Below are 56963 nucleotides of genomic sequence, written 5' to 3' on the forward strand. Positions count from 1 at the left end.
CCCCTACAAGATGCTGGCCTGATTGAGTATAGGATAGAAGTACTTGTTCCATTTTTTCAGGTGTTGGGCATCCAACGCTTGGTTCAAGGAGATGGGACAATCCGGGATAAGAAAATGAAATTTCTTTACACTCAATCTCAAGCTGCAATTTTTTCCTAACCAACTCCATAAGTTCCATGACAAGCATATTGATGCTGTCCTGCGAAGAATCAAGAATAACGCCACCCATTTCAATAGTTTTCTCTTTAAGAAATAGAGCCCAATTGTTCATGTGGATATCTGCTAACTCAGGTTGATTGCGAAGTACACTCAACCGATGCTCTCGCATGGCTTGCTCCGTGTGTAAGCAAATCAGTAAATAATTTTTTATGCCGTGCTCTTTAAGTGGTATTAAAGCAAACTCGGGATTAAATTGCCCTTCAAGAAAAATCAGCTTTTTATCATGAATCTGACTTAAACGCTCAATCCAGCGTCTTGTAGTGACCTCTTGCCATTTTTCGGTTGAGCCATATTGTTGGATCATGTCATCAAAGCTGGGGACACCAATGCTGTCAAAAAAATGAGAAGAAATGGTCTCCTTGGGATATTGCTGTTCGATTTCTTTAAGTAGCGTTGTTTTCCCGATTCCCGATGCTCCGGTAATGAGTACAATCAATGGCTGTAAAGAAGACTCGCATTCATACATTATTTCAATCCAAAAACATTAAACTTCGATTATTATAACTGATTTGATTATCCTGCCGAAAATATCACCATTCTAAGTATGGTATACTAGACTTCCTAAGTTACCTTGAATCAAGGCAAGCCATGCAAGAATTTTTCTCCATCAGTTTATTAATTATTTTAGCCGCTATCTCTCCGGGCCCTGATTTTGCTGTAGTGACTAAGAATTCCTTATTCCATTCCAGAAAAACTGGAATTTATACAGCACTAGGAGTTTCTGTGAGCTTATTGATTCATGCTGTCTATTGTATTCTTGGTCTTGCCTTGATTATTTCTCAATCTTTGTTGGCATTTAGTATTATTAAATATCTTGGAGCTACTTATTTGATTTATATTGGTATTAAGGGATTGATAGCTAAACGAGAAATCACAAAATTAGATGATCAAAAATCTAAACCTTCACTCACACCGTTATCCGCATTTTACCAAGGATTACTATGTAATCTCTTAAATCCTAAGGCCATTATGTTTTTGTTGGCTTTTTTTACTCTAATTGTTAAACCGGGCCACTCTTTATGGGTTGAAATGGCTTATGGTTTTGAAATCGCCATCATTCATATGATTTGGTTTTCCAGCTTAAGTATGATGATGACGCATCTTGCGATTAAAACGAACTTAAACCGAATTCAATTTTATATTGTGAAAGCAATGGGTGCTGTTCTTGTGGCATTTGGTGTTCGTATTGCAACATTAAGTCAAGCAATAATGTTACCAGCGGCAGTCTTGGAGTAGTTAATCCTCTGGAAGTGAATGATTTTTAAAAGGAAAAATAAAAAATTTATCGAGACAGATAACAGGATAATGTTTCATGACAAATTTTCTCGAGACAGATAGGTTGATAATCAAGCTTACATCACTCAGTGATTTTGAAAATATTCTTGCGCTTCGATCTGATCCTGAGGTGCAGAAGTACACCACACAGCCGCCTGCAACAAAACAAGATGTGCAGCGATTTTTAGATTGGGTTATCCCCTATCAAAAAAAGCACGGCCATGGGATGGCATCTGTATTCGAAAAAAAGACGGGGGATTTTGTTGGGCAAGCAGGTATTTTTCACATTGGCCACTGGGATCTGCAGCCGGAGATTGAAATTGGCTACCGCTTCCATGTAAAACACTGGGGAAAAGGGTTTGCCACAGAAGTGACTCGGGCGCTAGTAGCATGGGGATTTGATCATCTTAATATAGACACAATTGTTTCTTTCGTGGAAACAGAGAATTCTGCATCAAAACGTGTCTTGGAAAAATGTGGGTTTCATCATATTGGGCTTAAACAATGTCACTATGGAATGCTTGAAAGATATGAGATTTATAGGCAGAAGTAGTTTCCATGTTTGAAATAAGCAGGAAACTTGGGATTGATTGAGCATCTGTGAGAAAAATATTAAATGCTCTTTTAATCAATTGATGCAACCATCGAATGATCTTGAACTCTTCGCAGCGCCTCATCAGTTACCAATAAACCTTGACGCTCATATCTTTTTCTTGCACGACTGAATTTTACGACTATTAATGACTTATCAGAGTATTTCTTAGCTCTACGTGTAATTAGTGCATCCCCAGCAGGCAAGAAAACTAAGTCTTTATAAGGGGTACAGGCCATGCAATAAGGATTGTTTTCATCCATCATCAGAAAGCTGCCTTTTGGTAGGTCTTTTTTACATTGAGTGCATTTGGATTCGCTCACAATAATGTAAACAACGGGTTCAGTGGATTTTTCAACCTTCTCCATTAGCCGTTGTTGTTTTTGTTGCGTGAGTTTTGGTGAAATGTAATGTGTGCGATAGCGTCTTTCAATAGTGTCTTGCCCGCTTTTGCTAAATTTTAAATGAATGGTGCTCGAGCACGCTTTTTGTACGTATGCAGTTTCTCGTGGCAATAATCCGGTTTGCTTTGCCCATTGATGGAAACATTGTATCGCAAAACTTAATTTGTTCAGATTGGCTTGTAGCCGTTGTTCTAAATAAGAAAATCGTCCACGTCGCCAATCATCTAAAATACTAGGCGATAGGTAGCCAAGCCCCAGTAAAATATCGATGCTTGAAACATATTGTTTTTCTTGTAAAACTCTATTGACAATGCCAATCACTTTTTTAGATAATTCTTGGCGATTCATTGTGTATCCAGCTATTTCAAATTACCCATGTTGTTAAAAAATGAGAAGAAATGGTCTCCCGGGCTATTGTTATTTTCCCAACTCCAGATGCCATAGCAACAAGTGCAACCAATGGTTATAAAGATTCGCCGTAGTGCATCATTTCGACCCATTAGCATTAAATTTTGTTTATTATATCTGATTTGAGTTTTGTTGTGAGGGTGTTACCACTTTTCTGTGTTCAAAAATGGTTTGTATATGAACAGGCAAATTGGCACACCAACAACCATAATTATGACCGCCAATAAATTCAGACTTATGGATAAGCATTCCTTTCTTTTCCATTAAATCAGCAATTCTTCGATTCGCTTCAAACGTGGAGATGGATTGAGTAGAACCATCTTCGAATTCTAAGTCTACCGGGATGGTTTCATAAGTACCAATATCAAAAATAAATTGCGTATTAGGATTTTCTTTATAGTGTTTTTCAATCTTTTGTTCTAAATCAGTCAATTTTTGCATTTCCAAGGAAGGTGATAAAGAAATAGCATTGCCAAACATCGTTGGATTGGTTAAAGCGGCATAAAAAGCAGCTAAGCCACTGGCACTTTGCCCAACAATTGTTATTAACCTTGCGTCTTGAGTGATATTTAATTGGTTCTTATCATGTAACATCGGAACAAAATCATGCACTAAAAATGAGGTGAATACGTCATTACAGTTGTATTCATGCATACGATGAATGCTTGAGTATTCGAGGAACACCGCAACACAAGGAGGAATATTTTCCTCTTGAATGAGCTTATCTAAAATAAGCGGTGCCGGCATAGGATTTAAATAATCACTACCATCTAAAAATAAAATCATAGGGTAAGGTGTTGCCTGTTTATCGTAATCAGGAGGCAAATAGACCCAATATTTTCGTATCGATTGTTCAGGATTTTCGTAATAGCCTGGAACATTTTTTAAACGAGTTTCCAAGAAGTTCAGCTCGAAAGAAAAAAATCGATGTTCTTTTTTACATCGCTCACGATGTTCCTTTGCTTTATCTAAAGAACAATCAGTTACAAAAGTTGATACATTAGGTAGCTCAATAATGGATTCCTTGCCAAAAAATTCTCCGGGATTGTCATAATCCATGTAATAGGTTATTTCCCGTTTATTTCTTGGATCAGTTTGAACGCAGCCTTGATTAAATAAGTGCATTAATAACATTTGTGATTCTTTGAATTTTCCTGTTGGAATGGGATAGAGGCTTTCAGTGTTTTCTTGTTCAGAGAATTCCACTTTTGCAGTATCTTTATCAACAATTAGTACGTTATATGCAGAGCGAAAAGTACGGGGCAATATCAAAGTTAAATATCTAATATCAGTGTTTGGAATCGCCTTAAATTGACTTTGCAAAGAACAAGGTAATCCAGTAAAGGTAGACCACAAATAAATTGTTTTTTTATCGCTTTTCTCTCTATATATAAAAGTGACCAAACACTGCTCTGGCTGATTTGAAACATCTTCAATAATGGGTGTTTCAAGCCTTTGCCAAATTTGATCGTTTTCTTCTGTAGAAATCGCTACAGCTAATTTCTCAATAAGATGTTGTAAATAAGGTGAATCATATTTTGGCATAGATACTCCATGAGAATTAGCATTACATCATCCTATCCATTTTAGAACATTTTAAAGAGATAGGGTTAGCTTTATGGTTGTTCATGGTATAAAGCAATTAATTCTTTACTCGAAGAGCATCCTAACGAATCCATCAATTTAGCAATAATTCCTTCGACTGTCCTATAAGAAACATGGGCTTCACGCGCAATTTCCTTAGCCGTTTTTCCTTGAGCCAACAACTTAAGATATATGGCTTGTTGCTCAGATAAATCAACTCTCGTATGAGATACTTTATGGTATAACGTGAAATCTTTTTTCTCCAAAATTGTTTTTTGGGGCAGCATTTTTTCATTTCCCAAAATAGCTTTCGCAATACAACGCGTATGCTCTTCTAATTTGCCATCATCTCCATGAACAGTCAGCGTGGCCACTTCTTTATATAGGCTATCGCGCTCGTCATGTAATTGGTCAAAAAAGTCTCTCCAACTGGGTACAGGCAATAAATTTGCTGAATTGCGTGCAGTGCGCTCGATCTGAACCGGAGTACTCACATCCAAAAATACAGTCATTTCATTTCGCAATAATTGACAGTTTTTTAAAGCTAGAACAACACTAGAGTCGGTGGTTACAACAATGTGCTCTTGCGTGCATAGAGACTTTAATATGTCAAACTGACACTCATAAAAAGCTTCACTTCCGTGGCTTCCGAGTATTTCATACAAATGACGTCCAACATGAGACTCTAATCCTAAATCTGCATCGACAAATTGCCATCCTAATAATTGGGCTACGGACTTTGCTAATAATCCTTTACCGGCACCATGATGACCAACAATAAAAATTCGTTGAGGTTGATTCATTCTTACTATCTCCTAATCCAAATAATACAATAATTATACAAACAGACCATAAGATGCATCAATACGTAGAACTACGTGAGTATCAAGTACGGGATTATTATTTTAATCTAACAGAAGAATTAGTTTTGGGAAAAATAGCAATGTTTTTCTCTTACAAGCATTCACTTGAGAAGATACTCATTGCTAAAATAACAAACAAATCATTGATAACAATTTCTACGAGTAAGTATTCTATGCCTAACTATCTGCATCTCACCTTACAATCCGAACGCCTTCAGTTAATTCCTGTTTCACTAAAATATGCAGAAGATTTATGTAAAGAATTTACTGCTGAAATTACAGAGCACATGTGGCCAAGTGCCCCGAAAACACAAGAGGAAATTAATCAGCACATTTCTGAACAGCAAATTAAAATGCAAGCAGGCTCAGAAATCGCATTGGCCATCATCAATAAAGAGAACCAGAATTTTTTAGGATATGCCTGCCTACACCAAGCAAATACGAAGACACCTGAATTAGGCATTTGGTTAAAGAAAAGTGCTCATGGATTTCATTATGGTTTTGAAGCGATGAATTTATTAAAAACCTGGGCTGAAACTAATCTAGTTTATGATTATCTAAAATATCCTGTTGTAAGACAAAATATCTCTAGCCGGAAAATTGCTGAAAAAATGGGTGGCATTATTGAAGATGAATACATCAAAACAAGTGAGTCAGGCAAGTTGCTTGATGAAGTAGAATATCGATTTTATGGTGCAACAATGACGAATACACAATCCAAAATAAATATTACTGCAGCCTTAGTACGTGAGCTCATTACACAACAATTTCCACAGTGGGGTCAGCTACCTATTCAAGCTGTAAACAATAGCGGTTGGGACAATAAAACCTTTCATTTAGGTACAGAAATGCTCATTCGCATGCCCAGTAGCGCCGAATACGCAGGGCAAGTGGAAAAAGAACAAACATGGTTACCCAAATTAGCCCCACTTCTTCCTCTTCCAATACCCGCCCCACTTGCGATGGGAAAACCCAATGAACTGTACCCTTGGAAGTGGTCCATTAATCGTTGGCTTCCTGGGGAAACGGCAGCAGCTACTCCCATTAATGATTTGTCTGAGTTTGCCTATGATTTGGCCTTATTTCTTAAGGCACTCCAAAGCATCAATTCAATGGGTGGACCTATTGCCGGTCCCCAGAGTTTTTATCGCGGCGGTGATTTAGCAGTCTATGATTCAGAGACACGAAAAGCCATCGAAGATTTGAAAGACACTATAGATTTCCGTGCTGCAACAGAAATTTGGGAAAAAGCATTATCCACTTCTTGGCAGAATCCACCCCTTTGGGTACATGGTGATATCAGTGTTGGCAATTTGTTACTTTCTCAAGGAAAATTAAGTGCAGTTATCGATTTTGGCCAACTCGCCATCGGCGATCCTGCTTGCGATCTTGCTATTGCCTGGACATTATTTGAAGGAAAAAGTCGGAGAATTTTCTTAGAAACTCTGGAACTTGATCCAGACACTTGGGCACGAGGACGTACTTGGGCTTTATGGAAAGCAATGATGTATCTTGTTAACCAACAAACCGAGATGAATTTTGAAGCAAAAAGAGCATTGCGCACGATTCATGAGTTGGTCGAAGATCATAGGCAATGATTATGAAGACTTCTTACATAGAATGGGCTCTTAGTGCCTTAAACGATTCAGGGTATCTACTTGAAACCACGAAACCAGAAATAATTCTCGCCACAGCTTGGTCAGAAGTGTGTCGTTTTCAAACAAATCTTGGGTTGGTCTATTTGAAGAAAGTGCCTCCTGCATTGTCATTAGAAGTCATTGTCATTCAGCTATTGCAGAAACGATTCAATGCTCCTGTTCCGCAAATCATAGCTCATAATCAGGAACTTCACTGTTTTTTAATGCAAGATGCTGGCATTCCTTTGCATGAGGTCTTTAAACAGGAATTTAAACCCAATCTTTTAATTGATACGATGCATCATTACACCATGCTTCAAATAAATTCCGCAAATAAAATAAACCTGTTTCTTGATTTAGGCGTTCCCGATTGGCGTCTACCACAATTGCCCAGACTTTATCACCAATTAATGAATGAAGAGGAGTTATTGATGGGAGATGGATTAACTAAAGAGGAAATAAAACAATTAAAAAATTTAGAGAGTACAGTACAAATCTTTTGTGACCAATTAGTCAGTTTTAAGGTGCCTGATACATTTGGTCATGCCGATTTTCACGATAAAAATATTTTAATAAATCCAAATACTCATCAAACCACGCTGATTGATTTAGGGGAAGTTGTCATTACTCATCCATTTTTCTCATTCGTTAATTGCTTGTATCGGGCCACAGAACATTTAAAACTACCAAGCAGTCAATATAGGAAATTACAGGAAGATTGTTTTAAAAACTGGCTCTCAATAGAGTCATCGGCACATTTGTTTGAGATCATTGCAATTATTGAACAATGTTGGGCTATTCATGCGGTGTTGGGCGAATATCGCTTAATTAAAAGCATCGACCCAATCGCATCAATGAGGCTAGGTCGACAAGGTCGATTTGCTGGAAAATTAAGAGGTTGGATAGAGCAATTCCTTAATTGAGCATTTTTAGCTATCACGTGAGGGTCAATACTTAATTAGTAATAAAGAATAAAGGAATTTTTTTTTCATGTTAAAATGTGCGACTCAATAGTTATATTTACTACATAGCGGCTATTATGAGCTCAAATTCTATTCAATTAAATCAAAATCATGGAGGACCGCTCCATTATCTCGGAAATAGGTACCTTACTCTTCCCGATTTAACAGGGCATATGTCCCCTGACACTAGCTGGTTGACTGAACATTTCTCTGTATTATTGGCAAATAGTAAGGGCCAAAAATACAAGAAAGCCATTGAGCCTTTTGCAGGTTCTGCTTCTTGGAGTCTGGCTGCAATGGAGATTGACCTTGCAGAAGAATATATTATCAATGACAGCAATAAAATTTTGATTAATACACTTCTTTTAATTAAAGATAACCCTGCTCTTGTCAAAACTTCTTATACTGCCTTAATAGAAAAATATGATGCCTCCCTATCGAAGAAAGATTTTTTCCTTGAAGTGATTGGGAATTACAACCAAACAACTGATGAAGAAAAAGCGTTACTGCTCCCTTTCATCATTAATCATTCATGGGGCGGAATCCTTTTTTATGATAAGGAATTGAATATTATCTATCGCGAAGGTGAACTCTTTGAAGGAAAAAATGCTAATCGATTTCTTGAGCATGCGAATTTGTCCCTAGAAATGTTCTTGAGTGAGATTGACCGAGTATCTAACCTTCTTAATGCGAATCAAGTTTCATTCAGAAGTGGTGATTTTATGGACGTGATTTCGATTGCGACACCTGGTGATTTTGTGGCACTGAATCCTCCTTATCCAGAGAATGAACATTCGACGCTTGAAAAAGCTGGGATGTATATTGAACTTTATTCGCCTGAAAAACTGCACCAGAATTTGGTGCAAATCATTCAACATCTTGAAAGCCAAGGTATTCATTACTACATGACTTATGGATTTTATAATCCAAAATTCAGAAACTATGTCTTAGCTAATGAAAACCAGCGACCAATTAATTACTTTCGTGTCCTAGGCTATGAGCATTGTGCTTTTGGAATAGGTCTTGATCAGATGTATTTTACGTCCCAATTTTCAATTCCCAAAGGTATAAACATATTCAAAGCGGAGGGAGTTTTGGGTGCCCAGGATATAACGCCTGAAGAAGCACTCAAACAATTTAAGTTGCTTTCAAAAAAATGTTTTGCTGTTATTTACCGAGCTTTTATTAAGCCTGAGCTTGAGATGGAGTATCAAAAGGCCTGGCATCAGGTCGCTTCCTATTTTGTGCAATATCGCGGCGCATTAGGTTCTTGCCTGCATAAAACTAACGATGGTATGTGGCTTGCCTATTCTCGTTGGCCTGATAAAGCGACTCGAGATGCTTCTTGGCCAGGCGACAATGCCCCATCTGAGATGTTACCCAATGAAATTAGAAAAGCGGTTATAACCATTCAAGAATGTATTGATCAAACGCAAAAACTACCCGAAATTACTATGGAAGTTGTCAATGATTTATTGTATTCAAACTAATAGAAGATATAACTCATGAATCAAGCGCAAATAAATTACCAACTAGAGCTTGTTATAGACGCTAAGCTACTAGAGCAGCAAGATAAAATTATTCGTGATGGGATAGTAAATTTTAATGCTCCTTTTACAGGAACCAAACCAGAGCGTTACTCAATCTATGTGAAAGATAACGAGGGTATTATTATTGGCGGAGCTATTGTGTACGCTCATAAAAGCTCAATATATGTTGATGTCCTCTGGGTTAAGGAGGAATACCGTGGTCTTGGTATCGGTGCTGAACTATTGCACAGCGTTGAAGCCGAAGCAATTACACGAGGAATTCCAGCATCAACATTAGATACTTTTTCTTTTCAGGCAGAAAGATTTTATTTAAAACAAGGCTATCAGCATTTAGGCACAATTAAAAATTATTTAGAAGGGCATGATCGGATCTATTTTAGGAAGCAATTGTAGAGTGGAAAGCATATCCCCCATAAGAAAATATGCCTTGAAAAAAGAACAGAACAAACGAAGCATCTATTCTCCAAAGTTAAACTTTTATTGGAAATGCTCGTAAAAGTTCATAAACAAATTAGAAAGGAAAAGGAGGTAACTGATTCCTATCTTTAAGCCAAAATGGATGATGCCACTCTTCATAGATGGAAACTGGCATATTGCTTTGCTTAAATTCATCAAAAGATAAGTCGCAAAGAAACCATTTAAGGAATTCCGCGCAAGTCTCTGGACTTATTAATTGACCCGACTGATAGGCCTCATCAAACATTTTATGTAAATGAAATGAAGTTGTTTCTCTTAAAATTTTTTGAATTCTTGTATCCACTTCCCCTGGAATAATACAAGACACACCAATATTTTTCTCTGCTAGCTCTTTTCTCACAATAGCAGTTACTTCATCCAAACCCGCTTTGCTGGCACAGTATGTTGAACTTTCTTTAAGTTTCAGAGTAGCTGCTCTTGATGTAACAAATAAAATCCGAGACTTCTCAGGCATCTGCGCGGCAAGTAGTGCTGTAAGTTTCATTGGAGCTAATAAATTAACCTGAAAAACTTCGTCAATACTGTCACAATCGTATTCGGTCAACGGACGTGGAGGACTTTTCATTCCTGCATTTTGAACTAAAAGATGAAGCGGTATTCCAGAATCATTAATAATTTTAGCAACCTGTTCGATATCACTATTGCGAGTAAAATCCGATTGAATGGGAACAAAACGAGGATATAGCGCTTTAGTATCCTCCAAGCTGCTTACATCCCGCCCTGTTCCATAGACAACCCAGCCGTCACCTAAAAGAATTTTAGCAAGTTCAAGACCAATTCCATGGCTGGCTCCGGTCACTAATGCAGCTTTATTATTGTTGATGTTCGTCATGAAGCATTCCTTGAAACTTAAGTTACTTTCGTGCGGTATGGTAATCAAAGTTGGCGAAAGTTAAAAGGTTATTCCTAATTCATGTGTTACTAATTGAATTAATTCTGGAATACTTGCCTTAACTTGAATAATAGTAGGTAAAACCTGAAACACCTGCTCAATACCCGCAGGCATCGTTTCATAAATAACACTAAACTGACCATCATTTTTTAACCACCATCCATCAGAACCTTGTCCCCACTTAAAATAAGGCGCATTGTTTATTGAAACAACCTCTTCTCTAACCACAGATTCTGATACAGGCAGTTTTGGTTTTTGACTTAAGCTCGAGACTGAATCACCATTTAAGAGTCCGATTTCTCTTTTTGCCTGAAATTCTTTCCGCAAAAAATAGAATATAGAGTTTTTCTGAAACCCATGCCGTTCAAACTCAAGTTCAAATCCTAATTTTTTATAAAATCCTATTGCTTCCCAATCCATAGTATTAACTGTTGCAAAAGCACAACCTTTTTCATTGCCATACCTCAATGCCGCTTGCATGAGCTTCGTTCCCCATCCTTGATGTCTGATGGACTCACTCACCCAAAGATTATCAACATGAAGACCTCCATAGAGCGTTCCGCCACTACAACCACCCACAATGCTATTGTCTGCATCACGAATAAAGCATGCAAAGAAATCTAAGGATTCGAAGCCTTTTTGTTGTTTGGCGTACGCCTTAATCCCATTCGTTAATATTTGAACATCATCAGGGTTTGGATTTTCTAAAAACGATAATTTTAAAGTCATCTGATTTATTCCACTGTTGGAAGCCAGGCACCTTGCTCCACATAACTTGCCTCATCACTACCTGACCAAGGTGGCATAGTAACGCAAATAAACACCAAATCTGCTGCATCACTTCGATATTGAAAATGTGTTCCTAAAGGAATATCGATGCTGACTCCAGGCGTTAAAGGGGTAATACTCTCTTCATCGTTCAACTTACGCCAAATAGCTCCTTCCCCAGAAAGGACATGCCAAAATTCAGATACAGTTTTATGACGAACTGCTTTGGAAATTGTTCCTGCCTTCAAAGTACAGTGAGCCATTCCACCTAAATGATTATTCATCAGCAATCGAACTTCAGCACCTGCTGGAGAGATATGTTGATGCTCTTTGGGTATTTCTTGTGTATTCATTTATGCCTCTATTAAAACAATGTTCTCATCAGTAGTAGTTATTTTTTTTAAATTTGAATTGTAACGCAAGTATTATCTGCATCTAAAGTAACCACTTTGCCAATTGGAAGAATACAATTTTGCTTACCGTGCCCATAGGGAAACTCTTTAATGCAAGGTACTTTTATTTTTGCAGCCCATTCATTGATTACATCTTCTACCGTACCATCGTACGGATTCGATTTCTTACTTTTACAGTGTTCAAATGTACCAAAAATAACGCCAGAAACTTCATCAAAAATTCCTGCTAAATCTAGTTGGGAGAGCATGCCATCAATATTATAGGGCTCGACACCAACGTCTTCTACTAACAAAATACTTTCTTTAAAACTAGGTAGATAAGGTGTGCCCATTAAATTAGTCATCAGAGTTAAATTTCCACCAAGTAAAGGACCTCGACTAACACCTGCATGAACCTTTATTCCTTTGGAAATCATGTACTCTTGGCCTAATAAAGAGGAAAGTAATGTTTTTTTAACCTGGTTACTTAAATGAATAGTCAAAGTAAATCCTGTATAACTTACTAAGCCACTGTTTTTAAATAGGCCTAATTGCAACGCGGTGGTATCACTAAACCCGTATAATTGTTTTGGATTTCTCTGAATTAATTCATAGTCCAAAAAAGGTAAAAGACGTTGTGAACCTTGTCCGCCTCGGGTTGCAATAATTGCTTTCACTTCAGAATCTTTAAAGAAATCCATCACATCATTTGCACGATCACTGTCTTTTCCTGCTAAAAATCGTTCTGATGCAAGCATATGCTTTGCATACTTTACCTTAAATCCATGCGACTTTAATAAATGCACTCCCGCTTCTATATCCTGTTCCATAATAGGGCTCGACGGTGAGATAAGCCCGACGATGTCTCCTTTTTGCAGTGGTGTTGGACATAGAATATTCATTTTTATCCTCAATTATTTTCTACATTCAAAAACAATACTTTCGTCTTTTTCATCAGGTGATGAGTTTCGGTCAAATCCTTTAACCATCCGTACATTGCTGAAACCAACCTCAGTAAGCAAATTGCGCAAGAAAGAAGGGTCTTGATAAATGCGAATTTTGTATTCCTCAACCTCTGTTTGCACTACACAGTTGTTATCAACCAAGTCATATTTGCCAATAGAGTAACAAACATCATTATCAAGCGTGGCTAATTGGCTTAAGACTATAAGTGTTCCATCTTCTTTAGGCCATCTTGAGCCTCTCCATATACCTAATTCTTTAGGCACGGCTTGACGTGTTTCTACTTCAAATACAAAGAGTCCTTTATCTTCCAGATGTTCAAAAATGATTTTTAAGGATTTTTGGATATCCGCCTTTTCTGTGATGAGGCCAAATGAACCACTGGGTATAAAAATTAAAGAATATTGATTGGATTGATTTAAATTTTCAATAAAACCATGCCAGACTTTTGGCTTAAGGTTTTTGCTAATAGCTTTTGCATGCAATCGTTCTAGCATTGGCTGACTTGCATCAAAGCCATGAACATCAAATCCTTCTTCAACCAAAGGTAATAAAAAACGACCTGTGCCGCACATAGGTTCTAAAATGGGGCCCTTAGCTTCTACAGCATAGCTTCGATAGAATGAGTACTCATTTTGTGGTGCATTAGGTTTACTTAAATCATATACTTCAGTACACAGGCTCTGATAGGTATCTAGTTTTTTCATGGGTTCCTCTTTAAAATCCAATACCATTAAATATTCATCATAGAAGGTATCATTAATTTTAAGCGCTTTAGGTTCAGTGCCATAAATTCGAAACCCTTGCTTTTGATAAAAAGCGCGAGCCACAAAATTACTTACTACACAGGTTAGGTGCAATTGAGTGACGCAGGTCCTTGCATGCTGTATCAGGGTTTGAATTAATGCTGTTGCAATACCTTTTCCTCTGTATTCAAGACGAGTATACATACCCCAAAGTACACCTCGGTGTTTGGTTTTAAGTGAATTAAACGTATAGAATCCAACACAAGACACCAATAAATCGTCAACAAAGACACCCAATACAAATCCTTTACTTAATCCATTTTGAAAGTCAGCATCGGACATATGCACTTCCTCTTCATAAGAAGAGCCAAAATTTTCAGGTGAATTCTTTAGCGCTTCTAATCGAAATGATTTCCATAGTTCCCAGTCTTCTTGCATTACCCTTTTTATCTTCATAAACTGATCTCCATCACCGTTACAGGATGAGATTTAAATTCATCCATACCGATTTTTTTCCACCCAAGGCGCCTATAATACTCAGGTATGGTAGGATCAAGAGCAAACAAGTACAGTTTTTCAAAGCCAAGTTCTTTTGCTTTCTCGACTGCGGCATCAACTAATATTTTTCCGATCCCCTGTTTTTGATATTTTGGATCAACCACCAAATCACCAATCCACGGCCCTAAATCTGGTCGAATATCTTCGTTTAATTGCAAAGTACAAGAACCTACAGGAATTTCATCGTATAGCGCAATGTAAGTAAAAGGCATATCTTGGTTCAGCTCTTCGTAATACAAAGATTCTATTTCTTCAATTCCAATCTCTGGCATCCAGATTTTACCTAAAACTTCATGCCAAATCTTAGCAAGCTTTGGAATACAGTCTGAATATTGTTTTAGGTAGGCTATTGTTATCATCATAATACCTGTTTAAAATGGATTATTCCTCGCACTCGTGGCAAGGCGTTCCTTGATGAAACACCATTTGCCAACGATTGTGTTTGTATTGCCAGAGCGAAGAACGTAAAGAACTTTTTGAGGCAACAGTAACCTTATAAGTTGCCAACATGACTTCAGGCGACACCTCTAAAACTGAAAAATCATTAACCATATAGCTTCGTTGCTCTTCTTCTGGAAGAGAATCAAGTAGGTCGTTCTTATTGTAAATTGAGCCAGAGGCCCCATACTCGATAAATTCATCAGCAATCAATAGTTTCAGTTGCGCAATAGATTTTCTCGTTTCCGACCTTAATAGAGAAATTTCTAGCTCATAAATCAATTGGTGTTCTTGTTTCATAGCGATTTTCTCATCAAATAAACGTTGAAATCCAAAAAACAATTATGCTCTGTCATGGATATGACAACATACCCAAGCTGTTCATAAAAAGATCTTGCCTGAAATTCGGCCGTCTCAATGGTAATCACTTGGCAATTCTTTTGTTTTGCAAAAATTTCCAGTTTTTCCATGAGATTTCGTCCTAATCCTTTTTGTCTAAAATCCGGATGAACCCAAATGCAATCGACATAGCAATTGGCTCGAGTGACATCCCCATAACAACCTGCTAAAACGGTCTTGTCGATAGATTTTATATAGATGGTAAAGGGAGTATGATTGTAAGCACCAATCATTTCTTCATTGTAGATCTTTAAGCCGTCAGATAAAATGGCAGTGATTTCTTGGTTGGTTCGTTCTTCGAAACAAATCTCATAGTCATTGTTCTTGGCTAAAATTATAAGCTCTGGTATTTTTGCATCTTCTGGTGCATCGGAATGATAACCGCTCCAAAGAATACCTCCATAAGGTTGTAGTATTTTTTCAACCAACTTTTTTAAATGAGTTGAATCACCTTCCTTATAAACTCGATTAAAACTTTCAGAAAACTCCCTGGCTAAATCGGGATTTTCTTGATGCAAATAGCGAATGATTGATTTACCACTGGCGCACCATTTATTTTGAGCTCTAAAATAAAATTGAGACAATGCTTCAAAAAGCCATGAGGCTGAGGCAATTTGTTCTTCATAAGACTTAGGAGATAAAATATCTTCTAAGACATCCGTAATTAAAAAACGCTCTTTATCAATTTGATTTTTATCCCAAGAAAGAGGTCCGCGCTTTAAGTAAAGATAGGCCTCCTCTCTAATCCCGTTTGAAAAATCGCTAGCTGGCATCATATCTTTTCCCGACAAAATCATTTGAATGGTTCCTGAAATACCGGAATTTATTCTCGATTCTTCAAAAAAATAACGAATGGATTCTCTGTCGTGTACAAAAGCATCAATAGGCCAACCTTCATAAACAAAGGCTTCACGATAAGCTCTGATTAATTTTTCATAGACGATTACGAGATCTAAATCTGAGACTTGGGTTTCTTCCCCTTGAGAAACCGAACCGGCCCAAAAAACAGCACGTGCTTCTGAGTAACGTTCATGAATTAACTTTTGAATTGTTTCTTGAGGTGAGCAACGCATTTAATCTGTTTCCTTTTTTTTCGCTAAAATCACCTGATTTCCAGGTTGATCTATTTTATTTGATCAGTCATTTCGACATTACCATCATTCGGTAAATCTTTTTCGCATTTTTTACTTTGTACTTTTTCTTCTTTTGCAACAACGACGTGACGGTGATTTGGCAGAAGTTGGGCATTCAATTCTTGCAATGCAGAACCAATAATCCCTTTTTGTGGCTTTTTATAACGATAATACAACCATCCTTTCTGTTCTAACCATAAGCAGAACCGATTAAAAACATATGCGGTAAACAGAATCCCAATCAGATAAATAAATAATCTCATAATTCTCACTATTTCATTAATTTTCGCCAAACTCAAAAAAGTCTGGCGAGTTAAAAACCATTATTGATGTGTTTCTAGTGCTTTACTTATCCAAGCTGATGCTTCTGCATTGAACAGTAATTTAATATGCCATGGCTTTATCATCTCCTGAGGAGGCGGCATTGTTTTTAAGGCTTTTACTTCATGCTCTTGTCGCGAAATTTCTTGCCATAATAAAATACCGATTAAGTAATCTCTATTTCCTGCAGCTAAATAATTATCGATTAAGTCTTTCCATTCTTGAGCAAGCCTTTTCCCATGCTCTCCTTCAGGTGGAGAGTTCATGTTATCGATGATTTGGTTGTACAGATTATTCCAACGCTTCAACGAATAGGCCATCATCGCACGCGACAACCAATAAGCACCTTCCGGGGTGATTTCCAATTGGGTTAGTCTCCCAGATTGTATGCTTTCCAAAAGACTGGCTCCCAATTTGACTTGCTCAGTAAAAAATTTCTTCATTTTTTTTGATAAATCTTCCATAACAGCAGCAATTCGCTCACCATCTGGTCCTTCAGGATCACCTACCTTTTGTTGGTTAATTTCCTCAATAATAGAATCTCTAAGTGCAAATTCTTCAGGAAATTGCTCGTAAAGAAACAAGTAGTCTTCAAATTGAGAAACAGTTAATTGTTTTCCAGCCCACGTTTTTTTCAATTTATCTCGTAGATTTTCTGTCATTTTATACCCCTCTATGAGTAACAACAAATCTTGCCAATTAGGAAACATTGATGCAGAACGGCTTTTTAGAATTTCTTCAAGCACTTGATTCACTTTCAGTAAATCTTCACTTTGCTTTCTGATTACTTGGTGTTGTGCTTGCAGGTGAGCATAAACATTGGAATGTTTTTGCAGAATATCCTTTATTTTGCTTAATGAAAAACCAAAATACTTCAAAGCAATAATCTGCTGTAACTTTGCCAAATCCGGCTCGGTGTAACAGCGGTAACCATTGGGCTCACGATAAGAGGGTTGTAACAAACCTATTTTGTCATAATGCCGCAACATGCGAACCGATGTCTGAGTTAACTCACTAATTTCTTTTATATGCCATTTTGTCATCATGTCTCCTCCCAAGATTGAGAATAGGGCATGACACTATGTTAGGGTCAATAGTCAAATTCAAAACCTGTTATCCAATGAGTTTTTTACCAAATAATGGTGTAAGCACCATTTGCATCATTCCATGATGCCACTCATCGAGTGGCTTTACTCCTGATGCTGTTTCCGGAATCTGTCAATAAAAATGAATTATTCCGTCTTGTCTAGGCGTGCCTTCTTAAGCACTCATTTATCGAATAATTAAATATTCTTTTATTATTCTTGTTCAAATGCAGTATAAAATTTCAGAAAAGATGTTTCAGGCCAACAACGTTTTAATTCAGCTAACATGGCTTGAGCCATCGCTCGTAAGTAGGGTAAATGTTGATAAGCATTGCTACTATCTATAAATGCTTGCAACCTCGATAAAACCCTAGGTCTAACCCAGTTATCTTCTTCATTCCATAAAGAATCCTTCGGTACAGGACCTGAAGGTCCGATCCTATCTTTTTCCCAAGTTGAATTAATAAAAGGTATCGTTTGTTGTAAAAGCCAAAAACCGCAGGCATAGGTATAAGCTTGATTGTATTGTTTATCATCAGTTGCTTCTGAAATCGTTTGTTTGAGTTCCTCCCTATAGATTTGTTCCATATGCTCAATAACATCCGTAGGAATGGCTTTAGCACACCAGCACGTTGGCATACTCATTCGCAAATAAGTCCCATCTAACAAAGCATTACGCACAACACACCATTCAAAATCAATAAGCTGCAAATCTTTAGTTTCTGCATGATCAAATACATTATCAGGACAAATGTCCCCATGAGTCAGAACAGTAAAAGATCCGGGCTTTATTACATATTCAATTAAAGATTTCGCTTCTTCAATGCATTCATGAGTTAAAGTTAAGCCTAAATTTTTATTTGCCAATCCCAGTTTCGGTAATAAATCATTCAATGCGAAATTAAGCTCATCATCAACCGTTTCCGCCTCAGGATGAATCATTTGCAAAATTTGTTCATAAAGCCCGGTATTTCCAAAACTTGCTGCATGAAAACTTCCCAAGGCTTTCATAAAACGGGTTAATGCAGCAATAGCTTTTTTGCGATCAGCTACAGTAAGTGAATCGACTAAACTAACATGCTGAACTCCTAAATCTTCAATCAGAATAAATCGATACTCTTTACTTCCACCAAAAAACTTTGGGACATTATGCTTGTTTTGCTTAATCTCAGAGGCAAATTCAAGACCTGCCCAATCCCTTGCAAATCGTGCATAAGCTTCCTCATCATTAGCATCGGTGTCTTCTCGTAAAGATTGTTTTAAAATAATACTTTCAGGGATTTCTTTCGTTTGGCTTGATAAAAAGAGTCTTACTACGCAATTTCTCCGTTCAGGCTCACTTAAAAACTGAGTGGAAATTATCTTAACCTCTGCATCAAATCTCTTATTTAATATATAGATGATTTTATCAAGAAGATTAGAATCAAGAATTCTGTGTTCATTTATGGAGCTTGCTTTCATCTTTTAAACCTAAGTTGGGATCAAGGAGCTTTATTTCTATGCGTTCTTTTCCGCTGCCAATATTAACCCTTTTTAGGGTAATGAATCCAACTTCCACGGTTGATTGTACATGTGTTCCACCACAAGAAACATTAGAAAATCCTTCAATCTCCCAATAACGTCTTTGACTCTTCTCATCAGAAAACCCAGTGCGAATAAGCATATCTTTTGCAATAATTTGATTGTATTCAAACAAAAGAGAGTCAAAAATATCCGAGATATTGTGCTGATAGCTAAAGTCGATTCTAGCCTTATGTTCAGCAATATGCGCACCTATTTTTTCAATGGGAAGCATTCTTTGGACAAGTTCCAAGATTAATTCAGCAGCAAAATGAAGACGCATCAATTTGTAGCGACGAACAAAGTCGATTTCCATAAGGACAACATCGCCCTCAGAAAGCCCATGCTCCGAAGGTAATGTATAATAAATCAAGTCATCTTCTATTTCAGAATGAGTGACCATCAGGCCATTCACGCGAACTGTATCACTTTCTTGACCACCGGAAAACGAAAAACCAATAGTCTCTGCAAAAAGTAGTCGGTTCTCATTTACCGACACCACTTTAGTCATTAATTGGCGTTGATAGGGATTATCCCAAAATAGTTTATGCATGATTTATTCTCTAATCTTAACCACTATCCCATTCGTTATATATTTCAGTTCATCAGGAGAGAGTGAAAACACTGCATTGGGCGTTCCAGCAGCTGCCCATAGAACTTCATAGCACAACAAATCTTCATCAATAAGAACCGTATTAATAACGTGTTTATGGCCAACTGGAGGAACTCCACCAATCGCAAAGCCAGTTATTTCTCGTGTAAAATCTGCATCAGCTTTCCCAATATCTTCATTGATAAGGTGCCCAATAAGGACCTCTTTCACACGATTAACACCACTTGCTAATACCAATATCGGCTTGTTGGTTTTTTCAGTGCGAAATAGTAGTGACTTCACAATTTGAGCAACATTACACCCCAAAGTATCAGCGGCATCTTTTGCAGTACGTGTACTCGAATCAAGTTCCTTGACGTCACACGATATTCCCTTCTGAGATAAAAAATCCTGTATGATCTGAGCGCTTTTACTTAAGTTTTTATCTTTATTCATCATGATTACCATCCCATCATCGCCACAAAGAACACTTCCTAGTGAGTTCTGTCACTACGTCCCAATCCCCAAATAAAACAATGCCATAGTAAATCAGATCGTTCTCTTTAACCTGTGCCGTTCTTTCAATTTGCTCTTGATAGGTACCCACAGTCATCGTATCGGTAAAATCATTAAAAAGAACATTTTTTGCTAAAGCATTCTGGCGTAATGATCTAATTTTGTTGGAGTTCTCGCAAAGAATGATAAAGGGTATTTCTGAAATATAAGGGTGAGCTCCTCCATCTGCATCTCGATAATCGGTTAAACGCAGTTCTTCATTACCAATCACAGCACCTAAACCAATACACATATGAGCAAGTGCGTTCATCACTTTGCCAGGCTCAATATGCTTATTAAGTACCGCAACCAGTTTGTTTTTAAAAGGGTGTTCAACCATACAGTCCTCCACAATTTACTTCACAATTCGTGCGTTATAACGCATAATAGACCAGTATATACCTGTGCGCTAAAACGCACAAGCTTTTTTATTAAGAGATATCATGCAAGAAATTTCAAAACGTATTGCAAAAACATTAAAATCATTAAGACAAGAACGAGGTTGGAGTTTAGACAAAACAGCGCTTGAAACCGGCGTTTCTAAAGCGATGCTCGGGCAAATTGAACGAGAAGAATCAAGTCCAACGATTTCTACCTTATGGAAAATTGCGAGCGGCTTTCAAGCCTCCTTTTCTTCGTTTATTGAAGACAGTCTGGATAATTCAACCAATCCTGTTTATAGGGCGGGACATGCTGAAACCTTGCATCCAGATGATGAAAAAATACGAGTACTGCCTCTATTTCCTTTTGATGAGCAGTTACATTTTGAATTGTTTGTTATTGAGTTATTGCCCGAATGTGAACATCTTTCACCTCCCCATAAACATGGAGTCATTGAGCATGTCATTGTTGTGGATGGAACCATTGAGCTTTTGTTAGGCGGGAGCTGGAAAAAACTTTCTAAAGGAGAAGGGCTTCGTTTTAATGCCAATCAACCGCATGGCTACCGGAATCCAACCAATGAACTATCGCGCATCCATGATATTATTCATTACCCACCCCAATATAAATCGCCTTAATCGATTATGGTACATAAAACAAAGGCGTTAATGCCATAGTTTTTAAGTCATGAAGCCACTCATTGCGTGGCTTTCCTCCTGGCGCTGTTTCTTCAAACCAGTTGTATTTACACCAAAGGTAGATATCCAAGCTTTTCATTTGCGAAAAATGATTCATTTCTTTTAATTCGTCTGAACTCAATGGCCGGATTTGCCTATACCCTTCTATAAACCATTCAAACAGGGGTTTCCAGAGAGGCCATGGCTTATTGCATAAGTCCAAAAAAGGTTTAGCGATATCGGCAAGATACCAATGATAAACTGGCTCATCAAAATCAATCAGATGAACGCTCTCACCATCATAAAGCACATTCCCAGGACGATGGTCCCCATGGGTTAGGCCAAAATGTGCTGAGTTGATTGAAAAAGTTTTGAAGCGTGTCGTGATGGTTTGGTATAAATCCTGGATCAGAGCCTCTTCTTGACGCGCATAATCCCAAGTTTCACGCCACAAATCTTCCCAAGTTAAAAAATGATGTTCCGATGCAACATAACTTTGCGAGGCTTGATGCAATAGACCTAGGGCGCGGCCCCATGTGAGATAAGCTTTTTTATCTGGATAATCAAAATTCATGATTTGCCCTGGCACCTCACGGCAAACATGAACAAAAAATTCCAAATCATCTTGGTGTACCGTTTCGACATCATTTCCTTCTTGGGATACAACCGGTTCACAAATAGGCGTACCACACAAAAATAAATGCTTCTGAAAATCAATGGCACTCAAAAGTTCGTGAGCTTTTCGTATTTTTTCATGCGTCATGCGAAGGTAAAAGCCTTGGTTCTTAGATTCAAATCGATAAACACAGTTAATTTGATTATTGATAAGCTTAAGATGGGTAGGTTTTTTTACCCACTTATTAGCAGCACGATTTGCCGTTTCATCCGTAATTTTTTTTAATGTGGTCTCCCAAATCATTCTTGAATACTCTTGTTTTTCAAATAATCAGCCCTAGATAATCGATAAAGCACATGCCGTCTCAAGGGACTGTTTTGCTCCAATTTGGGATGGTCAAAATCATCCTTTGGGTTATGTTGTAAACCAATTTTTTCCATAACACGTCTTGAAGCTAGATTATTCACTGCTGTAAATGAAACTACTTTGGGAAGATTTAAAGAGGTAAATGCATAATGCAAAACCGCTTTTGCTCCCTCCGTAGCATAACCCTGATTCCAATGCATTGAGGAAAGTCTCCAGCCAATTTCAACAGCAGGGGTAAAGTGCGCTTCAAAAGAAGGGGTCATTAACCCTAAAAATCCTATCATTTCTCCAGTATTTTTTAGTTCAACAGCATACAAAGAAAATCCCTTCTCTTTATAATGTGCAATCATCCGCTCAATGCCTGCTTTTGTAGCACTCCTGTTCCCTATTCCTGGTAAAAATTGGCATACCTTTTTATCTTGATCAATAAGTGACATAGGATCAAGATCAGCTTCTCTCCAAGTACGTAAAATCAGACGGGAAGTTTCAAGAATATTCATAGGAGCCTCTATAAGAAAGCATGTTTATCATGAGTAGGTAATTAGCGTCTTCACTGTATTGCGTGGGAAGAAAACCAGCCTTTTGATAGCACGGAATGGCTTGCTCATTTCCAATTTGTGGATCAACCACAACGGCTTTAAATTTGTAGAGTTGTTCGGCAATAAAACGCCTTATAATTTGTCTGCCCAACCCTACTCCACGAAACGATGGCTCTGCAATAAAAAGGTCGATACCAGCCAATTGTTCAGGTGTTGCCTCGTCAAACAAGGAAGCATTATGTCCTGAAATTCCTTCGGGTAAATGGTCGGAAAGACAGTAATATTGAATAAAACCAATTGGTTTTTGATTTAAATAAATAATAAAACTGGGGATAGACTCAATGCCTTCAATTCGGGGTGAGTACTTTGCACTAATATCTTCCAAAGAAAACTGTTGATTTCGTGCGTACCCTTGTTTTACCGTAGGCTCTGCAAACCATTGGGTCATTAAGTTCAAATCTCTTTGACCCAATGGTTTAAATTCAAGATTCTGATTTTTACTCCCATAAACTAAGGAAGTCCAATCCAAAATACGACGCGCTGACTCCTCTGCTGAAAGACAGCTAACATCTAGAGTCATTTCATACGGCTCTTTGCTAAAATAAACGTCTTCTTCAAACAGTCTTTTTGTAATGAGTGCCTCATCCTGTGTTTTAAAATAGCCTTTTCGATCTGAATATTTTAAGCGTTTAACAAGCTCTGCACCATTACAAATCAATCGGATAGGAACAAACATAGCTTCCCGTTTTTGAGCAACGGCTTGTACTTGATTAAAAAACTCCTGATGCCAAGAATTATTCGCTAAGAGCTCATAGGTAATAACAAAGCTCGTTTCTTTAGAACAAACCTCAGTCATCGTATCAAAAATCACATCTCGGGCCTTGTTAAGCGCTGCCCATCCTTTATCATCAAGAGACCAAAATACTTGAGCATCGTTACCTAGAAGTTTTAGAACCGGATCGATCCAAGCATGGTGATGCGCTAATCGAAACTGAGAAGCCAGTGTTGTAATTGCCTCGCCTATGGTTTTTTTACCGGTACCTGCAATACCCATCAAGAGTATCATCATATTCGTCGGCATCATTTATTAAAATCCTGTCACAATACTGTACTCTTCTTTATGTGTAAGCACACGCATCAAGTGCGCCACATCATATGGACTACGCAGCTCAATGAATTTCACTTTTGGATATTGGTTCTTTAAAGCATTTAATAAAGGGTTAATCCGTTGTTCATAGTTCCACATATAACTTAATAGCGACCATCGTACCGTTTCATTGCAACCAGCGGCTCTATCATCGATTTCTGAAGCCTTATAAAACAAGCGCTTAAATACCCGCCAATAACATAGCCATTTGGGTAAATTAAAGTACAAGCACATATCGGATTCACGATAACGTATCTCGAATGATTTACTGGAATTACCATCAATAATCCAGCAAGGCTTAGCAACTAATTCTTTTTGGAGTGACAAAAAATTCTCATATTCTCGTGGCACCCAATCGGCAATAAAAAAATATTTATCTAAATGGAACAAAGGAATATTTAAACTCTTTTGCAACATAACAGAAAAAGTGGACTTGCCACTTCCTGGTCTACCAATAATCATGATGCGTTGTAAGTTTATCATTTCATTCAGAGTTTAATTTACAGTTTTCTTTTCTTATAGATGCAAATGATTGTTGTATTCATCCGCTACACTATCTAAAACTTTAAGTAGTCTGTTCTTCACTTAACTGTTTAAGTACGGTTTTTATCGTAGCATGGGAAAAACCTCGGCCACTTAAGAAACGAGCCAATTTTGTATTTATCGCCTCATCTGTATCATTTTTAAATCCACGCATTTTTTTCCGAGCTTCATCTAGGGCGCGAACTTCTTCCAGTTCAATATGTTCTAAGATTTGCTCAATCACCTCTTCTTTAACGCCCTTTTGTTTTAATATTTGTTGAATAAAACGGTTTCCTTTATGGATATAACGGGCACTTAATGATTCAGCCAAACGATTATCATTAATTAAATGTAATTCCCGAAGGCGAACTATGGTTGCATGAATCTGAGCATCTAACTCGGGCACATGCGAAAAATCCCTCTCTAATTGCCTTATGAGCTCTTTTTCACTGCAATAATGATTGGAAAGATATTTTATTGCTGCATCGATGAGTGTATTCATACTAAAGTTCTACTATAAACCACAGTTTTATTTTTGCTTTTGCCAAGACAGCCTAATTTATTTAGAATACCATTAAAACAGGAAAATATTGAGTCTTTTATGCCAAAAGAAGGAAAAGCCAGGGTCTTAAGTGAGACAGAGTTTAAGCGCCTGCTTATTGTTGCCAAAGATGGGCAATTCGCTATAAGAAATAGTGCCCTTGTATATTGTTCTTTTGGACTTGGATTGCGAGTGAAAGAAATCGCCTCTCTCACTATTGCAGATGTAGCCGATTACAACTATCAATTACTCGAAGAGATTTGTTTGAAGCGCTCAATGACCAAAGGTGAAAAACAACGTTACGCTTATCTTGCCAATGAAAAAATCCGCAAAGCACTCCAAGCTCATCTCGATACCCTAAAACATGTTGCACGAGACAAACCCTTATTTCAGACCCAACGTAAAAGTCGCTTTACGCCTAATAGTTTGCAAAAATGGTTCAAGTCACTCTATGATAAGGCAGGAATCATTGGGGCAAGCTCCCATTCTGGTCGACGTACTTTCATTACCCGCTTAATTGAACAAGGCGCGGATATTAAAGCTGTCTCTCGTCTTGCGGGTCATGCTAACATTGTCACCACCGCAATTTATGTTGAAGACAACCCTGATCGCCTAAAGCGCATTGCTAATTTGGCTATTTTCTAAATGACGCCATGGCTTACCGTTTTGCCTTAGCTGATTTTCTCTTTTAATATCGAATCCATCTATGTTTAATGATTATTTAATATATAGAGTTATCATAAACGTGTTTTAATAGCGCTTAATGAAACGACGTTTTTTATGTAACCAAAACCATTGGTTGTAGTCAAAACAACGCTTAAAACTAAAATATGGAAGTTGATTTTTTTACTTAAACGCATAAAAATTGCCCTTCGGTGATATTTTGCTAAACAGCGCTCCCTTATACAGAAATCATTCAAACAAAGTCACTTTAATAATTGCTTTTATCTCTTTCTCTTTTCTAACACCGGCTTAATCCTATTTTTTATTTTTAGATAAATCTTCTAATAAAATTTTTCCCTTTTTGGACAAGCGATATTTTTGCAATCTACTTTTAGGCTTATCTGGGATAGTACGCTCGATTAACTCATCCCTGAGCAATTGATCAAGATAATTACGTTGAAAAGTTTCACGATGCCTGATCCCAGCAATCTCTTGCAGTTCTATACTTTTCAGCTCTCCTTTTAATTCGCATGCTCTGAGTACCCGCTCAATCCATGGATCGACTTGTCCGGTAACTTGTCCGGTAACTTGTCCGGTCATCGATGATGATTTACGCCAAATGGTTGTCTTGAATCCATCGGAGATAGAAAATTCAGGCTCAGGCAGTCCAACCTCACGGCAACTACGAATCATATCGCCTGTACCAGTTCCCATGCGCTCAATGTATTTCGTCAAATACAAGGGTTCAGCAAGTAAAGGGTTCCTTGGAACAGAACCATGTGGATGACGTAATTTTTCTAAGGTTAATGATGGAGGGAGTCCTCCTGGATTCCAAATTTCCAATCGATCTGCAAACAGCATAACCTGCACACTTCCATTACTATCATAGTCACGGTGAGCAACCGCATTCACAATCGCTTCTGCGACAACTTCCTGAGGAATTTCATAGGCAACAGGCACTTCCGCCCCGCCCTCTCTGGTTCCCACCCAAAGATTAATTTTGGACATTACGAAATCAATCGCCTGATCGACCAGTGAAAATAACGTGCCTTTATATACTTGATATGAAGGAATGGGTTTGGCTACTTCTGTCCCGTGAAAATGAGCACATTTTACCTCGGATGACATAACAAACCGTTGTGGTTGTTTTCCAAAGAGTAACATTGCTGCATGTGTAGGCTTATCCTCCTCTAGCAAATTCAAATGGGACAGTAATTCAAAAGAGGTCGCATCGATAGGCAGTGGAAATCCACGTCCTCGTTTTGCTCGACGTAAAAAAGCCGTCATCCCCTCTTCATCTAAATCTAAATAATGTTGCTCCTCGACAAGGAGCAGCATCAAAAGGGCTATTTCTGATTAATTTTCGTTCTTCTAAATCATGTATTAAAGCCGCATAAACACTGGAAATAAGCTCGGAAATAGATTGATAACGCCTTCTGATTAATTCAGTTCCAACACGAGTAATAAGATTTTTCATTTTAGGGTGACGTTTACTTTCTTCATTTCCCTTTATAAAAATTAATCGGGTCTTATGTTCCTCGGAGGCTAGATTGTATTCTTCCTCAGTAGGGGAAACACCTTTTGCATTCTCAAAGCCATAATCATAGCCAAAAAGACCAATATAGATATCACAAGCACGTACTTGTTCTAGATAAACTTGATCTGCCCTCCTATCATGAGCAGGCAATTCTTCGAATAAAAATGGATCAAAAAAACGACGCATTAAGGGATCATTTTTCAACCAATGGCATATCTCTAGACGATCTTCTTTAAATTCTTGTTGTACGCTACTGATAAAAATACGCAATGGTCTCATCATTAATCCAAAAATTAAACACGCTCTTCTTTCTCATTAACAGGCTTAATTACGTTATAACCCACGATTATCACACAACGTTATCAACAGATTTTGTGGATAACTATCCTCTTTCGCTCATTAGTTTGATCAACCAATCAACCTCACTAGCAGAATTCACCTCGATAATCACTTTTCCCTTACCTTCAGCATTTACTTTTACAGAAACATTTGTTGTAAATTGTTGAGATAGATAGGTACTCCACTCCTCACACTTGTCATGCCGTGTAGCAAAAGAAAAAGTCTTGTCACGTTCATTATTCCCTGATAACTTCAATCGGTTTGCTAATACCTCCGTGTCCCGCACATTGAGCTGTTTCTCAATGACGGTGCATGCAACCTGATATTGATGTTCTGGCGAAAGTTTCAAAAGCGATCGGGCATGTCCCATATCAATTTTACCCTCGTTTAGCATCTCTATTACTCTAGAATCCAAAGATAGTAAGCGAAGCGTATTAGTAACCGAGACTCTAGATCGCCCTATCATTTGTGCTATGTCCTCATGAGTCATTTCAAACTCTTCGCGAAAACGGTTTAATGCTAACGCTTCTTCAATCGGGTTAAGATTTTCACGTTGAATATTTTCAATCAGTGAAAATGCAAGAGCAACATTATCATCAATATTTCTAATAATAACTGGCACATAAGTTAATCCTGCTTTTTTTGCTGCTCGCCAACGTCTCTCACCAGCAATAATTTCATAACGTTCTTCTGTAATCTTTCTAACAATAAGTGGCTGAATAATCCCTTGGACTTTGATGGAGTTTGCAAGCTCGTCTAAAATAGATTCATTAAATTGTTGTCTAGGCTGATATTTGCCAGAATTTAATAACTCAACAGCTAAATGAGTTATCGATTCGCTGGGTATAGATTCTCCATCCTGGAATGAATTGTCTAAGGCTCGAAGCAACTTCAATCCCTTCAATTCTATATTTGACACAAGTGTCTCTCCTCAATTATCCCTGCAAACGTCCCACCTTACCTGTAAACGTCGCATCATCAGTTATTTTTCTTATTTTTGCTTCCCGAAAACGTCTCACCCTATCCTGTAAATGCCGCAACCATCCCTGTAAACGTCCCTGACAATTCCCGTAAGTGTCCCCAAGATTCTTTTAAAACCCTTAAGAACATTGACTCATCCAACTTCTAAACAACTAATAAAATGATCTTAAAAAAATTAAAACACGTTGTGTTTCTATAGTAAATAGAAATTTTAATTTTCTGTTGCATTTTCAATAAATCACAGATAAATTATAAAAAATGTGAAAATTAATTATTTTAATAAAAGGGAAATCATGCTTGATCCTCAAATCATTACGTATGGTACAGATCATCCAGAACAATTAATGGATAAGTTCTATCAAGCGGGTAACGAAATGTTACTGACATTAAGAAATTTTGTAATTAATCCCGAAAAAAGAAAAAAACCAAGAACTTGGGGAGCAATTGAAGCCGCAAAAATGGTTAAGGTTTCTGACCCTACATTCAGAAAATTATTAGAATCCTCAGATGATATACCAGGAGTAGTAATCGAAGACTCTGAAAATGGTAGAAAAGTAAAAAAATATACATTAGCTGCCATCAATGCGCTTAGAGATAAAGCAGAAACTCGATACAAAAGACCAAAAGGTTCGAAATGCTTAACCATAGCTGTTTCTAACTTAAAAGGCGGAGTTGGGAAAACTGAAACTACAGTTGATTTAGGAAAGAAAATTGCCATCGAAGGTTTAAAGGTTCTCCTGTTAGACTTCGATGCACAAGGAACAGCAACTTTAATTAGTTCAGGGTTAATCCCCGATTTGGAACTACGTTATGAAGACACAATAACCAATGTGTTAATCTCAAATCCTAACAACATCAAAAATGTAATACTAAAAACGCATTTTGATGGTTTAGATATCATCCCTGCTAACTTAGCCATACAAGATTGTGATCTTATATTACCTAACGAAAAAGAAAACAACCATGAGCGTTTAGGTTCTCCTTTTATTCGCTTATCTGAGTCATTAAAGATTATTAAAAATCAATATGATGTTATTTTGATCGACTGTGGCCCAAATCTTGGCTTGTTAACGCTCAACGCAATCATTGCCTGTGATGGAATCATTATCCCTATTCCTCCCAGTATGAACGACTATTCAAGCTTTATTATGTATACGGCTACCTTACGAAATATGTTCAAGGAATTACCTTCAAAAAAATTGGAGTATTTGCGAATCCTCATTTCCAAGCACAGCGGAAGTAACGAAGCATTACAGATGGAGAATATGATGCGAGAACAGTTTGGTAGATATATTCTCACAAATCATATGTGTGAAACCGTTGAAGTTGCAAAAGCAGCTAATGAGATTGGAACCATTTATGATGTTTCAAAACCGCGTGGTAGCCGCGAAGCTTATCGCAGAGCTTTGCAACATTTGGATGATGTAAATCTTGAAATTATTAATAACTTTAAAGAAATCTGGGAAAAGCAATCTAAAGCATCCTTTGTAAGTGGAGAGTAACATGGATAATAGCAAACGTAACGTTCATAATTCTGGCCCCTTAGGTATGCTAATGAAAAGTGGTCAAGTAAAGAAAATAGAGACCGCTGAGGAAGAAGTTGTTTTAAAACAAGCTGCTCCTAAGGCGCCATCTTATTTTAAAACCCAATCTGGGATTGAATTTGCTGAACAGGAATTAATTTACGTTAACCCAGAAGAGTGCGAGCCATGGAAATATGCTAACCGCCAAGAAGGTGAGTTGGGTGATATTGATGGTCTAATTGATTCTATTAAATCAAATAAGCAGTTACAGCCAGCTTTAGTAAGAAACCACCCTAATCCTCATGGGAAAATAAAGTATGAGGTTATTTTCGGCCGAAGAAGACACATCGCCTGTATGCGATTAGGAATTCCTTTTCTTGTAATTAGAAAAGATATTCCCAACGTACAAGACGCGATTGCATCGCAAGATGCAGAAAATAAGCTAAGGAATGATGTTAGTAATTATTCTAATGCGATGCTTTATAAACGATTGTTATCAGATAATGTATTTAAAACAGAAAAGGAACTTTCTGAAAAATTACGTATTTCCTATTCAACATTTAATGAATTGATGGCTTATTCTAAAATTCCAGAAGATATAGTGGACGCTATCCCTGATGTACATACCCTTTCTAAACAGCTTGCTGTAACGATTGTTCAATTACTTAATAAGTCTAAAAGCAACTACGATAAAATGCTCTCTATTGCGAATCAGTTAGGTAAGACAATCACCTCACAGGCTAAATTAGAAAAAATATTTGAAGAGAAGACATTACTACAAAAAAATGAAACTAAAACCACGAGTAATGCTAAGTCTTATATTTCTATAAATGGAAAAAAATTATTTACTTTTAAGTCAGATTATCGAGGACTTCCATCTATTGTTCTTAATAAAGAGATTGCTAGTTTTGTTAATGTAGAAGATATGTGTAAACACGTTTCAAATTATTTAGAGCAAATTGTAGCAGAATCCGAGTACTCGGATTGAAAGCTAATCCGAGTACTCGGATTACGTGTTTAGTAGCATGGAGAAACGTATGGGAAGCGTAGCAATAAATAATAAGAGTCTCGAACTCAAAAAACATGTTAACGCAATACATTGTTCTAATAACCTGTCATTAGTTCAGCGAAAGCTGTTTAATGCCCTGCTATTTAATGCATATCCAGATCTTCCTTACAAACAGCAATTCGAAATCAGAGGAAAGGATCTATATCAACTGATTGGTTACAATAGCAAAGATACTGCAAAGTTAAAGGAAGCTCTCATTGGATTAATAACAATAGCTATCGAGTGGAACGTTATTGATTGTTCAACAGGACAAGAAAAAAAGTGGAAGGCAAGCTCAATATTGGCTTCTGCGGAACTTTCAAATGGGATTTGTATTTATGAATATAGTCAGGTAATGAAAGATCTCATGTATCAACCTGAGATTTATGGTCAAATCAATATCGATCTAATTTCAAAGTTTAAATCAGGTTATGGTTTGGCGCTTTATGAGAACTGTATTCGATATAAAGGACTTGCGCAGACACCATGGTTTCCTATAGAGATTTTTAGAAAGTTAATGGGCGTATTTGATGGAAAATATCAAGTATTTAAGGATTTTAAGAAAAGAGTACTTGATGTTGGGGTAAATGAAGTAAATACCGTATCACCTATCCGTATTGTTCCTGAAATAGAACGAGTTAATCAGAAAGTTACTAGAGTTCGATTCAAACTAGAAAAACAGGTTGATGAATCTCCAATTCAGCTAAATAACTTATCAATTGATGAGGAGTTAAAACAAATATTGATTAATACTTTTGGATTTTCGACTCAAATGATTGATGAGACATATGCAAAATATGATAGTGAGTATATTCGAGAGAAAGTAGAAATTATTACTCAATCAGAAAGTTTTGTTGCTGGAAAAATTAGAGGATTAGCTGGCTATTTGATTGAAGCATTGAAAAAAGATTATAAGCTAAGCAGATCGAGCAAAGCTGTAATTAATGAGCGTCGCAAGATCTTAGAGGCTAAAGAAAAAGAAAAGAAAGAAAAATTGGAAGAACAGTCAGAGCGTTACAAGCAGTATGTAAATAAAAAGATAAACACTTATCTAGATAAATTAACAGAACATCAAAAAAGCGATTTAAACAATGATTTTGAGGAGTTCATAAAAGAGCAAAGTAGTATTCTTAAAAATTGGTATAAAAAGCATGGCCTAGATCACCCTGCAACCAAAGCCTCTTTTCATAGCTTCATTAAAGAAAATAAACATAATGAAATAGGTACTATCATATCAATGGAAGATTATATTGAGTTGGTTCAATAGAAATTAAACCTTAAAGATGGGACATTTACGGGGATTGGTATTATTTTATGGTGGGACGTTTGCAGGGAGTGTTCGTTCCATAATTTCTATTCCTATTTCATACCAAGCGCTGTTTGTATGATACAAAGTAAGTAATAAAGGGAATGTGTAATGAAAACAATTTGTGTATACCTTGGCGCTAGCTCTGGAAGTAATCCGGCATTTCAAAAAGCTGTTATTAAACTTGCTCATGAAATAGTGGCTCATAGACTTTCCCTAGTTTATGGTGGGTCAAGTCTGGGTATGATGGGTTTATTAGCAAAAACTGTAAAAGAGCTAGGCGGTAAAGTAGTCGGGGTTATAACCACACATCTTTTAGACAAGGAAAAACCGTTAGACATTCTAGATGAACTTCATATAGTTTCTTCCATGCAAGAAAGGAAAAGAATGCTTCAACAACTGGCAGACGCATTTGTCGTTATGCCAGGTGGTTTGGGAACATTAGAGGAAGCGATTGAAACATGGAATGCCATAAAAGTTGGAGAGCTAGACAAAAAGATAGGATTTCTTAACGTTGATAATTATTTTATAAAGCTATTTAGTTTTATTGAGCATTGTAATAAAAGTGGATTTATATTGGCCGAACAAACAGCTATTCCATCAATGCAAATTGAACCTAAAAAATTGTTGCGGGATTTAATCCTACTAAAATATGAAGAAATTGATTGTGTGATGTAACAGTAAAGAATTTTTTTTAATAAGGATATGAAATGCATGCTGTAAGAGGTGAGAAAAAAGGAATAGTGTATTTACATTGGTTAAACGCAGTAACTACATTTAGTTTTGCTATTTTATTTTCATCATTATCCCTTTATTTGACAAAGAACATTGGCTTAACTCAAATGCAATCCAATGGGGTCGTTGGATTTTTTCTTGCATCAAATTTCATTTTGCATTTTGTAGCTGGTTACATTGGGGACAGATTTTTAAGTAATCGATTGCTATTTGCCATTTCAACACTAATACAAACTTTAGGCCTAATAGTCCTTAATTTTTCTGAGTCATTTGTATATCTAGGGTTAAGTTTGTTTCTTATCGGTTGCGGATTAGGATCTACATGTATTAATTGCCTTATTACCCAACAATTTACTAGTAACGAAAATGAATTAAGAGAAAAAGCATTTTTTTATAATTACAGCGCGATGAATATAGGGTTTCTCTCTGGTTATGTCATGAGTGGGTTTATTGATATTAACGATAGATACGATCGTTTATTTGAAGTAAGTAATTTGATTAATTTAATTACGGTGTTTTTCATAATTAAATCGTGGAGATATTTTGCAAAAGATAACGTAAATATCAGAGAGGAGATAAAGAGGGGGCAGCTAGGACTGGTATTAATCATACTAATTATACCTATCCTTCTAGTAGGGTTTTATTATTCCTGGTTAGCAAATAGCCTCATACTTTTTATTGGTGCTGCGGCATTATTATATATTACATTACTTGGACGTAGTTTAAGTCCGCATAATGCACGGAAAAAAATTTATTCTTTTGTATTTTTAACTGGAAGTTCAATTGTATTTTGGATGCTTTATTTTGTAGGACCGATGGGTATTTCTCAATTTTTGAAGTACAACGTGAATATTTACATGGGTTCTTATTATATTCCTCCACAATGGTTAATGAATTTAAACTCAATTTTTGTAATTATTGGCTCACCTATAGCTGTCAAACTATTTGATAAATTAAGGAAGAAACAAATCACCATTTCCATATCAAAACAATTTATGAGTTCCTTACTGTTTATTGCTTTGTCGTTTTTGGCATTGACTGTTGGCATAGAGAATTGTGGTACTGATGGATTAACTAGCATGAGTTGGATTATTGTGCATTATCTTCTTCAAGCAATAGGGGAGTTGCTTATTGCTCCTGTTGGTTACGCGATGATAGGAAGTCTTGCACCAGAAAAATTACAAGGGCTCATGATGGGTATATGGATGATGGCTTCAGGAATAGCAGCCACAATATCCAATTATTTTTCTAATTTAATGACTCAATCTGAATCATTAAATCCTCTTATTAGTAATGAACACTATTTGGGCGCTTTTACCCAGCTAGGTTTTTATGCAATTTTGGGTGCACTTATTCTATGGTTTTGTTCTAAAACGATTGAGAATAGTATACAAAAAAACTCGACCGAAGCTATCAAGGGAATGGCATAATCTATTGTAACGATAATTCGGCCTGTAACTTAGATAATTTTGTTTCTTCTTGAGCTAATATTTTAAGAAAATTATCCAATATATTACGGTTTTTTATTGTTTTAATATCTTTTTTAATACCATTAATAAGGCTTTGTTGAATTTGAAGGGATTTTTGCAATTCCTTGTTAGTACTTGGATGATGAGCCAATTCATAACCATTGCATAAACGGTTATTCGTAGCTATCTCATCTAATCCAGAATAAGTACACTCTTCTTTCTTCAATTGCAGGCGGGCCGCCTTTTCTTGATCTTGCTTTTCTTGGTAATGTTTCCCTTCAGGAGAGTATTTATTAAATCCTTTGGGTGTTCTCCAGCGATTAGTGCGAAGAAGTTGAGAAATTATATTAATTTTGTGTTGAAAAGTGCCAATTTTTTGAAATTGCTCTTGGTTATTTAATGAAAATACCACCTCATCGAAGACTTTTTGTGGTGAGGATAGTTTTACTCCGTGTTGCTTTTGAACATTCAACAACATCCCTTTAACGATATTGAGCTCAGTAAATGGTAGTTTATTGTCTGAATTAGGAAAAGTAATATTATTAATTACTCTATTTTTTTCTTTATTAATGGTATCTGTTGAAACAAGATAATCCATTCTCTCGTTTATATCCGGTTCAGGGGTAATCTCCTTTTCTTTTATCTCTATAATGGTTTCTGGTTCTTTGTAGATCAGTTGTAATTTGTTTTGAAGTGTTTCTGTAATAGCTATAAACGATCGAGGTACGCCGTAATATTTAAATCGTTTTCGAATAATTAGGCCTTCTTCTTCTAAGCTTTTTAGGTAGATGTATATTCTACTTTCACTAAACCCAAGTTCTGCAGCAAGATCAGGGATTTTCCTTGTAAACCATAATCTATTGTCACGCTTTAAAAGAGTGCCTTGATGATGAAAAATTATTTTATCTAAGAGAAGTGCTTCTTTAGAGCATTTGGTTAATGAAAGAAGCTTGTTAAAGCCTAAATAATAAATCGAATTATTCATAATACATCCATGTAAAAAATATTACTTAATTAACCCTGATGTAGTCAGCATATAAATTAACTGAGGCGTGGTTTTACAATTAAAGCTTGTTTTTAAGTCACTGAGTCGATAAAGAATGTATCTTTTTGACTTTTTTGTATCTTCTGCAATGTCATTCACATGACAGCCGCTGACTATCATTTTTATGATTTGATTATCCACATGATCGATTGTCATTTAAAACTCCGTTTTTATATAAAACGCATTCCATGTGACATAATTTATAACTTGAAATGCATTAATGCAATAAAAATTATTATTTTTACCGATAAATTTTATTACATGAAATACAACTTGATTGAATACCCTCATCTTCTCTTGTATGATTCAGTTATTAATAGGATTTTATATTGATGCCATATGAGTGAATTATCGTGGGGTAAGGTAAAAACGGACATAGCTCGGGTTAACAAACGCCTCTATGAAGTATTGGAAACTATAGACGGTATTCAAAATATGCTTTTTACTGTTCTTGAATATCAGTATGGGCAGATCATTGCAGATGAACACCATTTCTATTTACCAAATACGGGTGGCAGACTGTCTTCAGTTCCTTTTTCAATGGTTTTAGAAAAAAATCTTGAAATGTTTATTGAATTTAAAGGGAAGTCGAGTACACACCAGGTCTATAGAGAAGGAGATTTTTTAAGCGTTAGTTCACTTTATAATGCTTCAAATACTCATCATCCTACTGATATATTACAAATATCCTCGGGCGCAAGGAATACATTCTTACTCTGTCCTGTGGCAGATGCAAGGCCTCATGCGAGTTTAGAAAAGTATTTTAAGGCAGATATTCCAGTCCCAGATGATCTTGGAAAACATTATTTAACCTTCAAAAGCTTATGTGATGCGGCTAATTGTAACTGGCGTTCAAGATTATTGGTATTTCCTTCTGAAATTGTAACCTTAATAAAAGAGAATAAATTACCTACTCTTTTGAGTTTAGTGATGGAGTTTGATTCTAATCAGACAGGATATTATGCAAATCTACCTTTTTATAATTATCTAATGGCTTATGTTCGGGCAAATAACCCCGAAATATCTCAAAATGAATTCACTAATAATGCGATTAGCCAATTAATTACCATAGGAACGGGACAAGTTCCTGGCTACGGATTGGCTGTCGGTGATGATTTATTGCCCTTAGACTTTATTGTTGACTTATATCGCGATATATATAAATCCAAATACACTCCCTTTGTTATGGAGCCTGTGCATTTTGATAAAAATAAAAATGATCCTGTTTTTTATTCAATACTCAAAGAAGAGATGGCTTTCAAACCAACATCATTTTCAAATAAACCACAGCGTTGTGAATTAATATTCGATACTTATTTACAATATGCAGAACATATAAATAAATTAGGTCATTTCAAGAGTACGCCTTTTTTTGAAAGCGCAACGAATCTGGAGCTAACCCTTTTTCATGAAAAGAACAACCAAGTGACTAATAACCTATTTAAGCTGCCTAGAGAGACAATTTTTTCTTACGATCCTCGTTTTTTAGAAGTAACTGATAAGCTTGGTTATTCAGTTGAGCAGTTTCCTTCGAAAACAACATTTTTAGTAGGATGTTTTGGTATTAAATATAATGAAAATAAAGAAACTGTTATGCATTGATCCCCTTCAGGATTATGAACTAATTGATTGTGATCTACTCATTCAATTAGGGATTTCTCCCATTTTTTTGATTAAAGATGTATCTAAATTTGTTAAGGACAGAGAAAATGTATTAGTAAGCTCATTTTCATTTGAAGATCTACTAGCTATTTGTGATTCGATTCGCCCTGATTATATAGTCTGTTTTTCGGAAGATATGTTTGTTGATATAGCAAAAGTCAGGGAAAATCTAAATATTGCAGGTATGAGCTTGAATACATCGATGCTATTAAGTCATAAAGATCTTATGTATCAAAAATTGGATGGTTTATTTTCATATCCTAAAACAACTACATTGATTGAATCTTCAAACCTAAAATCAATCAAAGAAAAGATAGGTGTACAAGAGATATTTATTAAACCTATTAATTCCTCTGGTTCTTATGAGACATATCATATTAAAACCGAAGAGGAGTTTTGTAATTTTTTGCTCAATAAGAAAGAGAATGAGGAAAAATATATCGTTCAAGCTTATGTGGCAGATGATTTATACCATTCAGAATTGGCAGTATTTGATGGGAATATATTATTTGTAGAAGCCAGAAAATATACTCATCCAAATCATTTAATGGTCAGTAAAAATTTGCCTATATTTAGTCTGAATATTTTAGATGCACACCAGCGACAATTAATTTTGGATGCTTCGATTAAGGTGTGCCAGTTATTAGAATTCAATAACGGGGTACTTCACACTGAGTTTTTTATGAGTAAGGATGGTTATATTCAATTTATTGAAACCAATCCTAGACCTCCAGGTATTGGTCTAAATAAGCTATACCAGAAGAAATACTCCATAAGTCTTGAAACAATTTTATGTTGTATTGTTTGTGGGATTGAACCTCCTCGCTTGGTAAAGAATAAAAGCTATTACGTTTGTGGTTATTTTCCTACAAAGAACGGTGTTATAAAAAGAATTAATAAGCCTGAGCTTTCTGTACAAAATGAGTGGACACTTTTTGTTAGGCCAGATGATACCAGTGAGCAAATGGCGCATATGTCTAAGTCAGCGCTGGTAATTTGTTGGGATGATTCTATTACTGAAATAAATCAAACAGGAAACTTTCTTGCAGAGCAAGATATTGTAGAAATATATTAATTCTAAAAATCGATTATAGCCTCATTTTGGCTGCTGATGAGTTTTTAGTAAGGTCTTTAAACAGTTGTTCGTTCATATTTTCGTCACAATTGTTAAAAATATAAGTAAATTATATATGTCGTTTATACAAAAATCTACGGGTTATAGGAATGCATAAATATCAATTAATAGAGTTTAATTCAGATAGAAAACAAATCCAATTGGTTTCCAATAAATCAAATTTGCAACAAGTATTAGCAGAATTTTATAAAGAAAATTTTGAAAAGATGTTTGACGACAGTGGTTGTTCAAAGGGATATATTTCCGTATTTGTTAACTCAGAACAGATATCATCCATTAAAGACATTACTCTTAAACCTAATGATGAGGTGTGTATTGTAACTTCAATTTCAGGAGGGTAGTGGAGTGGATAGATACAAACGCCAAATTTCTGTTATTGGAGAACAAGGTCAAAAACTAATAAATAACGCAACAATTATGATCGTTGGACTCGGCGGGATAGGCAGTCCAGTAGCTCAATATCTTGCCGCAGCTGGTGTTGGAAAGTTAATTCTTGTCGACGATGATAAAGTAGATCTTTCTAATTTGCATAGACAGATCTTATTTAATGAATCCGATATAGGGTTCTATAAGGCAGAAAAGGCGAGAGATGTTTTAAGTAAAGTTAATAAAAATGTGGTTATAGAGGCGCACACTAAAAGATTTGATGTGGATTTTGGCTATTCCTTAGTATCCGATATCGACTTGATCATCGACGGAACAGATAATTTTGAAACAAGATATCTTATTAACGATATTTGTGTTTTAAAGAATAAAGTATTTATCAGCTGTAGTATTTTGGTCAATATCATTCAGCTTGCTTTATTTGGTACAAAGCACCTTTGTTATCGTTGTCTATACCCTAATCCACCACCTATAGGTGTAATACCTAATTGTTCTGAAGCGGGTGTGTTAGGCACTGTGACAGGAATAGCAGGAACCATGGCTGCTAATCTGGCGTTAAATTACTTACTCAAGATAGAGAATGAGAAAGTACCACAGATACGAATAATAGATACAAAAAACTTCAACATCTCTTCGATGCCCATAAAGCAAAATAATAACTGTTTTGCATGTAAACAAAGAAAAATCAGCTTAAGGTATCTGCAAAATCAAAACGCTGATTATGGAATTTCCTTGGAGCAACTTGATAGAACCAAACATTTTCTGGTTGATATAAGGCAAAAAGAAGAACGAGAGATTGCTAAGTTAGATGATGATCTATTTTTTCCTATAAAAGAGAATACTGATTATTCGTTTTTCTTATCGTATAAAGATAAAAAGTTGGTATTCTATTGTGCATCAGGATATCGAAGTAAATTGTTTGTATCAGAACTTAGAACCTTAGGCATTGATGCCTATTATCTTAATGAAAGGCTTTCTAAATGATTTTTGAGCATACAGAAACGTCTTTAAGAGCTCGCAATTACGGCGAAACACTAAGCGTATTATCTCATTTCAAAAAACTGGCAGGAATTACACGATTAGCTGATTTAACCCATTTAGATTACACAGCATTACCTGTCTACACTGCAATAAGGCCTAGAGCAAAATCGTTAACTACGAGTCAAGGAAAAGGATTTACAAAAGAAGCGGCTCAGTGCTCGGCATTGATGGAGTCTATTGAAGTATATTTTGCTGAAGAATTAGCTCCACAATTAACTAATAAGTCAGAGCTGGAGTTAGTTCAAGATAAAGCTGTTTTTTTACCAATAAATCATCTTTCAAAGTCTGTACATTTTAGTGATTCATCAAGACCAATGAATTGGGTACAAGCTGAATTAGTATTTGCAGAAAAAACCATTTTTGTACCTTTTTCTGAGTACTCACTAAATTCTTATTTGCCGGAAGTGTTGATTTACTCTCCTGATACAACCGGACTTGTGGGGGGAAATAATTATAAAGAGGCCCTTTTACACGGAATTCTAGAGGTGATAGAACGACAAAATGCGCAACAGATCTCTGAGATCGCTTTTGTTAATGGCAAAATGGTCAAAAATATAACAAAAAAATTTGATTGTCATATTTACTTTCATGAAAATATTTATGAAATTCCTTCGTTTGAGGTATTGATTAAATCAAAGAATCCTTTTGAAAATCAAATCCTATTTAAAGGAGGTGGATGTCATCTCAATAAACAAATAGCTTTAAATCGTGCACTGACGGAGGCCATTCAATCGCGAGTAACCACAATAGCAGGCTCCCGCGATGATTTGATTCATACTAAGTATGATTTTAAAACTAGTGAGTTTCCTGTTGTTACAGATAAAAAGGGTTTTGCTGAGCTGCCCAATTATTCGGTAGAGACGATAGACGATGCTCTTTCGGTTCTATTTGAAAAGATTAAGGGGAAGAATCAGGATATTTTAGTTTATAAATACTATGACAAAGAAATATGCATTTTAAAAGTAAAACTAGTTTCTATGGATTTGATAAGTCATGCATGAAACCGTCGTTTTTTTAGAAACTTCCTTAACCTATCAAGAGGCGATACATCTACTTCCCCATGCGATGTATTTACCTTCAATCAAAAAGGGAGATGTGCTTAAAGCAATAAAAGCAGGATATAAACGGATAGTTATCATCGATGGAAATTTTTCCTGGGTTCCTTCTGTGTGGCATAAAGAAATATTAACAGCATTAGACTACGGTATTGAGGTTTGGGGTGCGGCTTCAATGGGTGCTTTAAGAGCAGCGGAGCTGGATTCTTTTGGAATGAGGGGGCATGGACGTATATATGAGATGTATAAGAATGAAGAAGTAGATGGTGACGATGAAGTGGCAATTGCTTATTCTAAATTCAATAACGTACAAACTATTCCTTTAATCAATATCCGCCTAACGCTTGAACGACTAAATAGTATTAATAATGAAACTGTTTTAAATTCAATACGATCCATTTTTTATGCTGAAAGAACTTGGGTGAAAATTGCTCGACACGTGTCAGAAGATCTTTATCATTTGATTAAATCTAATTATATAGACGCAAAAAAAGAGGATGCAAAGTCGTTATTGCTTTCTTTAAACCAACAACACATTCTTTCTACGGTTTCTGATTTAAATAGAAAAAAAAGAGAGTTTACTCTTTTTGAAAAAAAATTAATTGAGTCTACTTTGTCTTCTGTTTGGTTGCGTGCTCCTATGCATGAGCAGACAGAATGTTCAGCTTCTCAACAGAGGGCGGAAAATATTCTTAAATTACTATCAATTCCTGAAACAAAAAAGAATAGGATCCATTATCAATACTTACTGTCTCTTCTTGATCAACAAACGTACGCAATTACAGAATACGAGCTTATATATCAAGTCGAACAATTTAGAGAGGAGCATAATTTGTTAAAAGGAGAGGATTTTTTTAACTGGTTAAAGGACATGGGATTGCATGAGTCTAACCTAGAACAACTCTTTACCGATTATGTAAAACTTATGAAACATTTGATAATTACCTACGATTTCAATAGTTATTTTAATTAGCCTATTCATCCTAAAAAATATTTTCACTTTTTTCTTATCCTTGCACCTAGGTGAATGCACCTTCATTTAAATAATGGTTCAATAATCTTATCGCTTATCAAAATAATCCATTATGACTGTAGAACAAGAAGTATTTGATATTTTAGAGAGTTGTATTTCCTGTTTGCAACAGGCGGCCCTAAACATAGGTGGCTTTGATTTTGATAAACATGCACAAGCAGCGATATATGCTTATTCATTATTAAGGAGGCAGCAGTTGTTTTTAATGTATCCGATCGAGAATGAAACAGTGCATTAACCGATAAAAATAAGCCAATAGAAGAGGAACAAATATGTTGATTTTAACACGTAGGGTAGGAGATACCGTAGTTATCGGAAATGAAGTATTTTGTACTGTCTTAGAGCAACAACACGATGGCCAAATAAAGCTGGCATTTGATGCGCCAAAGTCTATTCCTATTCATCGCTTTGAGATTCAAAAGCAAATTATGCAAAAGATTATAGAGGGGACCTATACGAATGATGTGGCATGGAATGAAACAGTGATTGAGCGTTTAACGAGTCAGTTTAATAGGGTATCTCACTGGAATTAACTGCTTATAAATAAGGATAATGCAATGAACGCATACATTAAATCAGGATTGACACAATCATTGCTCGTTGGAGCGATGATCGTACTTACAGGCTGTGCGGCAACTCACACTGTCCTAGAACACGGTTCGTTGCAAGTGAGTACAGGACAAAGCGACACCATCTTTTTACACCCCGTATCCAGCGCTCAAAAAACGGTTTATGTTTCTGTGCGAAATACTTCTGATGAAGAGGTTACTATCCAGCCTCAGCTAAAAACCGCATTAATGAATCATGGGTATAAAGTACTCAATAATCCAGATGCTGCACATTATATCTTGCAAGCAAATATCTTAAAAATTGGGAAAATGAGTGCTTCAGCGAGCCAATCAGCATTACTTGGTGGTTATGAGTCAGCTATCGCAGGAGCTGTGGTGGGTACGGCTGCAGGAAGTTTCACTAACTCCACGGCCGGAATGGTCGCTGGTGGTTTGGGTGGTGGATTAATTGGTATGGCTGCGGATTCGTTAGTTAAAGATATTAATTACACGATGATTACTGACATTCAAATCAGCGAAAAAGTGGGGAAAGGAATTAAGGTGAAAGAACAAGTGCAATCGAATCTAAAAAATGGCAGTAGCACAATGATCTCTCAAAAGTATTCCCGCGACAGCAAGTATCAAAGCTATAAAACGCGCGTAGTGTCGAACGCAAATAAAATGAATCTAAAGTTTGTGGATGCACGTCCCGCATTAGAACAGGGTTTGGTAAAAACAATTGCGGGTATCTTTTGATTAAGCTTGAGTAGAGCTCTATTCCAGATACAGATCAGACATCGGATTAATTTTAAAGGGTTATGTTCACAACAAAGAAAAAAGGAGTACTTAATGAGTGCAATTAAAATACTCATGCTGTCGATGACATTCTTGGTTGGAAGTGGAGTGGCTTATGCTGAGCCAGAGACAGGGCTTGAAAACAACGTAAAACTAAATCAGGTACTTACAGCCAATATTCCAATGAATGAGGAACAGGATGTCGAATATTTCAAGCACATATTTACTAATGGAGGCCTTTATGAGTTTCTGTTGGCTCTGAATACCGAGGTGCCAGAACTATCTAAAACAGCCGAGTATGTGGCTTTGTACAAAAAACTGGATTTAACAAACCAGGTGTTGTCACAAATTTTAGTGGAACTAAAAAAAAACAATCAATTATTAAGTCAAAAGGAGTGACCATGGATGGATAAGCGCTCTTTTTAAAACCGCGATTCATTAAATAAAAAAGAATAAAAAATGAGCACAAGTTGGGGCTCAGGGGATTTCTTTACCCAAAAAACGGAGATTTATTAAAAATGAAACAAATGAAGCTTAAAAAATCATCAGTATTCCTAAGCACCTTGCTTTTATCGGGAGCCGTGTTTTCGGCCTCTCTGGATAAAGAGGAGTTGGCTTCAGAGTGCCAATTTTTGGGAGCTAGTTTGAGCCAATTGGCAAAAGCCAACCTCAAAGAGTATTGCACAATCGATGTAGGTTATTCAGGAAGCATGATGGAGCAGTCTGCCTCCTTAATTCGAGGCGAACGCATGGAACTTGCACGGGATAATCTCGATTTTGCGAATAGAACATTCGCACGCGTTGCATCTAATTATAACGATTGTCCTTATTTCTCATCAATGACACGACCTTTTACACAAAAAATAAATCATTTAATTCACGAATTAGATTCACTCAATCAGCGTTCATCAAACTAAAGGAGAGCATTATGAATGTAAGTGCAGTAATCAGAAAGAGCAGTATCAAGCTCTATGAATTTATGAGGTGGTCTCTGCCCTTGCTGGTATTAAGTTGGCTTATTGTTTTATGCCTTACCAATATAGGTTATGCAGAAGGTCAAAATTATTTGAGTGGGGTCAAAAGCGACGTCAGTGCAACCTTCGGTAAGAATTCGGATTTGCCTGGGTATTTGTATGCAGGAGAAACGCTGGTGGCGGGCGTTACCTGGATGAAAACCAAAAGTCCTTGGGTGTTTGTGGGGTTGCCTTTACTCATGATCTTCACGCATTGGGGTTTAAGTTATGTCGCATAACTATTCCACATTTATGTTGTCAGAGGAGCCACGTATAGCAGGGATTCCTTTGACCACTGGATTACCCGTGTATTTGCTCACGGGTATTGGATTACTAATCGGTTATGCACCGCAGCTTTTTGTGATTGGGGCCGTTTTAAGTTTAATCATGCATGTTCAGTTTGGTGGGCTGCCTTTACGGGTTTTATTAGGAATTATTTATTGGTCCTTACCGCATGCCATAACGACGCTTATTTTTAGGTCATTCCCTAATTCCGCGCATCGAATCTACGTGGGGTGAGTTTATGAACAGTGTATTTCGTGACAATGTGCTTTCAAAAAATAAAGTGTTGCTTCATCTGACACTGGCTTGGGCAGTCACATCCACCATTGCGGTGTTCATTTTGGGTGGGCTTTGTGTTCATGTTGTTAATAATAAAGAAACGCATTGGTTGCCCATCTGTACTGAGGACGGTTACTTCTTGAGTAACTCCTTTTTTTCACCTTCTTATATTAAAGACATGACTAAAAAGGTTATTCAATTACGATTAACCTACAATCCAGACACGGTAGCAGCTCGATTTGCTTCATTAGTTCATTTAATTCCTGCGTCTCATCAAGAGGCATTCAAAACCATTCTGGACTCAGAGTCTTCAGTGGTGAAAGAAAAAAACATCAGCTCTGTGTTTTATGAAAAAGACATTGAAATAGACGAATCCACGCTGCAAGCCAAGGTAAAAGGTATCTTAAATCGAACCAGTCATGGTCTGGAAGTCAAGCCACAAAGCAAAGTTTATTTAGTCCAGTTTGCTCACTTGAACGGGATGATGTGGCCTAAGGCTATTAAGGAGGTTCATCAATGAAATCACTTCAAATCCTCATGTTAAGTAGCGTGCTTTCTACCTCACTGCATGCAGGCAATACAGCAGCCACGCTTAAGTTTGAAGAAGGGGAGCGATTTGCGCTGTCTTTGTCTTCTCTTAACTTTAATCGTATTGATGTAGAAGGCGAGCGAATTGTTAAAGTCAGCTTCCCTGAACATTCCTTTATTGTAGAACAAAGTAAAGAAACAGAGGATGATTTGGATGGTGCTGTGGTTTTAAAGCCATTAGCGCATATTCCGTTAACCGTCTATTTCACAACCAATCTGAATCATCATTTCTCAGCCACCATATCTCCGATTGAAGATTTGGGTAAAACCATTAAATTGGTATCCAAAAAATTAAAAGGGTTTGATTACGCTAAGGTGCAAGAACAGAGCCAATACCAACAAAGTGACTTAATGACTGCTCTTATGGAGGGGACCCAGCCTTCCGGTTTTCAAGAAGTGGGCATTAAACCCACGACCTTTCGTTTGCATAAACAGTTAAAAGTAACGCTGGTGAAACAATACCGAGGCAAAGAGTCTTCGGGCTATGTGTATCGCATCGAAAATCAATCCAACAAACCCATGGAATTAACACCAACATTATTCGAACACCCCAAACTGGTTACGATGGAGCTGTCAGAAAAAATGTTGCAACCCAGTCAAACCGCCTATTTTTATGGCATTTACCGTGAACAATCCAACATGGGGTAATAAGGAAGCGTGTCATGATGAAATCGTTTAAAAAGTTAATAAAGAAAAGTAAAAAAGCTAATCTTAATCAAAGTGCCAAAATGGAGCAGCTCCGTAATGGCTTGGCTTTTCTGCTGCTTGGTGGTTTGTGTTATGGATTTTATCTGTATTCGTCAAAGCCACAATCTACGCTTCCTACAAATAAAAAACCTGTATTTGATGGGGTATTAGACAGCGCCTTTAGCAAATTAAGTGATGAGGCAGTGCTTGAAAAACAACAACGCCAAATTGATGCACTCAAAGCCTTGGTAGAAAAAAATAAAAAGAACACACCAAACAAATCAGACGACCTCGTTTCCGAAAATCAAGCCTTATTAAGCGCCATGCAAAAACAATTAGAGCAGCTTGCGCTTGAAAATAAAGAAATCAACGGCAAACTACAGGTGGCGTTGCTTAAAAATTCACAAACCAGTTTAGCTGCTGTGGCTCCAAGACCGCCTACACGTGAAGAAATAGAGGCTCGTCATAAACAACGGATTTTGGATGAAAAAGCCTATTATGGCAAAGCAGGTCTTGAAACGGTTCATTTTAATTACCGTCGTCAACAAAAAGAAGAGCGTACACCGGATAATTATGTATGGGCAGGAACCCATGCTGAGGGCATTTTACTGAGCGGGGCCAAAGGGGATGCTGGGATTAATGGTGCTAAAAATATGGGAACGGCACTGATTCGACTGGATTCTAATGGAATTATGCCCAACAATCGCCATTCACGCCTTAATGGCTGCCTTGCTATTGTCTCTACGTATGGTGATTTGTCCGATGATGCAGTAGTGATGCACCTTGAAACCCTTTCGTGTGCGAAACCTAATTTAAGTTTTGAACAAAAGGTGTATGGCGCAGTGTATGACTTGGATGCGATGCAAGACTTACGCGGTACATCCATTTTAAAAACCAAACCTCTTTTAGAATACAGTGCGGCTGCAGGGATTTTAGCAGGCTTTGGGGATGGGCTTAAAAACCTCAATACAGCTCAGACCATTAATCCAGGCGCAGGCACCATTACGACTTATGGTCAGGCCTCTACGCTGATGCAATCAGCAGCAGGAGGGGCGGTGAGTAATCCGGCCAATAAAATCTCCGACTACATCATGAAAATCGCCGATATTTATCACCCTCTGGTGGTGGCACGTGCAGGACGGCGTGTATCCATCATGTTCACCAAAGGCTTTTGGATTGATAGGGCGCACCAATCGTTTGAATCGGGTAAATCCATTGATAATCAATCGGCTCAAAATGAGGCCGCGATTACAACAACCATTAGCCGAGCAGGCGGTGAAGGTGGGGAGAGTAGCAGTGGAGAGTCAACTGCTCCGCAATCCACGTTCCAATCCGATACGCAAACGGCACAGCAATTTTTAAATCAGAACGGGATGCCCAATCAACCACTCTTTTCAACAGTTAATCCTACAGGAGACGTACATGGTTAAAGCTTGGTTTGTTTTGTTCTGTTGTTGTTCGGCAGTGACGCTTACGGGGTGTTCACGCTCCATTTTTGATCATCAAGATGTTCGCTGTCCTTTTGTCGAGCGTGGTGGGTGCCAAAGCATGGAGCAGGTGAATCGTATGGTGGATGCACGGCGATTTACACCGGATGGGCAATACGTGCAACAAGAGCAATGTGTAGGCTGCAGCGCCTATTCAAAATAAATGAAACGGAAACTTTTTTAGGATTAACTATGTTCGCAACACTAAAAAAATACGTCCAGGGTTTTAGGAATTCAATTGATGATTATTTGGTGGATGGGGAAGAATCGTCTTCCCAAAATACCTTAAATGTTGGCGATCACCAATACCCTCTTTTTTGCAAGGAACTTCCTTATCAGTATTATGACGAGGAATCGCATTTATTTATTAATCGCTGGAACACAGGCTTATTGTATCGCATCACCCCGTTAACCGGTGCGAATGAAAAAATTGCAGAGCAGTTGGACTCGATTTTAAGAACCAAGGTTTCTGATGAATTTACCTTACAGCTCATCTTAGTCAAACACAATCAAGTGGGGCATGAGCTGGATGCTTTTTCAAACCAGTTCATGACTCCAGATTTTGAACAGTTAAGTGTGATGGGCAAAAGCCTTCGTTCGTTTTATGGTGAGGCCGCAGTTCATGGATTTAAAACCAATACCAATGTTAATCCTCGAATTACACAAACTGAATGTTATGTCGTTGTCGATAAAATCAAGGGAAAAAATGAGGAAGAGGTTAAAGCCTGCTTTGCTCAATTTCGTATTGCCTTTGAAGCCTCGTTGATGTCGGCCAAAATTGGCTTTAGAACCTGTAATGCTGAAGATTTATTACGCTTACTTCATTTTTACCTGGCTCATGAACCCGATAATATTTACCCCAAATCCTCCTCTTATGATCCAACGCAACTCATTAAGCATCAGGTGGTTGGCCGTGATTTTGATGTAGAGGTAGCCAAAGAAGGCCTGCTTTTTAGTGGGGTTAATAATCAAGGAAAGGCTTTTGAAACTGTGGGTTCCGTGATGACCATCGATGGTTTACCGAGTGAGTACCATCTTTGGGACAACATTAATAACAGTGCCAATATTTTTCATCCAGAACAAAGCATCCCCTGTAATCACATTATTTCTGTTACTTATCTGGTTGACGAACAAAATAAAGCGCAGGGACGTGCGAATCGCAAGACCAGTGATTTGGATAAAAAAGCGAAAGGCGATTATGCGCTGCATGTTGCCGGTACAGAAAAAAAAGCGCGTGAATGGCGTCATTTTCGTGATGATTTGGCTTCAGGAAAGACGCGTTCTTGTAAGATGCTGTATAACGTCGTGCTATTTTCCAGACGTTCCGAATATGCCCGCGATGTGGAAGCAGCTCGTACCTGTTTTTCTTATAACGGTATTAAGCTCGCGCTAAGCCGTAGGATGCAATCTCCCTATTTTCTAGCAACATTGCCTTTTTTATTTACGAATCATCTCCAAAAAGGATTTCAGCTACCCACGATGATGTGGCCTATTTCCTCATGGAATGCGACTCAATACATGCCTATTCTTTCGGATTGGTCGGGTACGGGATCGGGCATTTTATTGCCGACACTACGCAACCAATTTTCTTGTATTGATCCATTCTCAGGTAAGTTGGGCACGAATTACAACATTTCTGTGACCGGCACATCAGGCGGGGGAAAGAGTTTTTTTATTCAAATGCTGATGCTCAACGTGCTGTTCAACGGCGGGGATCTCTTTATTGTCGATGTCGGGGGAAGTTATAAGAAGTTATGCCACACCTTAGGCGGTGTGTATCTGGAATACTCCAATTTGGCAATGAATCCCTTTACTCATGTCACGAATATTGGCAAAGAAATACAGCATATTCTTTCTTTGTTTCAATTATTAGCGTGCGCTAAGGATGGAGCCAGTGATGATGACCGAGGAACGTTACGAGAGGCAATATTGCAGGCGTTTTTTGAACATCAGCAAGCCACATTAATTGATCATGTGCAGGCTAAGCTTCTGGAGTTGCATCAGAACGACCGAGAAAAATACCCTACAGGGAAAATTCTGGCGAAAAATCTTGATCCCTATTGCACTCATTCAGAGCATGGTACGGTCTTTAATGCGCCTTCTAAGTTAGCGCCTGATGCACGCATTATTGTCGTGGATTTAAAAGAAATTGAGGACGATGAACACATTCGTGCACCGGTTTTACTGTCTATTTTGTCTCAGTTTCAAGGCCGTATGTTTAATTCCGATCGTAGCCGTCAAAAAATGTGCATCATTGATGAAGCCTGGTCCTTATTCTCTGGCGATCAAATTGCAGTGAATTTCATTAACCGAGGGTTTCGTACAGGGCGGCGGCATAATGCTTCTTTTGTGACGATCACGCAAGGTATCGATGATTATTACGCCTTCCCTGAAGCACGTGCTGCTTGGGAAAATTCTGCTATCAAACTCATTTTTCTTCAAGATGGAGATTCCCTTGTCAAGCACCAACAAGAGCATAACACGTTTTCTGATTTTGAATTTAAATTACTTTCTTCTTTTCCTAAAGCGAAGGACGCTGGATTTTCACAAGTTCTGATTCGTGCAGACGGTATTTCCTCGTTTCATCGGCTCTTTGTTGATCCGTTTACACGGGTCCTATTGTCTTCTGATGGACGCGATTATCAAGCGGTAATGAATTACATCGCGCAGGGGCGATCGTACATTCATGCCGCCATGCTGGTAGCCAACAAACACTATGGCCTATCCAAAAACGTGTTAGTGGAAGGAGGGCTTGCTGATGCTGCGTAATTATAAAACCCAACTCTTGATTCTAGCGGGTTTAGTCTTGTCTGGAATGGTGTTATGGAGCATGCACAAGCCCGCACCCCTGGCTGTGGTGGATATGCAGCGGTTACTGAATCAGCCGGCGGTTTTATTGAGCCAAAGTAATTTATCAGAACAAGAGCAAAAAAAGGTGTTAAAGCAGTATTCATCGTTGTTGCCTCAGACCTTGTCTCAGTATGGGGCTTCTCATCATGTGACCCTAATCACCGCAACAGTGATTTCCAGTGGACGTTTCGATGTGACGGATGAGGTGATTGCAGCAACCTTGGAACAGTTGGGTGCACTATGAAAAAAGTGGCGAGCTTGATTGCAGCACTCTTAATGAACGTTGCTCCGATATATGCCAAAAACTTAGGCAATTACGGCCAGCTTTTTCCTGTTGTCGAGCAAGACATCCGTCAGGTCATCATGGCGAAGCTGCATCGCTTAGAGCAATCAGGTGCCTTGAAACAACATCAACAACAAATAGTGGCGCGAGTGGAGGAGCATGTGAGAAGACCAAAACCACTTCATTTACCTACGACGAACACTCCTAAAACGCATGAATTAGATCCAAGTATCGTCGTGAATCAAACGCTTTACACCCAGGATGGGACGATTATTGCGAAGAAAGGGGTGCACCTTAATCCTTTTGAACGCGTATCTTTTTCTAAAACACTGTTTTTTTTCGATGCCGATGATCCGAAGCAACTCGCCTGGGCCAAAGCGCATTATAAGCATTTTGACCAGGTGAAATTTATTTTAACCGGAGGGGATGTTAAGGAGGCCTCCGAGGTTTTGGGTTCGGTTTATTTTGATTTAGAAGGGCGCTTGAGTCGTTATTTTCACTTAAAGCATGTGCCTTCCGTAGCCAGCCAAAAAGGATTGGTTTGGCGTATTCAAGAAATTGGTCAATACGAGTTACGCAAATAGGAGTAGGTACTATGAATAAAAAAACGTTGATTACCCGATTCATGGTGCTGTTTTTATTGAGTTCGCTGAACTTCATCTATGCGTCTCAGTGCAAAGGACACTTCGTCAATCCAATTACCGATGTCTGCTGGAATTGTTTGTTTCCACTTACTATTGGCAGTAGTGAAGTGGTTAAAAGCAGTTATCCTGATACAAAAAATCCAGGTAATCCTTTGTGTTTATGCCCTACACCCATTGGCGAGCGTTTAGGCGTCACTATTGGTTATTGGGAACCAGCGGCCTTGGTTGATGTGACGCCTAAACCCTGGTGTATGGTCAATTTAGGCGTGCAACTGAATGTCACTAAAAAAGGGTTAGGTGGCTCACAGATGCCGGAGACCGATGGACGCGGTGCGTTTTATTACGTTCATTGGTACAAATACCCTCTGGTTTATTGGCTGCAAGTATTAACGTCCTTAGGGTGTATGGAAACTGAAGATTTTGACATCTTATATCCGTCGGAGTTAGACCCCACTTGGAATGATTCAGAACTGGCCTTTGTTCTAAATCCTGAAGCCGTTTTATTTACCTCCTCGTCTGCAAGAGCTTCTTGTGCCTTTGATGCGACCAAAGCACTTGCAGGCACTGCCGTGAACAGTCTTTTTTGGTGCCAGGGTGCGCAAGGTTCTACGTATCCATTAACGGGGTTTGTGGCACATCAAGCAAGTCCTATAAGTACCGCAGCCTTACTTGCAGAACGCGTTGATTTTAAGTTGCATCGACCACCGACACCTGCGATTCGCGATTCGATAGGCCAAGATTGGCCTGCTGTATGTCATACCTATGCATCGAGCATTATGCCCAAAGACCGTTATCGCTATCAGTTGGTGAATACCTTGCCTGAAGCGCATCGTTGCCATCCGTTTGGACAATCCGTCATTGGATGGGAAGCAGGACACACCTATCCAGGTGATGGCGACAATTTTGGGTTTTTAATTTGGAAGAAAAGGAACTGTTGTTTTCTTTAAATGATGGGGATGAATTATGAATGCATTCGGAATTTTTTTAAGTAGCCTGTTTTTAGCCACCGCAAGTCATGCCAATGTGAATGATTTTCTTAATGAGGCATCGGCAACGGGTAAGGCGGCGCACGATTCAGTAAGCCAGGACACGTTGGCTCATTGGAATGCGACATCCAATCAATCCTATGCACAAAATAAGACCTTGATTGATCAGATTATTGAACAGTCACGGCAAGGAGCCCCTATTGCCCAAAAAGGCCAAACCGTTGATGGAGCCGTATTATTTGTGTCTTTTTCCATGCCAGAACCCTTGTTGTTTTCACTGAGCGATGAGGCAGCTGCTTATAAAATTCCGGTTGTGATTAATGGTCTGATTGAGGGGGATTTTAAAAAAACCATAACGGTGTTTTCCAAGCTTCATGCTAAGGCCAAAGAGTCCAAATGGGCGTTTAATGGAGTATCGATTGATCCTCTATGGTTTGAACAATTTCATATCACTGCGGTGCCTGCACTTGTTGTGAGCAAAAGGCCGAGCTCCTGTGGACAGCAACTTATTTGTCCCGAACAGACTTATGATGTGGTGTATGGCAATGCATCTATAAAAAACAGTTTACAACTCATTGCACAGAAAGGGGATAGTGCAAACGAGGTGGCGCAAGCTCTTTTGGAGAACACTCATGTCTAAGTGGGTTGTTTTAATGGCGTTACTTTCTATGGGATGTTTTGCGAATCAAACAGGAACCGATTTTAACGCCTTTAAAAATTATGCTAAATCGTTAAACGCCCAACCTAAAGATGCCATGCACGGATTTGATCCCCATGCGCTTTTTGATCAGTACTCAGAGCACCCTGCGCAAGAAGGATACTATCAAGGGATTCAAAAGGAGCAAACAGATTTATCAAGCCAGGCCAATGCGGCGATTAAAAATGATCCTGGTGCCAAAACGGTCATTGATCATTTTGGAACAAACAAATTTGAACTCAATCAAGCAAATTCCGTATTGGCTCAATCTCAATTGATTCAGGATGAAAGTTATGCGATTACGCACGGACAATCCAATGATCGTGTTCAATGCTCGAATCAAAAGCCTACCTGCACGATTAAGACACATGAAGAACAATGCTTCAGCTCTCGTTTATTGCCCGATCAAACCTGCACCAAGTACCTTAAGGTCCTGGTGGACTCCGAAAAAGTGGTGCAACGCGCTGATTTTTCGTTTTATGTTGCTAAAAAATGGACCGGAGTGATTACTGTAAATTTGGTGACTGGCGCAATCACTAATGCTGTGGGTGGCTCTGTTCCTTATCCCATTCGGATGAAACATTCGTGTGATGGAATGAGTGCCACCATTCATTCGATACGAAATAATGGGGCGAATGCGTATTGGGTTCAGGTGATTGGTACTCCAACATGCGCTAATAATGGGTTGTTGACCTTTTATATTAATAAAGGATGGGGACGAATTTATCCCATTCAAGTTGCTTTGACGGTCACAGCACACTCCAAACCCTACATCAGCCAAGAATATTGGGACAATCATTGCATGAGCTTTGAAAATAAGGGGTCGCTGTGTCGAATCAAAAAAGAACAATGCACGGATACTCAGTCACCTAAAGTAATTGATGGTCTTCCTGTATCCCGTGCGTGTTGGGCAAAAGAGCTGACGTATTCTTGTTCTAGCGCGGCTGCTGATGAATGCATCACACAGAAAAATAAAGGGTGTTTTCAAACGGCCTCTGAGTGTGCGCGTTTTGATAAGCAGACTTGTGCCCTGTATAAGCAAACGTACAGTTGTCAAGAAAATGTGTGTGAAGCACCTATCGAATGTATTAAAGACTTATTTTGTGCCGATGGTGACTGTACAGAGCATTCCCAAACCCAAAATACTGATTTTGGGCAAAGTGTTTCTTCTTTAGCGGTTGTGGGGGAAGCGGGGCATGAATTAAGTCAACAACCCAATGCGTCTCTTTTTGGTGGTAAAGCAGTGCAATGCAAAATATGGCCCTTGGATCTTATTGATTGTTGTCATGATAAAGGATGGGGAAAAGACATTGATTTGCTTCATTGTCGTGATGAAGACAAAGCGCTGGGTCGCGCCAAATTAAATTATGTAGCTCATTATCTGGGCGAGTATTGTAGTGAAGAAGTGGCTGGGGTTTGTTTAGAACACAAACGCTCTTACTGCGTATTTCCAAGCAAAATGGCCCGAATTATCCAGGAGGCTCGTCTTACACAAGTTAATGGTCATGGTTTAGGTGATGCAGAGCATCCAACCTGTGCAGGAATGAGTGTTGCGGAACTGCAGAAGATGGATTTGGGGCGGGTTGATTTTGTGACCCCAATCTATCCTTTTGGTTACGGGACACCCAATAAAGCGGCAGGGATTGCAGGTGATCTAAAGATCAAGTCTCAAGATCCTAAAAAGTCCATTGATGAAGTCACACGAAGAATGCAAAAAAAGGCAGGTGAGTTATGAGTCGCCTGTTGATGCTGATGGTATGGGGACTGTTCGTGACATCGCTTCATGCGGACATTGTGCAGGAGCATGCAAAAGGCTTTCATTGGTATAGCGTTGAAGAGGCTCCCAAACCGATTAAAAAAACACTGCAGCCACGACCTGCTCCGGTGGTGAAATCTCCTTATGAGCGCTTAATGGATAAGCGTAAGGAAACTCTGAATAAACTGGCAGAGGCTTTGATTGCGCCATCTTTTAATGCAACGCACGAGTATATGAAAGCGCAAATGGATTATTCAAAAAATAATCAGCAATTTGTGCGCTATTGGCAACAAGTTTTATTGGTCCATCCTGAATTGGATAGCACACTTAATTTTCCAACCGATAACTCAGCGATTGCAGTACGCAATGATGCACAAAAAGTATTAATCAACAAAGTCATTCAAGAAAGCAGTGTGCGTTATGGCTTTATCTTATTTTATCGTGGCACGAGCTCCATTTCACAAAAAATGGTCATGCATTTGCTTCCCTTTATTAAAGAATATGGTTTTTCCATGATCTCAGTCAGTACGGATGGCCAACTCATTGATGGGCTTCCTAATCCTAAATCAATTCCTCTGGAAACGGTTCAAAAACAAGTAGCACTTGAGGCGAAGTACATGCCCGCTCTTTATTTTGTGGATTTAAAGAGCAACAAGATGTCGCCAGTGTCTTACGGGTTTTTATCTTTAGAAGAGCTGAAGCAGCGCATTTTTGATGTGATGACGCAGTTTAAACGGTTTAGTTATGAAGGAGTGAATGAATGAAAAAAAGGTTCTTTTTAATCGTACTATTCCTTCTCAGCACGCAGTCGTTTGCGAATGTAGCTTTGGATGAGTTAACCCAGCTCTTAGATAAAAAACAAGAGCAACAGGTATTGGCGCGCACCAAAAACAAAAGAATCAATGCGCTTTCGGAACAACATTACTTTATTTTTATATACCGTTCTACATGCCCTCATTGTCATCAATTTGCGCCCATACTTCGTGATTTTGCATCCAGTTTTCATATCCCTGTAGAGGCGTACAGTTTGGATGGGGAGTCTTTAGATGGATTTGATTCAGCCAATTTAACGCCTGAGTTGTTTCAAACCTTATATGTGTCTGGCGAATACAAGCCTGTAGTGCCTGCCCTGTATCTTGTGAATCGTCCTACGAATCAAGCTTATGCCGTGTTGTTTGGTGAGGCAGAGCCTGCACAACTTGCAAACCGCGTGGATGAACTCATGACGCATTTGGAGGAAAAATTTCATGATGAATAGATTCACAACTTTGCGAGATGACTATGTTTAAAAAAACCGTTGCAGCCTTATTGTTATTAGGGACCAGTCAGCTCTTTGCAAATGCAGAATCCGATTTATCCCATTTTTTTAATAATTTGGGGTTTGATGCCAATGTGACGGGATCGCATGCTTATCAAACACAAGCGGCAGGTTATGCAGCCCTTGGTTCGGTGTATGCCCGTAATCAAGTACGTACCATCCGCCTTGCGCATGTGGATGTACCTGGAATGCGCTCTGGTTGTGGTGGCATTGATCTCTTCGCAGGCGGTTTTTCCTTCATCAAGTCGGATCAGATTGTGAAGTTTATGCACAATATTTTATCAGGAGGAGCAGGCTACGCATTAAACCTGGCTTTAGAAACAGAATTGCCTGAAATTGCACATGCGATGCAGTTTATGCAGAAACTGGCGAATGAAATTAATGGCACCAATTTTAATTCCTGTGAAATGGGTGAAAATTTAAGTGCTGCTGTGTGGCCGCGAAATAGGGCGGCACAACAGCGTCTTTGCGAAGATTTGGGTCGTCACAAAGGAACCTTTACGGATTGGGCCATGGCACGTCAGAAATGTTCCACAGGCGGTGAAGCGGATTCCATATTGGCTGAGGCTAAAAATAATCCTGAATACAAAGACAGGGTGCTAATCAATACCAATATTGTTTGGGATTCCTTA

General features: G+C 37.9%; 67 protein-coding genes and 2 pseudogenes (2 of these 69 cut by a window edge). 40 read left to right on the forward strand and 29 right to left on the reverse strand.

The genetic code is table 11. The annotated features are described in order from the left end of the window. Positions 1-685, reverse strand: partial view of a GNAT family N-acetyltransferase gene (locus tag LHA_RS16280; protein ID WP_021436859.1) — the 5' portion only. 269 nt of this gene lie to the left of the window's left edge; the window shows 685 of its 954 coding nt (coding positions 1-685); it begins with the start codon at positions 683-685; its stop codon lies off the left edge, out of view. 122 nt (positions 686-807) lie between these two features. On the opposite strand from LHA_RS16280, the gene LHA_RS15510 reads away from it, so the two are divergent. Both LHA_RS15510 and LHA_RS15515 read left to right on the forward strand, forming a co-directional pair. Next, on the forward strand, positions 808-1455 hold the full coding sequence (locus LHA_RS15510) for a LysE family transporter (protein ID WP_011212563.1): 648 nt from the start codon (positions 808-810) through the stop codon (positions 1453-1455). 76 nt (positions 1456-1531) lie between these two features. Continuing rightward, complete coding sequence (locus tag LHA_RS15515; protein ID WP_011212564.1) at positions 1532-2047, forward strand: GNAT family N-acetyltransferase; 516 nt, start codon at positions 1532-1534, stop codon at positions 2045-2047. Positions 2048-2118: 71 nt separating this feature from the next. Here the strand turns inward: LHA_RS15515 and LHA_RS15520 are convergent, their stop codons facing one another. The 3 genes from LHA_RS15520 to LHA_RS15530 form a co-directional block, all read right to left on the reverse strand. Continuing rightward, positions 2119-2838 (reverse strand): LIM domain-containing protein, encoded by a 720-nt coding sequence (locus LHA_RS15520; protein WP_011212565.1) that lies wholly within the window; start codon positions 2836-2838, stop codon positions 2119-2121. A 171-nt stretch (positions 2839-3009) separates the two neighbouring features. After that, positions 3010-4443, reverse strand: a complete 1434-nt coding sequence (locus LHA_RS15525) for an alpha/beta hydrolase (protein WP_011212566.1) — start codon at positions 4441-4443, stop codon at positions 3010-3012. A 71-nt stretch (positions 4444-4514) separates the two neighbouring features. After that, positions 4515-5285 carry a shikimate kinase gene (locus tag LHA_RS15530; RefSeq protein WP_011212567.1) on the reverse strand — a complete coding sequence of 257 codons (771 nt, stop codon included), beginning with the start codon at positions 5283-5285 and terminating at the stop codon, positions 4515-4517. 53 nt (positions 5286-5338) lie between these two features. On the opposite strand from LHA_RS15530, the gene LHA_RS16285 reads away from it, so the two are divergent. The 4 genes from LHA_RS16285 (at position 5339) to LHA_RS15550 (ending at position 9887) form a co-directional block, all read left to right on the forward strand. Next, positions 5339-6943: a GNAT family N-acetyltransferase gene (locus LHA_RS16285; protein WP_011212568.1), complete on the forward strand. Its 1605-nt coding sequence runs from the start codon at positions 5339-5341 to the stop codon at positions 6941-6943. A gap of 2 nt (positions 6944-6945) precedes the next feature. Continuing rightward, positions 6946-7905, forward strand: a complete 960-nt coding sequence (locus LHA_RS15540; RefSeq protein WP_050584012.1) for an aminoglycoside phosphotransferase family protein — start codon at positions 6946-6948, stop codon at positions 7903-7905. 116 nt (positions 7906-8021) lie between these two features. After that, entirely contained in the window at positions 8022-9434 is a 1413-nt protein-coding gene (locus LHA_RS16710) for a DNA adenine methylase (protein ID WP_021436855.1), read from the forward strand. Between the two features lie 15 nt (positions 9435-9449). Then, entirely contained in the window at positions 9450-9887 is a 438-nt protein-coding gene (locus tag LHA_RS15550; protein ID WP_010655420.1) for a GNAT family N-acetyltransferase, read from the forward strand. Positions 9888-10005: 118 nt separating this feature from the next. Here the strand turns inward: LHA_RS15550 and LHA_RS15555 are convergent, their stop codons facing one another. The 15 genes and pseudogenes from LHA_RS15555 to LHA_RS15620 all read right to left on the reverse strand — a co-directional run bounded on the left by LHA_RS15555 (position 10006) and on the right by LHA_RS15620 (position 20713). Next, complete coding sequence (locus LHA_RS15555) at positions 10006-10803, reverse strand: SDR family oxidoreductase (protein ID WP_011212571.1); 798 nt, start codon at positions 10801-10803, stop codon at positions 10006-10008. A 60-nt stretch (positions 10804-10863) separates the two neighbouring features. Beyond that, positions 10864-11592: a GNAT family N-acetyltransferase gene (locus tag LHA_RS15560; protein ID WP_011212572.1), complete on the reverse strand. Its 729-nt coding sequence runs from the start codon at positions 11590-11592 to the stop codon at positions 10864-10866. A 5-nt stretch (positions 11593-11597) separates the two neighbouring features. Then, positions 11598-11984 (reverse strand): cupin domain-containing protein, encoded by a 387-nt coding sequence (locus tag LHA_RS15565; RefSeq protein ID WP_011212573.1) that lies wholly within the window; start codon positions 11982-11984, stop codon positions 11598-11600. A 47-nt stretch (positions 11985-12031) separates the two neighbouring features. Further along, positions 12032-12925: a S66 peptidase family protein gene (locus LHA_RS15570; protein WP_011212574.1), complete on the reverse strand. Its 894-nt coding sequence runs from the start codon at positions 12923-12925 to the stop codon at positions 12032-12034. Positions 12926-12937: 12 nt separating this feature from the next. Continuing rightward, positions 12938-13693 carry a class I SAM-dependent DNA methyltransferase gene (locus LHA_RS17450; RefSeq protein ID WP_027229260.1) on the reverse strand — a complete coding sequence of 252 codons (756 nt, stop codon included), beginning with the start codon at positions 13691-13693 and terminating at the stop codon, positions 12938-12940. A gap of 42 nt (positions 13694-13735) precedes the next feature. Further along, a pseudogene (locus tag LHA_RS17455) lies at positions 13736-14188 on the reverse strand (GNAT family N-acetyltransferase); the annotation flags it as partial. Next, positions 14185-14649, reverse strand: a complete 465-nt coding sequence (locus LHA_RS15580) for a GNAT family N-acetyltransferase (RefSeq protein ID WP_011212576.1) — start codon at positions 14647-14649, stop codon at positions 14185-14187. The gene LHA_RS15580 and the pseudogene LHA_RS17455, both read right to left, overlap by 4 nt. Positions 14650-14671: 22 nt before the next feature. Then, positions 14672-15028 (reverse strand): nuclear transport factor 2 family protein, encoded by a 357-nt coding sequence (locus tag LHA_RS15585; RefSeq protein WP_011212577.1) that lies wholly within the window; start codon positions 15026-15028, stop codon positions 14672-14674. Continuing rightward, complete coding sequence (locus LHA_RS15590) at positions 15025-16200, reverse strand: GNAT family N-acetyltransferase (protein ID WP_011212578.1); 1176 nt, start codon at positions 16198-16200, stop codon at positions 15025-15027. Before LHA_RS15590 ends, LHA_RS15585 begins: the two co-directional genes overlap by 4 nt. A 50-nt stretch (positions 16201-16250) precedes the next feature. After that, the gene (locus LHA_RS15595; protein WP_011212579.1) at positions 16251-16523 is read right to left on the reverse strand and encodes a hypothetical protein; all 273 of its coding nucleotides are present in this window, start codon (positions 16521-16523) and stop codon (positions 16251-16253) included. Positions 16524-16583: 60 nt separating this feature from the next. After that, on the reverse strand, positions 16584-17624 hold the full coding sequence (locus LHA_RS16290; protein WP_021436854.1) for a MerR family transcriptional regulator: 1041 nt from the start codon (positions 17622-17624) through the stop codon (positions 16584-16586). 255 nt (positions 17625-17879) lie between these two features. After that, the gene (locus LHA_RS15605) at positions 17880-19127 is read right to left on the reverse strand and encodes a phosphotransferase (RefSeq protein WP_011212581.1); all 1248 of its coding nucleotides are present in this window, start codon (positions 19125-19127) and stop codon (positions 17880-17882) included. Then, positions 19105-19779, reverse strand: coding sequence for an alanyl-tRNA editing protein (locus LHA_RS15610; RefSeq protein WP_011212582.1), 675 nt, complete (start codon positions 19777-19779; stop codon positions 19105-19107). The genes LHA_RS15605 and LHA_RS15610 overlap by 23 nt, the downstream gene beginning before the upstream one ends. Before the next feature lie 3 nt (positions 19780-19782). Continuing rightward, positions 19783-20274 carry a YbaK/EbsC family protein gene (locus LHA_RS15615; RefSeq protein ID WP_011212583.1) on the reverse strand — a complete coding sequence of 164 codons (492 nt, stop codon included), beginning with the start codon at positions 20272-20274 and terminating at the stop codon, positions 19783-19785. A 16-nt stretch (positions 20275-20290) separates the two neighbouring features. Next, positions 20291-20713 (reverse strand): DUF2000 domain-containing protein, encoded by a 423-nt coding sequence (locus tag LHA_RS15620; protein WP_011212584.1) that lies wholly within the window; start codon positions 20711-20713, stop codon positions 20291-20293. A gap of 103 nt (positions 20714-20816) precedes the next feature. On the opposite strand from LHA_RS15620, the gene LHA_RS15625 reads away from it, so the two are divergent. Continuing rightward, positions 20817-21392, forward strand: a complete 576-nt coding sequence (locus tag LHA_RS15625; protein ID WP_011212585.1) for a helix-turn-helix domain-containing protein — start codon at positions 20817-20819, stop codon at positions 21390-21392. Between the two features lie 4 nt (positions 21393-21396). On the opposite strand, the gene LHA_RS15630 is transcribed toward LHA_RS15625, so the two are convergent. The 5 genes from LHA_RS15630 to LHA_RS15650 all read right to left on the reverse strand — a co-directional run bounded on the left by LHA_RS15630 (position 21397) and on the right by LHA_RS15650 (position 25123). Beyond that, positions 21397-22350, reverse strand: coding sequence for a phosphotransferase enzyme family protein (locus tag LHA_RS15630; RefSeq protein ID WP_011212586.1), 954 nt, complete (start codon positions 22348-22350; stop codon positions 21397-21399). Next, entirely contained in the window at positions 22347-22913 is a 567-nt protein-coding gene (locus tag LHA_RS15635) for a GNAT family N-acetyltransferase (protein WP_011212587.1), read from the reverse strand. Before LHA_RS15635 ends, LHA_RS15630 begins: the two co-directional genes overlap by 4 nt. Next, positions 22900-24036 carry a GNAT family N-acetyltransferase gene (locus LHA_RS16720; protein ID WP_021436852.1) on the reverse strand — a complete coding sequence of 379 codons (1137 nt, stop codon included), beginning with the start codon at positions 24034-24036 and terminating at the stop codon, positions 22900-22902. Before LHA_RS16720 ends, LHA_RS15635 begins: the two co-directional genes overlap by 14 nt. Positions 24037-24039: 3 nt before the next feature. Then, on the reverse strand, positions 24040-24582 hold the full coding sequence (locus LHA_RS15645) for a P-loop NTPase family protein (protein ID WP_011212589.1): 543 nt from the start codon (positions 24580-24582) through the stop codon (positions 24040-24042). A gap of 82 nt (positions 24583-24664) precedes the next feature. Continuing rightward, positions 24665-25123, reverse strand: a complete 459-nt coding sequence (locus LHA_RS15650) for a regulatory protein RecX (protein ID WP_011212590.1) — start codon at positions 25121-25123, stop codon at positions 24665-24667. A 99-nt stretch (positions 25124-25222) separates the two neighbouring features. On the opposite strand from LHA_RS15650, the gene LHA_RS15655 reads away from it, so the two are divergent. Further along, positions 25223-25807: a tyrosine-type recombinase/integrase gene (locus tag LHA_RS15655; protein WP_011212591.1), complete on the forward strand. Its 585-nt coding sequence runs from the start codon at positions 25223-25225 to the stop codon at positions 25805-25807. A gap of 333 nt (positions 25808-26140) precedes the next feature. Here the strand turns inward: LHA_RS15655 and LHA_RS15660 are convergent, their stop codons facing one another. From LHA_RS15660 to LHA_RS15665, 3 genes are all read right to left on the reverse strand, one after another. Then, on the reverse strand, positions 26141-27163 hold the full coding sequence (locus LHA_RS15660) for an ATP-binding protein (RefSeq protein WP_230304945.1): 1023 nt from the start codon (positions 27161-27163) through the stop codon (positions 26141-26143). Then, positions 27120-27644 carry a DUF4062 domain-containing protein gene (locus tag LHA_RS17595; RefSeq protein ID WP_230304939.1) on the reverse strand — a complete coding sequence of 175 codons (525 nt, stop codon included), beginning with the start codon at positions 27642-27644 and terminating at the stop codon, positions 27120-27122. The genes LHA_RS15660 and LHA_RS17595 overlap by 44 nt, the downstream gene beginning before the upstream one ends. 100 nt (positions 27645-27744) lie before the next feature. Next, positions 27745-28620: a ParB/RepB/Spo0J family partition protein gene (locus LHA_RS15665; RefSeq protein ID WP_011212457.1), complete on the reverse strand. Its 876-nt coding sequence runs from the start codon at positions 28618-28620 to the stop codon at positions 27745-27747. A gap of 227 nt (positions 28621-28847) precedes the next feature. Here LHA_RS15665 and LHA_RS17460 point away from each other — a divergent pair. The 6 genes and pseudogenes from LHA_RS17460 to LHA_RS15690 form a co-directional block, all read left to right on the forward strand. Next, positions 28848-28919, forward strand: a pseudogene (locus tag LHA_RS17460) (hypothetical protein); the annotation flags it as partial. 56 nt (positions 28920-28975) lie between these two features. Then, a complete protein-coding gene (locus LHA_RS15670; RefSeq protein WP_011212458.1) occupies positions 28976-30184 on the forward strand; it encodes an AAA family ATPase in 1209 nt (402 codons plus the stop codon). 1 nt (position 30185) lies between these two features. Then, a complete protein-coding gene (locus LHA_RS15675; protein ID WP_011212459.1) occupies positions 30186-31193 on the forward strand; it encodes a ParB/RepB/Spo0J family partition protein in 1008 nt (335 codons plus the stop codon). 49 nt (positions 31194-31242) lie between these two features. Further along, positions 31243-32520, forward strand: coding sequence for a replication initiation protein (locus tag LHA_RS15680; RefSeq protein WP_021436873.1), 1278 nt, complete (start codon positions 31243-31245; stop codon positions 32518-32520). A 150-nt stretch (positions 32521-32670) separates the two neighbouring features. Then, a complete protein-coding gene (locus tag LHA_RS15685; RefSeq protein ID WP_011212461.1) occupies positions 32671-33237 on the forward strand; it encodes an LOG family protein in 567 nt (188 codons plus the stop codon). Positions 33238-33269: 32 nt separating this feature from the next. Beyond that, positions 33270-34724, forward strand: a complete 1455-nt coding sequence (locus LHA_RS15690) for a peptide MFS transporter (RefSeq protein ID WP_011212462.1) — start codon at positions 33270-33272, stop codon at positions 34722-34724. Between the two features lies 1 nt (position 34725). On the opposite strand, the gene LHA_RS15695 is transcribed toward LHA_RS15690, so the two are convergent. Further along, the gene (locus tag LHA_RS15695) at positions 34726-35748 is read right to left on the reverse strand and encodes a helix-turn-helix domain-containing protein (RefSeq protein WP_011212463.1); all 1023 of its coding nucleotides are present in this window, start codon (positions 35746-35748) and stop codon (positions 34726-34728) included. Positions 35749-35769: 21 nt separating this feature from the next. Beyond that, a complete protein-coding gene (locus tag LHA_RS15700) occupies positions 35770-35964 on the reverse strand; it encodes a hypothetical protein (protein WP_011212464.1) in 195 nt (64 codons plus the stop codon). A 183-nt stretch (positions 35965-36147) separates the two neighbouring features. Here LHA_RS15700 and LHA_RS15705 point away from each other — a divergent pair, with 183 nt between their 5' ends. The 26 genes from LHA_RS15705 to LHA_RS15830 form a co-directional block, all read left to right on the forward strand. After that, positions 36148-37410: a hypothetical protein gene (locus LHA_RS15705; protein WP_011212465.1), complete on the forward strand. Its 1263-nt coding sequence runs from the start codon at positions 36148-36150 to the stop codon at positions 37408-37410. Then, entirely contained in the window at positions 37382-38545 is a 1164-nt protein-coding gene (locus LHA_RS15710) for an ATP-grasp domain-containing protein (RefSeq protein ID WP_021436872.1), read from the forward strand. The genes LHA_RS15705 and LHA_RS15710 overlap by 29 nt, the downstream gene beginning before the upstream one ends. A gap of 149 nt (positions 38546-38694) precedes the next feature. Beyond that, positions 38695-38946, forward strand: coding sequence for a MoaD/ThiS family protein (locus tag LHA_RS15715; protein WP_011212467.1), 252 nt, complete (start codon positions 38695-38697; stop codon positions 38944-38946). Positions 38947-38950: 4 nt separating this feature from the next. After that, entirely contained in the window at positions 38951-39973 is a 1023-nt protein-coding gene (locus LHA_RS15720; protein ID WP_011212468.1) for a MoeB/ThiF family adenylyltransferase, read from the forward strand. Continuing rightward, on the forward strand, positions 39970-41031 hold the full coding sequence (locus tag LHA_RS15725) for a YcaO-like family protein (RefSeq protein ID WP_011212469.1): 1062 nt from the start codon (positions 39970-39972) through the stop codon (positions 41029-41031). The genes LHA_RS15720 and LHA_RS15725 overlap by 4 nt, the downstream gene beginning before the upstream one ends. Further along, positions 41024-42058: a TfuA-like protein gene (locus LHA_RS15730; protein ID WP_011212470.1), complete on the forward strand. Its 1035-nt coding sequence runs from the start codon at positions 41024-41026 to the stop codon at positions 42056-42058. The genes LHA_RS15725 and LHA_RS15730 overlap by 8 nt, the downstream gene beginning before the upstream one ends. A gap of 112 nt (positions 42059-42170) precedes the next feature. Beyond that, on the forward strand, positions 42171-42356 hold the full coding sequence (locus LHA_RS15735) for a hypothetical protein (protein ID WP_011212471.1): 186 nt from the start codon (positions 42171-42173) through the stop codon (positions 42354-42356). 34 nt (positions 42357-42390) lie between these two features. Then, positions 42391-42651: a carbon storage regulator gene (locus LHA_RS15740; RefSeq protein WP_011212472.1), complete on the forward strand. Its 261-nt coding sequence runs from the start codon at positions 42391-42393 to the stop codon at positions 42649-42651. A 24-nt stretch (positions 42652-42675) separates the two neighbouring features. Then, positions 42676-43422: a complement resistance protein TraT gene (locus LHA_RS15745; RefSeq protein WP_011212473.1), complete on the forward strand. Its 747-nt coding sequence runs from the start codon at positions 42676-42678 to the stop codon at positions 43420-43422. 93 nt (positions 43423-43515) lie between these two features. After that, positions 43516-43860, forward strand: a complete 345-nt coding sequence (locus LHA_RS15750; protein ID WP_011212474.1) for a hypothetical protein — start codon at positions 43516-43518, stop codon at positions 43858-43860. A gap of 119 nt (positions 43861-43979) precedes the next feature. Continuing rightward, complete coding sequence (locus tag LHA_RS15755; RefSeq protein WP_027229261.1) at positions 43980-44378, forward strand: hypothetical protein; 399 nt, start codon at positions 43980-43982, stop codon at positions 44376-44378. A gap of 11 nt (positions 44379-44389) precedes the next feature. Then, positions 44390-44713, forward strand: a complete 324-nt coding sequence (locus LHA_RS15760; RefSeq protein WP_011212478.1) for a type IV conjugative transfer system pilin TraA — start codon at positions 44390-44392, stop codon at positions 44711-44713. Continuing rightward, positions 44703-44993 carry a type IV conjugative transfer system protein TraL gene (traL, locus tag LHA_RS15765; RefSeq protein WP_011212479.1) on the forward strand — a complete coding sequence of 97 codons (291 nt, stop codon included), beginning with the start codon at positions 44703-44705 and terminating at the stop codon, positions 44991-44993. Before LHA_RS15760 ends, traL begins: the two co-directional genes overlap by 11 nt. Before the next feature lie 4 nt (positions 44994-44997). Then, positions 44998-45555, forward strand: a complete 558-nt coding sequence (locus tag LHA_RS15770; protein ID WP_011212480.1) for a TraE/TraK family type IV conjugative transfer system protein — start codon at positions 44998-45000, stop codon at positions 45553-45555. Further along, positions 45552-46271, forward strand: a complete 720-nt coding sequence (gene traK, locus LHA_RS15775) for a type-F conjugative transfer system secretin TraK (protein ID WP_011212481.1) — start codon at positions 45552-45554, stop codon at positions 46269-46271. The genes LHA_RS15770 and traK overlap by 4 nt, the downstream gene beginning before the upstream one ends. A 14-nt stretch (positions 46272-46285) precedes the next feature. Beyond that, positions 46286-47740 carry a TraB/VirB10 family protein gene (locus LHA_RS15780; RefSeq protein WP_011212482.1) on the forward strand — a complete coding sequence of 485 codons (1455 nt, stop codon included), beginning with the start codon at positions 46286-46288 and terminating at the stop codon, positions 47738-47740. Further along, positions 47733-47960, forward strand: a complete 228-nt coding sequence (locus LHA_RS15785; RefSeq protein ID WP_011212483.1) for a hypothetical protein — start codon at positions 47733-47735, stop codon at positions 47958-47960. The genes LHA_RS15780 and LHA_RS15785 overlap by 8 nt, the downstream gene beginning before the upstream one ends. A 29-nt stretch (positions 47961-47989) precedes the next feature. Further along, positions 47990-50566: a type IV secretion system protein TraC gene (gene traC / locus LHA_RS15790; protein WP_011212484.1), complete on the forward strand. Its 2577-nt coding sequence runs from the start codon at positions 47990-47992 to the stop codon at positions 50564-50566. Further along, the gene (trbI, locus tag LHA_RS15795; protein ID WP_011212485.1) at positions 50556-50891 is read left to right on the forward strand and encodes a type-F conjugative transfer system protein TrbI; all 336 of its coding nucleotides are present in this window, start codon (positions 50556-50558) and stop codon (positions 50889-50891) included. The genes traC and trbI overlap by 11 nt, the downstream gene beginning before the upstream one ends. After that, positions 50888-51514 (forward strand): type-F conjugative transfer system protein TraW, encoded by a 627-nt coding sequence (gene traW, locus LHA_RS15800; protein ID WP_011212486.1) that lies wholly within the window; start codon positions 50888-50890, stop codon positions 51512-51514. Before trbI ends, traW begins: the two co-directional genes overlap by 4 nt. A gap of 11 nt (positions 51515-51525) precedes the next feature. Further along, positions 51526-52521, forward strand: a complete 996-nt coding sequence (traU, locus tag LHA_RS15805; protein WP_011212487.1) for a conjugal transfer pilus assembly protein TraU — start codon at positions 51526-51528, stop codon at positions 52519-52521. Between the two features lie 16 nt (positions 52522-52537). Further along, positions 52538-53200 carry a type-F conjugative transfer system pilin assembly protein TrbC gene (trbC, locus tag LHA_RS15810; RefSeq protein ID WP_011212488.1) on the forward strand — a complete coding sequence of 221 codons (663 nt, stop codon included), beginning with the start codon at positions 52538-52540 and terminating at the stop codon, positions 53198-53200. Beyond that, complete coding sequence (traN, locus tag LHA_RS15815) at positions 53193-54992, forward strand: type-F conjugative transfer system mating-pair stabilization protein TraN (protein WP_011212489.1); 1800 nt, start codon at positions 53193-53195, stop codon at positions 54990-54992. Before trbC ends, traN begins: the two co-directional genes overlap by 8 nt. Next, entirely contained in the window at positions 54989-55777 is a 789-nt protein-coding gene (gene traF, locus LHA_RS15820) for a type-F conjugative transfer system pilin assembly protein TraF (protein ID WP_011212490.1), read from the forward strand. Before traN ends, traF begins: the two co-directional genes overlap by 4 nt. Further along, a complete protein-coding gene (gene trbB, locus LHA_RS15825) occupies positions 55774-56271 on the forward strand; it encodes a type-F conjugative transfer system pilin assembly thiol-disulfide isomerase TrbB (RefSeq protein WP_011212491.1) in 498 nt (165 codons plus the stop codon). Before traF ends, trbB begins: the two co-directional genes overlap by 4 nt. Positions 56272-56294: 23 nt before the next feature. Further along, positions 56295-56963, forward strand: the 5' end (the start) of a protein-coding gene (locus LHA_RS15830; RefSeq protein ID WP_021436868.1) for a conjugal transfer protein TraH. Its footprint extends 702 nt past the window's final position; 669 of the gene's 1371 nt are visible here — the first part of the coding sequence; it begins with the start codon at positions 56295-56297; its stop codon lies beyond the right edge, outside the window.

Source organism: Legionella hackeliae (assembly GCF_000953655.1).
Taxonomy (GTDB): Bacteria; Pseudomonadota; Gammaproteobacteria; order Legionellales; family Legionellaceae; genus Tatlockia; species Tatlockia hackeliae.

Coding starts and splice junctions, on each gene's coding strand:
- LHA_RS15750 (WP_011212474.1), top strand. CDS start 43,516: ATGAGTGCAATTAAAATACTCATGCTGTCGATGACATTCTTGGTTGGA.
- LHA_RS15615 (WP_011212583.1), bottom strand. CDS start 20,274: ATGAATAAAGATAAAAACTTAAGTAAAAGCGCTCAGATCATACAGGAT.
- traN (WP_011212489.1), top strand. CDS start 53,193: ATGTCTAAGTGGGTTGTTTTAATGGCGTTACTTTCTATGGGATGTTTT.
- LHA_RS15555 (WP_011212571.1), bottom strand. CDS start 10,803: ATGACGAACATCAACAATAATAAAGCTGCATTAGTGACCGGAGCCAGC.
- LHA_RS17450 (WP_027229260.1), bottom strand. CDS start 13,693: ATGAAAAAACTAGATACCTATCAGAGCCTGTGTACTGAAGTATATGAT.
- LHA_RS15630 (WP_011212586.1), bottom strand. CDS start 22,350: ATGATTTGGGAGACCACATTAAAAAAAATTACGGATGAAACGGCAAAT.
- LHA_RS16285 (WP_011212568.1), top strand. CDS start 5,339: ATGCATCAATACGTAGAACTACGTGAGTATCAAGTACGGGATTATTAT.
- LHA_RS17595 (WP_230304939.1), bottom strand. CDS start 27,644: ATGATGAGACCATTGCGTATTTTTATCAGTAGCGTACAACAAGAATTT.
- traW (WP_011212486.1), top strand. CDS start 50,888: ATGAAAAAAGTGGCGAGCTTGATTGCAGCACTCTTAATGAACGTTGCT.
- traF (WP_011212490.1), top strand. CDS start 54,989: ATGAGTCGCCTGTTGATGCTGATGGTATGGGGACTGTTCGTGACATCG.
- LHA_RS15730 (WP_011212470.1), top strand. CDS start 41,024: ATGCATGAAACCGTCGTTTTTTTAGAAACTTCCTTAACCTATCAAGAG.
- LHA_RS15685 (WP_011212461.1), top strand. CDS start 32,671: ATGAAAACAATTTGTGTATACCTTGGCGCTAGCTCTGGAAGTAATCCG.
- LHA_RS15700 (WP_011212464.1), bottom strand. CDS start 35,964: ATGACAATCGATCATGTGGATAATCAAATCATAAAAATGATAGTCAGC.
- LHA_RS15520 (WP_011212565.1), bottom strand. CDS start 2,838: ATGAATCGCCAAGAATTATCTAAAAAAGTGATTGGCATTGTCAATAGA.
- trbI (WP_011212485.1), top strand. CDS start 50,556: ATGCTGCGTAATTATAAAACCCAACTCTTGATTCTAGCGGGTTTAGTC.
- LHA_RS15705 (WP_011212465.1), top strand. CDS start 36,148: ATGAGTGAATTATCGTGGGGTAAGGTAAAAACGGACATAGCTCGGGTT.
- LHA_RS15510 (WP_011212563.1), top strand. CDS start 808: ATGCAAGAATTTTTCTCCATCAGTTTATTAATTATTTTAGCCGCTATC.
- LHA_RS15715 (WP_011212467.1), top strand. CDS start 38,695: ATGCATAAATATCAATTAATAGAGTTTAATTCAGATAGAAAACAAATC.
- LHA_RS15605 (WP_011212581.1), bottom strand. CDS start 19,127: ATGAAAGCAAGCTCCATAAATGAACACAGAATTCTTGATTCTAATCTT.
- LHA_RS16290 (WP_021436854.1), bottom strand. CDS start 17,624: ATGACAAAATGGCATATAAAAGAAATTAGTGAGTTAACTCAGACATCG.
- traC (WP_011212484.1), top strand. CDS start 47,990: ATGTTCGCAACACTAAAAAAATACGTCCAGGGTTTTAGGAATTCAATT.
- LHA_RS15515 (WP_011212564.1), top strand. CDS start 1,532: ATGACAAATTTTCTCGAGACAGATAGGTTGATAATCAAGCTTACATCA.
- LHA_RS15710 (WP_021436872.1), top strand. CDS start 37,382: ATGAAAATAAAGAAACTGTTATGCATTGATCCCCTTCAGGATTATGAA.
- LHA_RS15745 (WP_011212473.1), top strand. CDS start 42,676: ATGAACGCATACATTAAATCAGGATTGACACAATCATTGCTCGTTGGA.
- LHA_RS15550 (WP_010655420.1), top strand. CDS start 9,450: ATGAATCAAGCGCAAATAAATTACCAACTAGAGCTTGTTATAGACGCT.
- LHA_RS15760 (WP_011212478.1), top strand. CDS start 44,390: ATGAATGTAAGTGCAGTAATCAGAAAGAGCAGTATCAAGCTCTATGAA.
- LHA_RS15785 (WP_011212483.1), top strand. CDS start 47,733: ATGGTTAAAGCTTGGTTTGTTTTGTTCTGTTGTTGTTCGGCAGTGACG.
- traL (WP_011212479.1), top strand. CDS start 44,703: ATGTCGCATAACTATTCCACATTTATGTTGTCAGAGGAGCCACGTATA.
- LHA_RS15650 (WP_011212590.1), bottom strand. CDS start 25,123: ATGAATACACTCATCGATGCAGCAATAAAATATCTTTCCAATCATTAT.
- LHA_RS15770 (WP_011212480.1), top strand. CDS start 44,998: ATGAACAGTGTATTTCGTGACAATGTGCTTTCAAAAAATAAAGTGTTG.
- trbB (WP_011212491.1), top strand. CDS start 55,774: ATGAAAAAAAGGTTCTTTTTAATCGTACTATTCCTTCTCAGCACGCAG.
- LHA_RS15580 (WP_011212576.1), bottom strand. CDS start 14,649: ATGATAACAATAGCCTACCTAAAACAATATTCAGACTGTATTCCAAAG.
- LHA_RS15570 (WP_011212574.1), bottom strand. CDS start 12,925: ATGAATATTCTATGTCCAACACCACTGCAAAAAGGAGACATCGTCGGG.
- LHA_RS15635 (WP_011212587.1), bottom strand. CDS start 22,913: ATGAATATTCTTGAAACTTCCCGTCTGATTTTACGTACTTGGAGAGAA.
- LHA_RS15695 (WP_011212463.1), bottom strand. CDS start 35,748: ATGAATAATTCGATTTATTATTTAGGCTTTAACAAGCTTCTTTCATTA.
- LHA_RS15755 (WP_027229261.1), top strand. CDS start 43,980: ATGAAACAAATGAAGCTTAAAAAATCATCAGTATTCCTAAGCACCTTG.
- LHA_RS15565 (WP_011212573.1), bottom strand. CDS start 11,984: ATGAATACACAAGAAATACCCAAAGAGCATCAACATATCTCTCCAGCA.
- LHA_RS15590 (WP_011212578.1), bottom strand. CDS start 16,200: ATGCGTTGCTCACCTCAAGAAACAATTCAAAAGTTAATTCATGAACGT.
- LHA_RS15625 (WP_011212585.1), top strand. CDS start 20,817: ATGCAAGAAATTTCAAAACGTATTGCAAAAACATTAAAATCATTAAGA.
- LHA_RS15670 (WP_011212458.1), top strand. CDS start 28,976: ATGCTTGATCCTCAAATCATTACGTATGGTACAGATCATCCAGAACAA.
- LHA_RS15540 (WP_050584012.1), top strand. CDS start 6,946: ATGAAGACTTCTTACATAGAATGGGCTCTTAGTGCCTTAAACGATTCA.
- LHA_RS15780 (WP_011212482.1), top strand. CDS start 46,286: ATGATGAAATCGTTTAAAAAGTTAATAAAGAAAAGTAAAAAAGCTAAT.
- LHA_RS15645 (WP_011212589.1), bottom strand. CDS start 24,582: ATGATAAACTTACAACGCATCATGATTATTGGTAGACCAGGAAGTGGC.
- traU (WP_011212487.1), top strand. CDS start 51,526: ATGAATAAAAAAACGTTGATTACCCGATTCATGGTGCTGTTTTTATTG.
- LHA_RS15530 (WP_011212567.1), bottom strand. CDS start 5,285: ATGAATCAACCTCAACGAATTTTTATTGTTGGTCATCATGGTGCCGGT.
- LHA_RS15735 (WP_011212471.1), top strand. CDS start 42,171: ATGACTGTAGAACAAGAAGTATTTGATATTTTAGAGAGTTGTATTTCC.
- LHA_RS15680 (WP_021436873.1), top strand. CDS start 31,243: ATGGGAAGCGTAGCAATAAATAATAAGAGTCTCGAACTCAAAAAACAT.
- LHA_RS16720 (WP_021436852.1), bottom strand. CDS start 24,036: ATGATGCCGACGAATATGATGATACTCTTGATGGGTATTGCAGGTACC.
- LHA_RS15725 (WP_011212469.1), top strand. CDS start 39,970: ATGATTTTTGAGCATACAGAAACGTCTTTAAGAGCTCGCAATTACGGC.
- LHA_RS15595 (WP_011212579.1), bottom strand. CDS start 16,523: ATGAGATTATTTATTTATCTGATTGGGATTCTGTTTACCGCATATGTT.
- LHA_RS15690 (WP_011212462.1), top strand. CDS start 33,270: ATGCATGCTGTAAGAGGTGAGAAAAAAGGAATAGTGTATTTACATTGG.
- LHA_RS15560 (WP_011212572.1), bottom strand. CDS start 11,592: ATGACTTTAAAATTATCGTTTTTAGAAAATCCAAACCCTGATGATGTT.
- LHA_RS15525 (WP_011212566.1), bottom strand. CDS start 4,443: ATGCCAAAATATGATTCACCTTATTTACAACATCTTATTGAGAAATTA.
- LHA_RS15655 (WP_011212591.1), top strand. CDS start 25,223: ATGCCAAAAGAAGGAAAAGCCAGGGTCTTAAGTGAGACAGAGTTTAAG.
- LHA_RS15660 (WP_230304945.1), bottom strand. CDS start 27,163: ATGCTGCTCCTTGTCGAGGAGCAACATTATTTAGATTTAGATGAAGAG.
- traK (WP_011212481.1), top strand. CDS start 45,552: ATGAAATCACTTCAAATCCTCATGTTAAGTAGCGTGCTTTCTACCTCA.
- LHA_RS15740 (WP_011212472.1), top strand. CDS start 42,391: ATGTTGATTTTAACACGTAGGGTAGGAGATACCGTAGTTATCGGAAAT.
- trbC (WP_011212488.1), top strand. CDS start 52,538: ATGAATGCATTCGGAATTTTTTTAAGTAGCCTGTTTTTAGCCACCGCA.
- LHA_RS15675 (WP_011212459.1), top strand. CDS start 30,186: ATGGATAATAGCAAACGTAACGTTCATAATTCTGGCCCCTTAGGTATG.
- LHA_RS16710 (WP_021436855.1), top strand. CDS start 8,022: ATGAGCTCAAATTCTATTCAATTAAATCAAAATCATGGAGGACCGCTC.
- LHA_RS15610 (WP_011212582.1), bottom strand. CDS start 19,779: ATGCATAAACTATTTTGGGATAATCCCTATCAACGCCAATTAATGACT.
- LHA_RS15585 (WP_011212577.1), bottom strand. CDS start 15,028: ATGAAACAAGAACACCAATTGATTTATGAGCTAGAAATTTCTCTATTA.
- LHA_RS15620 (WP_011212584.1), bottom strand. CDS start 20,713: ATGGTTGAACACCCTTTTAAAAACAAACTGGTTGCGGTACTTAATAAG.